53 protein-coding genes, 1 tRNA gene and 2 pseudogenes (2 of these 56 cut by a window edge) are annotated in these 57,355 nt (G+C 65.7%); 25 read left to right on the top strand and 31 right to left on the bottom strand.

Annotation, left to right across the window (positions count from 1 at the left end; all coding sequences use genetic code 11):
• Positions 1-87 carry the end of a hypothetical protein gene (locus FCG67_RS19055; protein WP_136911254.1) on the top strand. The gene continues 873 nt to the left of window position 1, outside the view, so only the last 87 of its 960 coding nucleotides appear in the window; its start codon lies off the left edge, out of view; its stop codon occupies positions 85-87.
• A gap of 110 nt (positions 88-197) precedes the next feature.
• Here the strand turns inward: FCG67_RS19055 and FCG67_RS19050 are convergent, their stop codons facing one another.
• Positions 198-2,147 carry a prolyl oligopeptidase family serine peptidase gene (locus tag FCG67_RS19050; protein ID WP_136911253.1) on the bottom strand — a complete coding sequence of 650 codons (1,950 nt, stop codon included), beginning with the start codon at positions 2,145-2,147 and terminating at the stop codon, positions 198-200.
• A 54-nt stretch (positions 2,148-2,201) separates the two neighbouring features.
• The gene (locus FCG67_RS19045; RefSeq protein WP_136911252.1) at positions 2,202-3,596 is read right to left on the bottom strand and encodes a carotenoid oxygenase family protein; all 1,395 of its coding nucleotides are present in this window, start codon (positions 3,594-3,596) and stop codon (positions 2,202-2,204) included.
• Positions 3,597-3,712: 116 nt separating this feature from the next.
• Here FCG67_RS19045 and FCG67_RS19040 point away from each other — a divergent pair, with 116 nt between their 5' ends.
• Positions 3,713-5,020, top strand: coding sequence for a pyridoxal phosphate-dependent aminotransferase (locus FCG67_RS19040; protein ID WP_425467858.1), 1,308 nt, complete (start codon positions 3,713-3,715; stop codon positions 5,018-5,020).
• Between the two features lie 22 nt (positions 5,021-5,042).
• Here the strand turns inward: FCG67_RS19040 and FCG67_RS19035 are convergent, their stop codons facing one another.
• Positions 5,043-5,237 carry a hypothetical protein gene (locus FCG67_RS19035; protein ID WP_136911250.1) on the bottom strand — a complete coding sequence of 65 codons (195 nt, stop codon included), beginning with the start codon at positions 5,235-5,237 and terminating at the stop codon, positions 5,043-5,045.
• Between the two features lie 229 nt (positions 5,238-5,466).
• Between FCG67_RS19035 and bluB the strand changes: the two genes are divergently transcribed.
• Positions 5,467-6,096, top strand: a complete 630-nt coding sequence (gene bluB / locus FCG67_RS19030; protein ID WP_136911249.1) for a 5,6-dimethylbenzimidazole synthase — start codon at positions 5,467-5,469, stop codon at positions 6,094-6,096.
• An 84-nt stretch (positions 6,097-6,180) separates the two neighbouring features.
• Positions 6,181-6,852: a helix-turn-helix domain-containing protein gene (locus FCG67_RS19025; RefSeq protein ID WP_136911248.1), complete on the top strand. Its 672-nt coding sequence runs from the start codon at positions 6,181-6,183 to the stop codon at positions 6,850-6,852.
• Here FCG67_RS19025 and FCG67_RS19020 read toward each other — a convergent pair.
• Together FCG67_RS19020 and FCG67_RS19015 are read right to left on the bottom strand one after the other, a co-directional pair.
• Entirely contained in the window at positions 6,842-8,275 is a 1,434-nt protein-coding gene (locus FCG67_RS19020) for a cytochrome P450 (RefSeq protein WP_136911247.1), read from the bottom strand. The two genes, FCG67_RS19025 and FCG67_RS19020, sit on opposite strands and share 11 nt — an antisense overlap.
• Positions 8,276-8,706: 431 nt before the next feature.
• Positions 8,707-9,348 (bottom strand): AMIN-like domain-containing (lipo)protein, encoded by a 642-nt coding sequence (locus FCG67_RS19015; RefSeq protein ID WP_246045159.1) that lies wholly within the window; start codon positions 9,346-9,348, stop codon positions 8,707-8,709.
• 195 nt (positions 9,349-9,543) lie between these two features.
• Between FCG67_RS19015 and FCG67_RS19010 the strand changes: the two genes are divergently transcribed.
• Entirely contained in the window at positions 9,544-10,821 is a 1,278-nt protein-coding gene (locus FCG67_RS19010; protein ID WP_425467860.1) for a YibE/F family protein, read from the top strand.
• Positions 10,822-10,866: 45 nt separating this feature from the next.
• Here the strand turns inward: FCG67_RS19010 and FCG67_RS19005 are convergent, their stop codons facing one another.
• The 5 genes from FCG67_RS19005 to FCG67_RS18985 all read right to left on the bottom strand — a co-directional run bounded on the left by FCG67_RS19005 (position 10,867) and on the right by FCG67_RS18985 (position 16,304).
• Entirely contained in the window at positions 10,867-12,150 is a 1,284-nt protein-coding gene (locus tag FCG67_RS19005) for a DUF7159 family protein (RefSeq protein ID WP_136911244.1), read from the bottom strand.
• A gap of 148 nt (positions 12,151-12,298) precedes the next feature.
• Positions 12,299-13,621, bottom strand: coding sequence for a UDP-glucose dehydrogenase family protein (locus FCG67_RS19000; RefSeq protein ID WP_136911243.1), 1,323 nt, complete (start codon positions 13,619-13,621; stop codon positions 12,299-12,301).
• A gap of 99 nt (positions 13,622-13,720) precedes the next feature.
• Positions 13,721-14,236 (bottom strand): hypothetical protein, encoded by a 516-nt coding sequence (locus FCG67_RS18995; protein WP_136911242.1) that lies wholly within the window; start codon positions 14,234-14,236, stop codon positions 13,721-13,723.
• A gap of 44 nt (positions 14,237-14,280) precedes the next feature.
• A complete protein-coding gene (locus FCG67_RS18990) occupies positions 14,281-15,999 on the bottom strand; it encodes an alpha/beta hydrolase (RefSeq protein ID WP_136911241.1) in 1,719 nt (572 codons plus the stop codon).
• Positions 15,999-16,304 carry a hypothetical protein gene (locus FCG67_RS18985; RefSeq protein ID WP_136911240.1) on the bottom strand — a complete coding sequence of 102 codons (306 nt, stop codon included), beginning with the start codon at positions 16,302-16,304 and terminating at the stop codon, positions 15,999-16,001. The genes FCG67_RS18990 and FCG67_RS18985 overlap by 1 nt, the downstream gene beginning before the upstream one ends.
• Before the next feature lie 226 nt (positions 16,305-16,530).
• Between FCG67_RS18985 and FCG67_RS18980 the strand changes: the two genes are divergently transcribed.
• Positions 16,531-17,820: an acyl-CoA dehydrogenase family protein gene (locus tag FCG67_RS18980; RefSeq protein WP_136911239.1), complete on the top strand. Its 1,290-nt coding sequence runs from the start codon at positions 16,531-16,533 to the stop codon at positions 17,818-17,820.
• Positions 17,821-17,870: 50 nt separating this feature from the next.
• Here FCG67_RS18980 and dcd read toward each other — a convergent pair whose 3' ends face one another.
• Positions 17,871-18,449 carry a dCTP deaminase gene (gene dcd, locus FCG67_RS18975; protein WP_077040403.1) on the bottom strand — a complete coding sequence of 193 codons (579 nt, stop codon included), beginning with the start codon at positions 18,447-18,449 and terminating at the stop codon, positions 17,871-17,873.
• Between the two features lie 77 nt (positions 18,450-18,526).
• On the opposite strand from dcd, the gene FCG67_RS18970 reads away from it, so the two are divergent.
• A tRNA-Gly gene (locus tag FCG67_RS18970) sits at positions 18,527-18,600 on the top strand.
• 1,455 nt (positions 18,601-20,055) lie between these two features.
• On the opposite strand, the gene FCG67_RS18965 is transcribed toward FCG67_RS18970, so the two are convergent.
• From FCG67_RS18965 to FCG67_RS18950, 5 genes and pseudogenes are all read right to left on the bottom strand, one after another.
• Positions 20,056-20,253 carry a hypothetical protein gene (locus tag FCG67_RS18965; protein WP_136911238.1) on the bottom strand — a complete coding sequence of 66 codons (198 nt, stop codon included), beginning with the start codon at positions 20,251-20,253 and terminating at the stop codon, positions 20,056-20,058.
• A 66-nt stretch (positions 20,254-20,319) separates the two neighbouring features.
• Positions 20,320-20,466 (bottom strand): annotated as a pseudogene (locus FCG67_RS25730) (transposase); the annotation flags it as partial.
• A 46-nt stretch (positions 20,467-20,512) separates the two neighbouring features.
• Complete coding sequence (locus FCG67_RS18960) at positions 20,513-21,280, bottom strand: ABC transporter permease (protein WP_246045164.1); 768 nt, start codon at positions 21,278-21,280, stop codon at positions 20,513-20,515.
• A gap of 38 nt (positions 21,281-21,318) precedes the next feature.
• Complete coding sequence (locus tag FCG67_RS18955) at positions 21,319-22,254, bottom strand: ABC transporter ATP-binding protein (RefSeq protein WP_169310564.1); 936 nt, start codon at positions 22,252-22,254, stop codon at positions 21,319-21,321.
• A 310-nt stretch (positions 22,255-22,564) separates the two neighbouring features.
• Positions 22,565-23,539, bottom strand: coding sequence for a bacteriocin fulvocin C-related protein (locus tag FCG67_RS18950; protein WP_136911235.1), 975 nt, complete (start codon positions 23,537-23,539; stop codon positions 22,565-22,567).
• 1,022 nt (positions 23,540-24,561) lie between these two features.
• Here FCG67_RS18950 and FCG67_RS18945 point away from each other — a divergent pair.
• A complete protein-coding gene (locus FCG67_RS18945) occupies positions 24,562-25,941 on the top strand; it encodes a hypothetical protein (protein ID WP_136911234.1) in 1,380 nt (459 codons plus the stop codon).
• A 50-nt stretch (positions 25,942-25,991) separates the two neighbouring features.
• Here the strand turns inward: FCG67_RS18945 and FCG67_RS18940 are convergent, their stop codons facing one another.
• On the bottom strand, positions 25,992-26,309 hold the full coding sequence (locus tag FCG67_RS18940) for a hypothetical protein (RefSeq protein ID WP_136911233.1): 318 nt from the start codon (positions 26,307-26,309) through the stop codon (positions 25,992-25,994).
• A 26-nt stretch (positions 26,310-26,335) separates the two neighbouring features.
• Here FCG67_RS18940 and FCG67_RS18935 point away from each other — a divergent pair, with 26 nt between their 5' ends.
• Both FCG67_RS18935 and FCG67_RS18930 read left to right on the top strand, forming a co-directional pair.
• Entirely contained in the window at positions 26,336-26,953 is a 618-nt protein-coding gene (locus FCG67_RS18935) for a DUF2975 domain-containing protein (protein WP_136911232.1), read from the top strand.
• Complete coding sequence (locus FCG67_RS18930) at positions 26,953-27,201, top strand: helix-turn-helix domain-containing protein (RefSeq protein WP_136911231.1); 249 nt, start codon at positions 26,953-26,955, stop codon at positions 27,199-27,201. Before FCG67_RS18935 ends, FCG67_RS18930 begins: the two co-directional genes overlap by 1 nt.
• A 1,084-nt stretch (positions 27,202-28,285) precedes the next feature.
• On the opposite strand, the gene FCG67_RS18920 is transcribed toward FCG67_RS18930, so the two are convergent.
• The 5 genes from FCG67_RS18920 to FCG67_RS18900 all read right to left on the bottom strand — a co-directional run bounded on the left by FCG67_RS18920 (position 28,286) and on the right by FCG67_RS18900 (position 33,277).
• The gene (locus tag FCG67_RS18920; protein ID WP_136911230.1) at positions 28,286-28,624 is read right to left on the bottom strand and encodes a hypothetical protein; all 339 of its coding nucleotides are present in this window, start codon (positions 28,622-28,624) and stop codon (positions 28,286-28,288) included.
• A 389-nt stretch (positions 28,625-29,013) separates the two neighbouring features.
• Positions 29,014-29,250: a hypothetical protein gene (locus FCG67_RS18915; protein WP_136911229.1), complete on the bottom strand. Its 237-nt coding sequence runs from the start codon at positions 29,248-29,250 to the stop codon at positions 29,014-29,016.
• A gap of 703 nt (positions 29,251-29,953) precedes the next feature.
• A complete protein-coding gene (locus FCG67_RS18910; protein ID WP_136911228.1) occupies positions 29,954-30,412 on the bottom strand; it encodes a hypothetical protein in 459 nt (152 codons plus the stop codon).
• Between the two features lie 1,330 nt (positions 30,413-31,742).
• Complete coding sequence (locus FCG67_RS18905) at positions 31,743-32,528, bottom strand: alpha/beta hydrolase (protein ID WP_342775494.1); 786 nt, start codon at positions 32,526-32,528, stop codon at positions 31,743-31,745.
• Between the two features lie 317 nt (positions 32,529-32,845).
• Positions 32,846-33,277: a MarR family winged helix-turn-helix transcriptional regulator gene (locus tag FCG67_RS18900; RefSeq protein WP_246045158.1), complete on the bottom strand. Its 432-nt coding sequence runs from the start codon at positions 33,275-33,277 to the stop codon at positions 32,846-32,848.
• A gap of 327 nt (positions 33,278-33,604) precedes the next feature.
• Between FCG67_RS18900 and FCG67_RS18895 the strand changes: the two genes are divergently transcribed.
• The gene (locus FCG67_RS18895; RefSeq protein WP_136911226.1) at positions 33,605-34,528 is read left to right on the top strand and encodes an NAD(P)/FAD-dependent oxidoreductase; all 924 of its coding nucleotides are present in this window, start codon (positions 33,605-33,607) and stop codon (positions 34,526-34,528) included.
• 1,292 nt (positions 34,529-35,820) lie between these two features.
• On the opposite strand, the gene FCG67_RS18890 is transcribed toward FCG67_RS18895, so the two are convergent.
• Together FCG67_RS18890 and FCG67_RS25245 are read right to left on the bottom strand one after the other, a co-directional pair.
• Complete coding sequence (locus FCG67_RS18890; RefSeq protein ID WP_246045157.1) at positions 35,821-36,345, bottom strand: AAA family ATPase; 525 nt, start codon at positions 36,343-36,345, stop codon at positions 35,821-35,823.
• Between the two features lie 134 nt (positions 36,346-36,479).
• Positions 36,480-36,599: pseudogene (locus tag FCG67_RS25245) on the bottom strand (IS21-like element helper ATPase IstB); the annotation flags it as partial.
• A gap of 128 nt (positions 36,600-36,727) precedes the next feature.
• Here FCG67_RS25245 and FCG67_RS18885 point away from each other — a divergent pair.
• The 3 genes from FCG67_RS18885 to FCG67_RS18875 all read left to right on the top strand — a co-directional run bounded on the left by FCG67_RS18885 (position 36,728) and on the right by FCG67_RS18875 (position 39,126).
• Entirely contained in the window at positions 36,728-37,012 is a 285-nt protein-coding gene (locus FCG67_RS18885; protein WP_136911224.1) for a hypothetical protein, read from the top strand.
• A gap of 238 nt (positions 37,013-37,250) precedes the next feature.
• Complete coding sequence (locus FCG67_RS18880; protein WP_136911223.1) at positions 37,251-37,994, top strand: MBL fold metallo-hydrolase; 744 nt, start codon at positions 37,251-37,253, stop codon at positions 37,992-37,994.
• A gap of 115 nt (positions 37,995-38,109) precedes the next feature.
• Positions 38,110-39,126, top strand: coding sequence for a hypothetical protein (locus FCG67_RS18875; RefSeq protein WP_136911222.1), 1,017 nt, complete (start codon positions 38,110-38,112; stop codon positions 39,124-39,126).
• A gap of 90 nt (positions 39,127-39,216) precedes the next feature.
• Here FCG67_RS18875 and FCG67_RS18870 read toward each other — a convergent pair whose 3' ends face one another.
• A complete protein-coding gene (locus FCG67_RS18870; protein ID WP_136911221.1) occupies positions 39,217-39,765 on the bottom strand; it encodes a DUF6226 family protein in 549 nt (182 codons plus the stop codon).
• Positions 39,766-40,158: 393 nt separating this feature from the next.
• Here FCG67_RS18870 and FCG67_RS18865 point away from each other — a divergent pair, with 393 nt between their 5' ends.
• Positions 40,159-40,746 carry an SMI1/KNR4 family protein gene (locus tag FCG67_RS18865; protein ID WP_169310563.1) on the top strand — a complete coding sequence of 196 codons (588 nt, stop codon included), beginning with the start codon at positions 40,159-40,161 and terminating at the stop codon, positions 40,744-40,746.
• Between the two features lie 289 nt (positions 40,747-41,035).
• On the top strand, positions 41,036-41,323 hold the full coding sequence (locus FCG67_RS25425) for a NaeI family type II restriction endonuclease (RefSeq protein WP_246045156.1): 288 nt from the start codon (positions 41,036-41,038) through the stop codon (positions 41,321-41,323).
• Positions 41,324-41,555: 232 nt separating this feature from the next.
• Here FCG67_RS25425 and FCG67_RS18855 read toward each other — a convergent pair whose 3' ends face one another.
• A complete protein-coding gene (locus FCG67_RS18855) occupies positions 41,556-41,996 on the bottom strand; it encodes a MarR family winged helix-turn-helix transcriptional regulator (protein ID WP_136911219.1) in 441 nt (146 codons plus the stop codon).
• Positions 41,997-42,060: 64 nt separating this feature from the next.
• Between FCG67_RS18855 and FCG67_RS18850 the strand changes: the two genes are divergently transcribed.
• Positions 42,061-43,143 (top strand): substrate-binding domain-containing protein, encoded by a 1,083-nt coding sequence (locus FCG67_RS18850; protein ID WP_211243268.1) that lies wholly within the window; start codon positions 42,061-42,063, stop codon positions 43,141-43,143.
• 108 nt (positions 43,144-43,251) lie between these two features.
• Here FCG67_RS18850 and FCG67_RS18845 read toward each other — a convergent pair whose 3' ends face one another.
• Positions 43,252-44,817, bottom strand: coding sequence for a purine-cytosine permease family protein (locus FCG67_RS18845; RefSeq protein ID WP_211243267.1), 1,566 nt, complete (start codon positions 44,815-44,817; stop codon positions 43,252-43,254).
• Positions 44,818-45,210: 393 nt separating this feature from the next.
• Here FCG67_RS18845 and FCG67_RS18840 point away from each other — a divergent pair, with 393 nt between their 5' ends.
• The 5 genes from FCG67_RS18840 (at position 45,211) to FCG67_RS18810 (ending at position 50,536) form a co-directional block, all read left to right on the top strand.
• Positions 45,211-45,492: an FmdB family zinc ribbon protein gene (locus FCG67_RS18840; RefSeq protein ID WP_136911216.1), complete on the top strand. Its 282-nt coding sequence runs from the start codon at positions 45,211-45,213 to the stop codon at positions 45,490-45,492.
• Between the two features lie 19 nt (positions 45,493-45,511).
• Positions 45,512-46,765, top strand: coding sequence for a formamidase (fmdA, locus tag FCG67_RS18835; protein ID WP_136911215.1), 1,254 nt, complete (start codon positions 45,512-45,514; stop codon positions 46,763-46,765).
• A 1,327-nt stretch (positions 46,766-48,092) separates the two neighbouring features.
• The gene (locus tag FCG67_RS18820; protein ID WP_136911213.1) at positions 48,093-48,539 is read left to right on the top strand and encodes a DUF4362 domain-containing protein; all 447 of its coding nucleotides are present in this window, start codon (positions 48,093-48,095) and stop codon (positions 48,537-48,539) included.
• Positions 48,540-48,906: 367 nt separating this feature from the next.
• The gene (locus FCG67_RS18815) at positions 48,907-49,206 is read left to right on the top strand and encodes a hypothetical protein (RefSeq protein WP_136911212.1); all 300 of its coding nucleotides are present in this window, start codon (positions 48,907-48,909) and stop codon (positions 49,204-49,206) included.
• Between the two features lie 1,033 nt (positions 49,207-50,239).
• The gene (locus tag FCG67_RS18810) at positions 50,240-50,536 is read left to right on the top strand and encodes a MerR family transcriptional regulator (RefSeq protein ID WP_211243266.1); all 297 of its coding nucleotides are present in this window, start codon (positions 50,240-50,242) and stop codon (positions 50,534-50,536) included.
• A gap of 350 nt (positions 50,537-50,886) precedes the next feature.
• On the opposite strand, the gene FCG67_RS18805 is transcribed toward FCG67_RS18810, so the two are convergent.
• Positions 50,887-51,408, bottom strand: a complete 522-nt coding sequence (locus FCG67_RS18805) for an SRPBCC family protein (protein WP_136911210.1) — start codon at positions 51,406-51,408, stop codon at positions 50,887-50,889.
• Between the two features lie 63 nt (positions 51,409-51,471).
• On the opposite strand from FCG67_RS18805, the gene FCG67_RS18800 reads away from it, so the two are divergent.
• The gene (locus tag FCG67_RS18800; RefSeq protein WP_136911209.1) at positions 51,472-52,062 is read left to right on the top strand and encodes a TetR/AcrR family transcriptional regulator; all 591 of its coding nucleotides are present in this window, start codon (positions 51,472-51,474) and stop codon (positions 52,060-52,062) included.
• 144 nt (positions 52,063-52,206) lie between these two features.
• Here FCG67_RS18800 and FCG67_RS25420 read toward each other — a convergent pair whose 3' ends face one another.
• Both FCG67_RS25420 and FCG67_RS18790 read right to left on the bottom strand, forming a co-directional pair.
• Positions 52,207-52,524: a hypothetical protein gene (locus tag FCG67_RS25420; RefSeq protein ID WP_246045155.1), complete on the bottom strand. Its 318-nt coding sequence runs from the start codon at positions 52,522-52,524 to the stop codon at positions 52,207-52,209.
• A gap of 101 nt (positions 52,525-52,625) precedes the next feature.
• Positions 52,626-53,753: an NDMA-dependent alcohol dehydrogenase gene (locus tag FCG67_RS18790; RefSeq protein WP_136911208.1), complete on the bottom strand. Its 1,128-nt coding sequence runs from the start codon at positions 53,751-53,753 to the stop codon at positions 52,626-52,628.
• 697 nt (positions 53,754-54,450) lie between these two features.
• Between FCG67_RS18790 and FCG67_RS25240 the strand changes: the two genes are divergently transcribed.
• The gene (locus FCG67_RS25240) at positions 54,451-54,711 is read left to right on the top strand and encodes a hypothetical protein (protein ID WP_211243265.1); all 261 of its coding nucleotides are present in this window, start codon (positions 54,451-54,453) and stop codon (positions 54,709-54,711) included.
• Positions 54,712-54,718: 7 nt separating this feature from the next.
• On the opposite strand, the gene cycA is transcribed toward FCG67_RS25240, so the two are convergent.
• Positions 54,719-56,167, bottom strand: coding sequence for a D-serine/D-alanine/glycine transporter (gene cycA, locus FCG67_RS18775; RefSeq protein ID WP_136911207.1), 1,449 nt, complete (start codon positions 56,165-56,167; stop codon positions 54,719-54,721).
• 730 nt (positions 56,168-56,897) lie between these two features.
• On the opposite strand from cycA, the gene FCG67_RS18770 reads away from it, so the two are divergent.
• Positions 56,898-57,355 carry the 5' end (the start) of an NAD(P)/FAD-dependent oxidoreductase gene (locus tag FCG67_RS18770; protein WP_136911270.1) on the top strand. Its footprint extends 799 nt past the window's final position, so the window shows 458 of its 1,257 coding nt (coding positions 1-458); its start codon is at positions 56,898-56,900; its stop codon lies beyond the right edge, outside the window.

The following is a 57,355-nucleotide window of genomic DNA, read 5'->3' as shown; positions in this document are numbered from 1 at the left end:
GTGGCCGGCCGCATCCTCGACGCGGTCGAGCGCGCCCGCCTGTCGCCGCCGCCCCGCGGCCGGGTGGTGCGCACGCCGAAGCCGTGACCTCCCCTCTCCGCCGCACACCCTCTCCCGAGATCGCACTCCCCCTGACGCCGGAAAACCCGTGCGACCTTGCCACAGGGTGTGCGAGCAGGAGGAAGCGGCGACGGCGGCTACGGGCGCCAGAGCTCGAGCCGCGGGATCCCGGGCGTCTCGAAGCCGAGCACCTGGCCGTAGAACGACAGCTCCGCCTCGCGCGAGCTGACGATGGTCTCCACCTTTCGGAAGCCGTGCGCCTCCCCCTCGTACGCCAGGTACGCGTGCGGTATCCCCTTGCGGACCATCGCATCCCGGAACCGCTCCGCCTGCGACGGCGGCACGATCGGATCCGAGAGGCCCTGCAGCAGGAGAACCGGGCACGACAGCCCGTCGACGTTGTTCACCGGCGCCCGCCGCGCGTAGAGCTCCTTGCTCTCCGGCAGCGGACCGATCAGGCCGTCGATGTACCTGGATTCGAAGTCATGCGTCTCCTGGACGAACAGCTCCAGCTCGGCGACGCCGTAATACGAGGCACCGCAGGCGAACACGTCGGAGGTCGTCAGCGCCGCCAGCACCGTCCAGCCGCCCGCCGAGCCACCCTCGATCGCGAGCCGCCGCGGATCGGCCAACCCGACGTCGGCCAACCCGCGGACGGCGGCGATGGTGTCCTCGACGTCCACGATCCCCCACTGCCCACGCAGCCGGTTGCGGTACTCGCGGCCGTATCCGCTCGACCCGCCGTAGTTCACGTCGATCACGCCGATCCCGCGGCTGGTGAAATACGCGAACACCATGCTCAGCGCGGGCGCGACGTGCGCCGTCGGGCCGCCGTGCACGAACGCAACGTACGGCGGCAGCTCCCCGTCCACCCCCGTGTAGTCCGGGTTGCGCGGCGCATAGGTGTACGCGTGCACCTCACGCCCCTGTGGCCCGGTGACCGTGATCGGTTGCGCGGTCGGCAGATACGCGACGTCGGGCAGATCGTCGACGCCGAGCCGGACATCGGTGACCGCACCCGTGCCCAGGTCCAGCAGCCGCAGCCCGCCCGGCGTCTGCGCGCCCCCGCTGCGCAGCAACACCCGATCGCCGCGCACGTCCGTGATGCCGAGGGAGGTGAGGTCGCCGAGGTCGAGGTCCTCGATCGAGCCGTCGGATGGGTCGACCAGTGCCAGCGTGTCCGTGCCGACGGTGCGGGTGGTGAGCAGGCGACCGTCCGCCAGCTCGGCGTACCAGCGGACACCGAGATGCCAGAGGGGCGCGCCGAAGTCCGCGTCCAGCGGGCACACGGGTTGGGGCGGCTGAGCACCGAGGTCCACCCGGTACAGATTCCACCAGCCGCTGCGGTCGCTGATCGCGTAGAGGGAGCCGTCGTCGAACCACTGCGGCTGCAGGACCGACTCCTCGGTCCCGCCGAGCAGCACCCGGCCCTGGCCGCAGACACCGTTCTCGTCGAGCTCGGCGACCCGCAGTTCGGTACCGTCCCATGGCATCTGCGGGTGGTCCCAGGCGATCCAGGCGAGCCGCCTGCCGTCGGGCGAGAGCCGCGGATAGGCCAGGAAGTGCGAACCCGACACCACCGACCGCAGCCGTGCGGGATCGCCGCCGCCGGAGCCGTCGAGCGGGATGGCGCAGATGTCGCGACGCACCTCGCCGTCGGCCGAATGGGTCTCGCGCACGCACCACACCTCGTCGCCGACGACGCTCAGCTCGCCGTACCGCAGCCCCGCCCGGACCGCGGGCGGCGGCGTGAGCGGGATCGGGTGCTCGCCCGGACGGAGCGCGTACACGCGTTGGTCGCTGAACTCCGTGAACACCAGCCGACCGTCGTGGGTGACCGTCCACCCGCCGCCGCCGTACTCGTGCACCCGGGTGCGGGCGTTCCACGGCGGCGGCAGCACATCCTCGGGCTCCCCGCGCCTGCCCGCGCGCCGGATCGAGGTCCGCCCGCCCTCGCTGGGACGCAGCTCGGACCACCAGATCTCCTCGCCGACAAAGTGGCCGGCGTCGACCGGGTGCCCGCTGGAGGCGAGGTCCGCGGCGGTGATGGGCGAGAGCCAGGAACCGTAGGGTGCGCGCTGTGGCATGCGGTCCAACTTAGGCCGAGTCGCCGACAACGCGGGCTCGGCGCGCGCGCCGCGTCACGCGGGCAACCACGCCCCGTGCAGCCCGGCGGGCACCCGGAGCGGCAATCGCGCCCTGCCGAGCGGGCCCGATCCGGGGTCCTCCGCGGGGAGCACACAGAACCACGACGACATGTCGGCGCGGTCGGTGCCGATCATCCCCCAGTAGTCGTGTTCCGCGCCTGGCATGAAGACCGGTTCGCCCACCGTGAGGCTGCCCGGATCCCAGTGCGCCTCGGATCCCGACGGGCCGAAGAACCACAGCGAATCCATCGGGCCGTCGCGGCCGGCGAGCTTGCCGACGGTCGCGACGGTGCCGTGGCCCCTGGTGAGGCTGCGGTCGTCGATGCGGGGGAATTCGACGTCCCTGTCCGACAGGGCCGTTCGCTGCACCGCGCCGGTCTCCGGATCGATGACCGCGCGCGTCAGCGTGCCGACGTTCGGGTGATCGGCGTCCGCGAACCCGCCGGGGTACGACCATTGCGCATAGTCGACGCTCACCCGCCCGTCGGGCAGGTCGAACCCGTTCGCGAAATGCCACACCCAGAACGCCTCGCAGCTCGCCCACCGGACCGGACCGCCGTCGCGCGGGATCAGGGCCACCCTGGTGCCGTCGTCCGGCCGCCAGTCCAGTACCGACCCGCCGGTGAGCAGGCCGGCCATGTCAAAAGCCAACGGGCACACCAACAGCACGATGTAACGCCCGGTCAGGGCCATGTCGTGGATCATCAACGCCGTGTCCATCCCCGCGACCGGCGCGGGCCGGCGAGCGAGCGAACCGTCGGCCGCGACCACGGACCAGGTCAGGTAGGGCGGGTCGAGCAGGTAGTTGAACAGCACCAGCTCCCCTGTCGTCGGGTCGATCTTGGGATGCGCGGTGCTGCCGACCGCCATCGCGCCGTCGCAGCTCTCCGGCCCGAGGGTGCGCAGGTCGGCCGGGTCGAGCAGGTAGGGCCTGGTGCTTTCGGCCATCGCCATCAGCCGACCGCCGTGCCGGACCACGTTGATGTCCGGCAGCTCGCGCGGCGTCCCGGCCAGCGCGGGCCCGACCTCGGCCTCGCTCGGCGTGTACAGGTCGGTCACGCCTGCCCAGATCGCGTGGCCGACCTTCTCCTCCGCCACCACCATCGGCGTCCGGACGAACCGGTTGGTGTACCGGGCGGCACCGTCCGCCAGCTCGATCCGGTGCACCATGCCGTCGCCGTCGAGCGGGTAGACGTAGCGGCCGATCGGGTCGAACCGCGGGTTGGGTCCGTTGCGCAGGTACGCGCCGTTCAGGTCCGAGGGCAGCTCGCCGACGATCTCGAGGCTGCGGACGTCCACCTCCTCCCGCTGCGGCTCGAAGATCCCCGTCAGGTGTGAGTGGTGCGCGATGTCGACGGGCGCGGGCCGGGGAAAGCTCGGTGCGTTCATGGGAATGCCACCTCCGTGCGGAGTTCGTTCCGCCTTTCAGGGTCCTCTTCCCCGGTGCCGCCGAACAACGATTTGGTGGTGCGGACCGCGTCCGATCAGCCCGTTACCTGAACCACATGCGGGGTAGCGGGAGAAATCCGCTTGAACCGGGGTGGCACCATGGACCGGTGACCGTCTCGGAGCCCTCCCACCACACCCACATCCAGCCGCGCGTGCTCAACCAGTCCGCGAAGCTGCAGAACGTGCTGTACGAGATCCGTGGACCGGTACACGCGCACGCCGCCCGGCTCGAGGCCGAGGGCCACCGCATCCTCAAGCTGAACATCGGCAACCCGGCGCCCTTCGGGTTCGAGGCGCCCGACGTGATCATGCGCGACATGATCGCCGCGCTTCCCACCGCGCAGGGCTACTCCGACTCCAAGGGCATCCTGTCCGCCCGCCGCGCCATCGTCACCCGCTACGAGCTGGTACCGGGCTTCCCCGACCTCGACGTCGACGACGTCTACCTCGGCAACGGCGTGTCCGAGCTGATCACGATGACGATGCAGGCGCTGCTCGACAACGGCGACGAGGTGCTGATCCCGGCGCCCGACTACCCGCTCTGGACCGCGACGACCAGCCTCGCGGGCGGCACCCCGGTGCACTACCTGTGCGACGAGTCCGACGGCTGGAACCCGGACATCGCCGATATCGAATCGAAGATCACCCCGCGCACCAAGGCGATCGTGGTGATCAACCCGAACAACCCGACCGGTGCCGTCTACACGGCCGAGGTGCTGAGCCAGATCGTCGCGCTGGCCCGCAAGCACCAGCTACTGCTCCTCGCCGACGAGATCTACGACAAGATCCTCTACGACGACGCCAAGCACATCTCGCTGGCGACCCTCGCACCTGACCTGCTCTGCCTGACCTTCAACGGCCTGTCCAAGGCCTACCGGGTGGCCGGGTACCGCTCGGGCTGGCTGGCCATCACCGGCCCGAAGGACCACGCGGCGAGCTTCCTGGAGGGCATCGACCTGCTCGCCTCGATGCGGCTGTGCCCGAACGTGCCCGCGCAGCACGCCATCCAGGTGGCGCTCGGCGGGCACCAGAGCATCGAGGAACTGATCCTGCCCGGCGGCCGACTGCTCGAGCAGCGCGACGTCGCCTGGGAGCGGCTGAACATGATCCCCGGCGTCACCTGCGTGCGGCCGAAGGGCGCGCTGTACGCCTTCCCCCGGCTCGACCCCAACGTCTACGAGATCCGCGACGACGCCAAGCTGGTCCTTGACCTGCTGCTGCAGGAGAAGATCCTGGTCGTCCAGGGCACCGGGTTCAACTGGCCCAACCACGACCACCTGCGGATCGTGACCCTGCCGTGGGCCCGCGACCTGGCCGTCGCGATCGAGCGGTTCGGCAACTTCCTCGCGGGCTACAGCCAGTAGCGGGAGCGCTTCGGCGCGGGCGTCAGCTCGAACCGAACATGATGAAGTTCGCCACGTCGGCGAAGGCGTTCCAGACGTTGCCGAGGAACACGATGACGGCACCGGCGATCGGTCGCAGCGATTCCGGTACCCCCGCCAACGGGTCCGGCCCCGGAGGGTTCGCCGCCGCAACTCCCGAACCGAGGAGCGACAGCACGCCGACGAGCAACAGTGTCAAGGCAACTCGAATCCTGTTCACACTCGGTCTACCGACCGGAGCAGGCGAAGCGTTACCGGCGTCGCACACACGTTGACGAGATCGCACACCGTTTGTACGCCCAGAACGTGTGCGAACTCGTCACCGTGTGTGCGTCCTCGTCGAGGGTGCGCCACGGCGGCCAAGGCGTCCGATCGGCTACCGTCAGTGGGGTGTGCGCACCTCGGAATTTCCCAGCAGGACAGATCGCATGACCGGCGAGCCGCTCTCGGTCTACGACGCCATCCGGATGCGCCGCGACGTGCGCGCCGAGTTCACGGGTGAGCGGGTCTCCGAGGAGCAGCTGACCCGGATCCTGCAGGCCGGACACTGCGCGCCCAGCGTCGGCAACACCCAGCCATGGGACTTCGTCGTCGTGCAGAAACCCGAGACGCTCGACACCTTCGCCGAGCACGTCGCGGGCTGCAGGCGGAACTTCGCCGACTCGCTGCCGCCGGAGCGCCGCGCCACCTTCGACCCGATCAAGATCGAGGGCATCCAGGAGTCCGGCACCGGCGTGGTGGTGACCTACGACGCCGGCCGCGGCGGCGCCAACGTGCTCGGCAGGCACACCGTCGAGGACACCGGCGTGTTCTCCGCGGTGCTCGCGATCCAGAACATCTGGCTGGCCGCGGTTGCCGAGGGCATCGGCGTCGGCTGGGTCTCGTTCTACGAGGAGGACTACCTCACCGAGCTGGTCGGGATCCCGTCCCCGGTGCGGCCCATCGCCTGGCTGTGTGTCGGCCCGGTGTCGGAGTTCCAGGAGACCCCCGACCTGGTGCGGTTCGGCTGGCGGGACGGTAGGCCGCTCTCCGAGGCCGTGCACCGCGAGAGCTTCTGAATCGGCCCGTCAAAAGCCACAAACAAGCGACAAATCCATGGTCTCGATGTTGGTTGGGTGACCCAGACAACATAGGGTGACCTCATGGTCTCCGAGAGCAGAGCGCGCTTCGGCAGATTCGTCTCCGAACGCCGCCGCGCCCTGAACCTGACCCAGGACGAGGTCCGGGCAGTGGGTGGCCCGTCCGACGCGGCCCAGACGCGGGCCGAGAACGGCACCGGCCCCGAGCCCAGCCAGCGCACCCTCCGACGCCTCGACACCGGTCTGAACTGGGCCGCGGGCAGCGCCGCCCGCACCCTGCTCGGCGGCGTCCCCCACCCACTCGAGGCCGAGCCCGGCCGCGTCCCGGGCAGACCCCGCGGCGCCACCGAGTTCGGGCCCGACTCCGTCGCGGTGTCCGTCGAGATGATCGCCGACCTGCTGGCCCCGCACGCCACACTCAATTCGTTCCGGGGCCGGTGGTCCGAGGTCACCGAGGACGAGTTCGACGAGGCCACCGACGCCCTCAATGCGGCCATCTCCCGGATCACCGGCGTGTACGTCACCGACATGCTCGAGCGCAACGGCGGCCCGGGGGTCCCGGTGCCCGCCCTGATCGAGTTCGCCTTCGGGCAGCACCTCGACGAACCGATCGGCGACGACCAGGCCGACGCCGAGGAAAGGCTCTACCGCCGCTGGCTGGCAGGCCGGCCGATCGACGCGGACGCCGAACTCGAGTCGAGGTTCCGCCGACGGCTGGCGCGGCTCACGGACTGACCCGGCGGCGCACCCGCAGCCGGAACCCGTCCGGCTTGAGGGTGAGCTGCTCCTTGACCGTGAGCTCGTAGCCGGGTTCCGGCTCGAGGTCGTAGCGGTGCACGAGCAGCGCCAGCGCCAGCACCATCTCGTGCAGCGCGAACTGGCGGCCGATGCACGCCCGCAGCCCCGTGCCGAAGGGCTTGTAGACGTGCCCGGGGCGGGCACGCACGTTCTCCGGCAGGAACCGGTCGGGGTCGAAGCTCTCGACGTCGGGACCCCAGACCGGATCGCGGTGCAGGCCGAGCACCAGCACGAAGGCCCAATCGTTCTCCGCGAACCCGTAGCCCCCACCATCGCCATCACCGCCGATCGTGGTGTCGGCGACGGCCTCTCGGAAGTAGCCAGGGGCGGTCGGCCACAGCCGCATCGTCTCGTCCACCACCCGCCGCACGTAGCGCAGCTTCGCGACCTGCTCGAAGGAGACCTCCGGCTGATCGGCGCCGGGCCACAGCGACTCCACCTCGGCCCGCGCCCTGGCCGCGATCTCCGGATTCTGCGCCAGGAAGTGCAGCGCGAACGCCAAGGCATTGGCCGAGGTCTCGTGCCCCGCGACAAGGAAGGTCAGCACCTGATTGCGGATGTTCACCTCGTCGAGCCGCTCGCCCGTCTCGGGGTCGGCCGAGTCCAGCATCAGATCCAGCAGGTCGGGGCGGCGGGTCTCGCCGACGTCCCCCGTCGCTCCGCTCCCGTTCGCCCGACGCTCGGCGATCACCTCGTCGACGACGCTCGCCACGTACGCGATGTCGGCGTCATTCTGCCGCTCCGCCTTGCCCGCGAACAGCCCCCGGAACGGGATCGGGATCGCGGTCTGCTCCGCGTGCCGCAGCGCCCGCAACATGGCCCCGACGAACGGGTCCTCCTGATCGCCGTGCGCGCGGCCAAACGAGTCGAAGCTGTACCCGAACCCGGCGCGGCCGATCATCTCGAGCGTCAGCTTGCTCATCTCCGCGGGTACGTCGACGAACTCCGCGGTGGCGTGCTCGTCCCAGCGGGTGATCAGCTCGCGGGTGGTCTCCAGCATCGTCTGGTGGTAACCGCGCATCGCATCACGGGTGAATCCCGGCATCAGGATGTTGTGCGCCTTCGACCAGCTCGGCTCGTGGTGGAAGGCGGTGAACAGACCGTCGGAGACGAGGGTCCGCAGCTTCGCCAGCGGCCGGCCGACGTGCTTGCGGAACCGCTTCTCGTCGTTGATCTCCTCCACCAGCTCCGCACCGGTCACGAACGTGAGCGTGGTGCCGACGATGACGCGCTGATAGATCGGCCCGAGCCGTCGGTGTTGCCGCAGCGTGCCCTGACTGGGCGCATCACGGTCCATCCCGAGGATGTCGCCCAGGAGGGGGATGCGGCGCGGTGGGTGCGGAATCGGTCGTGTCTCCATCAGGTGGCAGAACCCGCGCTCACCATGGGTGGCCCCGGGACCGCGCTCCTCTCTCGGGTGTCGGTGCGGCGAGGTTTCCGCTTCGAACGGCCTCGCAACGTCACCCCGGAGGCTAACTGGACGGCCGACTACCCCCCACGATGACAGTCAGATCCGGGCCATGTACATTCACACCAGACACCTTGTGTGTCCAGCAAGCCCGATTGCCCCTCCCCCCCCTGTGGGCAATCGGGTCGGTGGCGGGGACACACCCCCCTGTTCCCCGCCACCGCTGCAAAACTTCCCCGAAGTCGGCGCTGACCACTCGCGCACCCGGGTCTCCCCCCACCGAGCATGCGCCCCCCGGCGCTGGTTTCGGCGTGTTCCGCATCGTGTGCGCGGCACAATTGAAACATACGAAGCCACAAAAAAGCCACACAGAGGCAACGTTCTCAGGACGAAATCGAGACCGTGATGGCGGAGCGGTCGATCGACGCCTCGATCGTGACCGTCGGCGTACCGCTCAGCGTTCCCACGAAGGACTGCATCAACTCGGTGCTGCGCGGGTAGCTCAGTACCTCGAGCACGGAGGATCCCTCGCCTTCGGGCGACAACCGCATCGGGACCTCGCGCCGCAACGCGTCGATGTTCGAGTCCACGCCGGTCAGGTCGATCTGCAGAACGCACGCGCCCGAGATCGATACGGGGTCATCCGTGCCGTGCAGGAGCGGCAACTGCACGAATCGGGCGGTCCACCCCATCGGGCCGTCGCCGCCGAGGCCGAAAACGATGGTGTCCGCGGCGGCGGTCTGCTCGATCTCGATCGAATCCAGAGTCGGTACGACCGGGGCGGGCAACGGGGGCACTCCGGGTTCCACTGGCAACAAGCTGGGCAGGGGCGCCACGTCGGGCACGGTCGGCAGCGACGGCGAATCGCCCACGAGGAGCCGCCCCGAGAACGACTCGAACTGTTGACACCGCACCTCGTGCGCCCCGCCGACAGAGTGATCCACGTCCGGCGCCCCACACGCGGTGGACACGACCAGAGTCAAAAGGACCAGGGCCACCGAGCGCACCCCGGTTCGCGTGGCCACGTCCACAGTGCGGTCCCCCATCGTCGGCGTCAGCGGTCACCGGGTACATCGCCGTCGGAGGCCGAGCCGTTCCAGGCGGCGCTCAAGGGCGCGGGAGCGGGCGACCCTTCCGGCCACCCGAGGTCGGTACCCTGGCCGGATGCGTCGACAGGGCCGCGCGGCCACCACCCGGGCGAGCAGGCCAACGTGACAGAGCTGCGAAACGGCCACGGACATGGACACGGCCACGGCCACAGCGGGCCGATCCCGGTCGGCCCGGTCGCGGCCCGCGTGGTCGTCGGACTGCTCGTCGCGATCGGCATCGCGGTGCTGGCCGGCGCGGTCATCCTCTGGCCGAGCAGCCGCAGCATCGACATCCCGCTGCCCTTCCAGACCTCCGGCGGTGGCGCCGTGGTCACCGAGGCGGGCACCGTCACGCTGCAGGACATCGGGCCGTGCGGAAGCGCCTCCGCCGGTAGGCCCTTCACGGGTACGCCGCAGCCTCCGCCGAACGACTCCTACCACTGCCAGCGCAGCCTCATCGACATCGAATCCGGCCCGAACGAGGGCACTACGACGCTGCTGGAGATCGGGCCCGGCCCCGGGCAGCCGGATCTGCGTGTCGGGGACAGCATCCGGCTCGTACGCCAGACCGATCCGTCCGGCGCCACCATGTACTCCTTCGAGGACTTCGCCCGCGGGCTGCCACTGCTGCTGATCGTCGCGGCGTTCGTGATCGTCATCGCCGCGGTCGCCCGCTGGCGGGGCGTGCGCGCCCTGCTCGGGCTCCTCGTCGCCTTCGGCGTGCTCGTCGGGTTCATGCTGCCCGCCCTGCTCGACGGCCAGCCCGCGATCCCGGTCGCCCTCGTCGGCGGCGCCGCCATCCTCTACGCGGTGCTGTACCTGGCGCACGGGGTGAGCCTGCGGACCAGTTCGGCGCTGCTCGGCACGCTGGCGTCGATGCTGCTGGCCGCGCTGCTGTCGTGGGTCACGATCGAGATGACGCACCTGACGGGGCTGTCCGAGGAACAGAACACGAACGTGCAGACCTACATCGAGCACGTGAGCATCACCGGCCTGCTCTTCGCCGGGTTCATCATCGGCTCGCTTGGTGTGCTCAACGACGTCACCATCACCCAGGCCTCGACGGCGTTCGAGCTCGCGGGCATCGAGCGCGAGGCCACCCGCCGCCAGATCTTCGGCTCCGCGATGCGCGTGGGCCGTGACCACATCGCCAGCACCGTTTACACCCTGGTGCTGGCCTACGCCGGCGGCGCGCTGCCGCTGCTGCTGCTCTTCAGCGTCGCCGGCCGTTCGATCAACGACGTGCTGCTCGGTGACGCGGTCGCGATCGAGATCGTGCGCTCCTCGGTCGGTGGCATCGCCTTGGCCCTGTCCGTCCCGCTCACCACGGCGATCGCGGTGATGCTGGCCCGCCCGCCGCGGTCGGGCGGCGCGGTCACGGGGCGGTCGGGGGGAAGACACGCGCGCTGACGCCCCGGCCGGGGCGCCGCCTCGCGGCCTGCTCGGCGTCCGGCGTCAGCGGACCATTCCCGGCGGCAGCTCGACGCCCGGCGGCACCTCGATCTGGATGGGGTCCGGCAGGTTCAGGTAGCGCCGCGGCGGCGGGCCAGGAACCGGCGGCGCCGGGTTCGCCGATGACGACTCTGCGGCGGGCGGCGACGCAGGGGCACGCGAGGGCGTCGACGGCGGCGGTGTCGTCGTGGTGGTGGTCGGGGGCGCCGACGTCGTGGACGGCGTCTCACGGTCCTCGGTCACGGCCGTGGCGCGGCCCTCGCCCTGGGTGGTGTTGGCACCGTCGCGCCCCATGGACAGGCCGATACCGGCGACGACGACCAGACCGGCGGCCGCAGCCCCCGCGATCGCGAGCTGACGCTTGGACGCGCCGCGGGTCCGGCGCGGGCTCGGGGCATCGGTGCCGATCCGCTGGGGCTCCGGCACCGAGACCGGTGTCGCCAGCATGGCCGCGCCCTGGGCCGTCACCATCTCCGGTTCGGCGGGCACCACCGTCGGAAGGTTGAGCCAGGTGCGCAGGATGGACTGCACGAGCGGGATGTGCGCGCCGCCGCCGAGCAGGACCACCGCATCGGGATAGCGGCCGGACGCCGCGATCACCCCGCGGGCGAACCGCGCCGAGCCCTCGACGGGCACCACGATCATCGATTCGAAGGTCTCCCGGGAGAGCAGGATCAACCCGGCCTCGCTCGGCACGGCGATCGCCTCGCTGGCCGAGAGCTGCTCCTTCGCGAAGCGGCACCGATCGTTGAACGCGGTCGCCTCGTCGGCGCCCACCGGCGAGACGATGCCCTGCGCGCCCGCCTGGTGTTCGCTGATCAGCCAGTCGAAGTAGTCGCCCGCGATCTCGGTGCTGCGCTCGGTGGCCAGCACCTCCCCGGACGCCCGGTCCACCACGCTGACGGTCAGGCCGGAGCTGCCCAGGTCGTAGAGGACCAGCGTCCGGTAGTCGTAGATCTCCCCGGTGGCCTCCAGCCGGACGATCGCGGCTGTGCTCGCGGGGATCAAGTGGTAGTTGTGCAGGCGCTGACGCGCCATGGCCTGCTGCAGCGCGTCGGCCTGGCGCTGCGTGGCGTACGCGACCCCGGTGGCGCCGACGGTCTCGCCGCCCTGCGCGAGCAGCACCCCGATGGACTGGGCGGCCGTCTCCTCGGCGCGGTGCGGCACCGTCGCGATGACCTGCCGCTGGAACGCCTCGACCCCACCCGGTCCGCGACGGGAGGCGACGTCGGGACGCGCCATCCGCACGGCACTGGACCCCACCGACACACCCAGAACCGCACTCATCGAGCCGCCTTAAATCGGGGTTGCACGCAGCCGACGCTCGAATCGCGCGCACTTGGACCACGTGAGCATAACGAACGAGTGTCCAGTAGCACCCTCCGCGCGGAGATGCCCTGGACGACGATCTGGCCGACTGGCCGGCACACGCCCCTCAGCTGCGGCCGAGGCCCCGGTAGGTCCACCCGGCGGACGCCCACTCAGCGGGATCGAGGCAGTTGCGGCCGTCGATGAGCACCTTCGATCGCACGGTCTCCGCCAGGTCCGCGGGACGCAGCGCCTTGAACTCGTCCCACTCGGTGGCCAGCAGCACCGCATCGGCGTTGTCGCACGCCTCCTCGACCGAGGTGGCGTAGTTCAGCGTCGGGAACAGCCGGCGGGAGTTGTCGAGTGCCTTGGGGTCGAACACGCTCACCACCGCGCCGTGCAGCTGCATCATCCCCGCCACGTTGAGGGCGGGCGAGTCCCGGACGTCGTCGGACTCCGGTTTGAACGCCGCACCGAGGACCGCGATGTTCGCGCCGAGCAACGACCCGCCGCAGGCCCTGGTCGCCAGCTCGACCATCTTGGTCCGGCGACGCATGTTGATGCTGTCCACCTCGCGCAGGAAGGTCAGCGCCTGATCGGCGCCGAGTTCGCCCGCCCGCGCCATGAACGCCCGGATGTCCTTCGGCAGGCACCCGCCGCCGAAGCCCAGTCCCGCATTGAGGAAGCGGCGCCCGATCCGGGCGTCGTAGCCGAGCGCGTCCGCGAGCTGCGTGACGTCCGCGCCGGTCGCCTCGCACACCTCGGAGATCGCGTTGATGAAGGAGATCTTGGTCGCGAGGAAGGCGTTCGCGGACACCTTCACCAGCTCCGCGGTCGGCAGGTCGGTGAGCAGGAACGGCACCTCGTCCTCGATCAGGCGCGCGTACAGGCGACGGATCAGCGCCTCGGCGCGCCCGGGGCGGGCGGGGTCGACCCCGAGCACCAGGCGGTCCGGCCGCAGGGTGTCCTCGACGGCGAAGCCCTCGCGCAGGAACTCGGGGTTCCACGCGACCTCGACCTCCGCGCCTGCCGGCGCGAGTTCGCGGGCCCGCGCCCCCAGTTCGGCCGCGGTGCCGACGGGGACGGTCGACTTGCCGACGATCACCGCCGGCCGGTCCAGCAGCGGGGCAAGGGTGTCGATCACCGAGTGCACGTGCCGCAGGTCGGCGCCGTACTCGCCCTTCTTCTGCGGGGTCCCCACGCCGAGGAAGTGCAGGTCCGCGAACGCGGCGGCGTCGGGGTAGGAGGTGGTGAAGTGCAACCGACCGGCGTCGATGTTCCGCTTGAGGACCTGCGCGAGGCCCGGTTCGTAGAACGGCACCTCTCCCCCGGAGAGCTTGGCCACCTTGCCCGGGTCGATGTCGACCCCGAGCACCTCGTGTCCCAACTCGGCCATGCAGGCGGCGTGCGTGGCTCCGAGATAGCCGGTTCCGAAAACGGTGCAGCGCATAGGTAGTTGATAGGCGCCAAGGGTTAGCGCAGCGGATACCCGGCGCAAGTGTCTCGGCAACAGCAGGTGTACATCCGGCGACGGCGGCCGAGCGGTCGGTCAGGGCCGGTCGATGACCTCGGGTTGGTCGGCGGCGCCCGCGTTGGCACGCGGGAAGCAGGCGGAGGTACCCGAGACCGACAGGCTGCCCCGGCCGTTGTCGTGGGCGACGATCGCGGATCCGTCGGGCATGGTCGCGACCGCGGTCCGGCCCCCGCCCGTCGATCGACGGACGAGTGGACGGTCGAGCCCCTCCCAGTGGGCGGCGATCGCATCCAGGTTCTGGGCGGCGCCGCCCTCCGGGATCCCGCTCACCCAGTAGTTGAGGGTGAGGAAGACCGGGCCTGCGTCGTCGCCGTCGCTGTCGTCGCAGGGTGTGACGCCGCCGGGGTGGAACGCACCGACAGGCGAACTGGGATGCGCCAGCGTCAAACTGGCGCCCTCGGGCAGCGCGGACAGGGCCTCGCCGAAGTGCTCGACCAGCGCGGCGGACGCGGCGCCCTCGGTCAGTGCGGTGTCCATGTCGGGCTCCTCGTCTGAGCTGCAGGCGGCGGCGAGCAGCACGAGCGCACTCACCGCCAACACCCTTCTCGTGCCGGTTCTCAGTGCGATCCCGGGCCTCACGAGGGCCCTCCCATCCCGGCGATGATCTGTCCCATGCCCTCCAACGACGGATTCCGCAGGTCCCAATACTCGCTGTGGACCCGGGGATTGGCCCCGAGGAGCGGGCCCGGGTCGCCCGGGTTGCTGGCGAACACCCGACCCCCGAAGTCCGGATCGGTCGGATTGGTCCCGTGCACATGCCTGCCGGCCAACGTCGCGTCCCCGAGGTAGGGCACCGGGTCCCAGCGGGCGGCGGTCGAGTACACGTGCGCGCCGACATCACCTGCGTTGACGCCGTCGAGATGCAGTTCCGAGACGTGCTCCGCGTTGACCCCGGGGCTGCCGACGAAGACCAGCTCGTCGACGTCCAGCGATCCGCCGCCGACCGCGGCCGTGCCGATCACGGTGCTTCCGTAGCTGTGACCGACGATCACCTGGTGCGCCACCTGCCCCTGGTGCGCGGCCCGCAGTCCGTCCTGGAAGCTGTCCAGCCGGGGCGCGCCCCGCTCGGCGAACCTGTCGAGCCCGGCCTCGGGGATGCTCTGCGGCGCGTGGTAGCCGTACCAGGTGACGACGGCGGTCGAGGCGAGCGGATCGGCGCGGATCGCGGCGTCGAGCATGCGGGCGGACCGGTCGATGTCGCCCCCGATGCCGGTGAGGTGCGAGCCAGTGCCCGGCACGAAGGTGGCGACGTTGTCGGCGAGGTCGGGGTTGCCGAGGGCGATCGCCGCTCGCCCGTCGCCGTCGATACCCATGAGAAGTCTCGGCGGCGCCGAGCCCGCGTCGAGAGCGCGGTGCACGGCCCCGTACTCGTCAAGTTTCGCCCGGAGCGGCTCGCGTTCGCCCCGCCAGGCGTTGTACTCGGCCCAGGCCTTCCATGCCTTCTCGTCGCGAGAGTTGGACGCCGGCTGGGCGGGCACCTGCTCCCCCGCCGCCCATCCGGGATGCCGCGCGTTCACCGCGTCGAGCGCCGCCGCAGCCCGGGTCTGCAGGTCCTCGAGGTGCATCCGGTTGTAGCGATCCTTGTCGGCGGCCGGGAGGCCGTCCCGGTTGCCGACCTCCCGGTCGTGCGCGAACAGCGCGTACTTCTCTTCGTCGGTCAGGCTCGTCCAGAACTCGTAGAGCTCCGCCGCGCCGGCGGGCAGGGTGGATCGCCCGTCGACGATGTCCCGGACGCGCGGGTCCGGCGCCTGCTCCCCGGGAACCTGATCGAACTCCGCGAGGCAATCGGTCAGCGTGGCGGCGGTGCGACTGTCGGCGAGCGCGACCTCGTCCAGCGCCCGGGTGATGTCGTCGGCGAGCTCCCGGGCCCGGGCATCGAGGACTCGCTGCGCGAGGGCGGTGTCGCCCGCCGCGGCGACGGTCAGTCCCGCCCCGGCCGCGGGCGCGGTGACGGCACCCTCGTCGGACACCGCGAAGCCCTCGCCGAGCGCGCCGTCGATCACCGCGATGGCGTGCGCGGCAGCGGATTCGATGGCCGCCGCACCGCGCCGCAGCGAAGAGGAGGTCTCCAGCAACGCCATCGCGATCCTGTTGCCCGCGGACCGTTCCTCCACCGCGCGGTCCCAGGCACCGCGTGCCGCATCCCCGTGCCAGGTGTCGAGGACACCGTCGACGCCGCGGACCACCAGGGCGATCTGTTCGTCCAGCTCGGCGGCGGCGCGGGCGAGCTCATCGGCGGAACCGTTGAGGCATTGTGGATTCCAGCCCCGAAGCTGGGTGAGCGCGGGACGCATCAGCCGCCCCGGGCCGGGGCGAGCAGGCTCCTGTTCCTGGCCTCGGCGTCGTCGTACCGAGCGGTGTTGGTGGCCGCGATCTGAGACATCACCCGGACCCTCGACCCGATCGCGCGCACGCCGGCCTCGATCCGGTCGGCCCCGGCTGCGTAGGCCGCGGCTGTGGCCGACCCGGCGAGCCCCTCGGCCGCACCCCGGAACGCGGGCGCGGTGTCGATCTTCTCGATGGCCCCGGCCGCCGACTCCAGCGCCCCCGCGAGCCGTGCCAATGCGGCGGTGTCGACCGCCATCTCCCCTGACGTCATGGTTGCCCCCCAGCATTCAATCCACGTCGTTCGCCAGCACCCTAACCCAGTCGACCGCGCGCCAGCGGCGCATTGAGGGACGTAACCTCCGACACATCCCGCTTGAGCGCTAACACGAGGTCGGTACCGATCGATAAGGTTCACGGCGGCGCCCCGGAGGGAGATCGTGCGCCGGCCGAGGTCCAATTCGGGCCCACCGGCATGAGTTCAGGTGATAGGGGGTTCGGTGCCGGCATCCATCCGCATCGGGCAGGACGAGTTCGACACCGAGATTCTCGACCCGACGCGCCGGGATTCGCCCCGCACAGGCATCGGTTCCGCTGCGACAGTGGTGGATTCACACCGCCCGAGCGTTCGGAGCAGGGACACGGTGGCGCCCGTCGGTGACCACCGCGGTCTCGATGAATGCGTGCGGGTCGCCGCCATGTGGGCGGACGAGGTCGATCGCAATGGGCGGTTCCCGGCGGAGTCCGTCGCCGCGCTCAGATCGGCCGGGCTGTTCGGCGCCGCGGTGCCGACCGACCTCGGCGGCGCCGGGCTCTCGCTGACCCGGCTCGCCGCGATCACCCGCGCGCTGGGCCGGTCCTGCGGCTCGTCCGCGATGATCTTCGCGATGCACCAGACGCAGGTGCTCAGCGTCGTCCGGCACGGTCACAGCGCGTCGATGCGCGCACTGCTCGCTGCCATCGCCGAGCACCAGCTGCTGCTCACCTCCGCCACCACCGAGATCGACGTCCGCGGCGGCGTCCGTTCCAGCGGCTGCGCGGTGGAGCACAGGGGTGACCGCGTCCGCCTGGCGAAGACGGCGCCGGTCATCTCGTACGGCGGATACGCCGACGTGGTGCTGGTGACCGCCCGCCGCACCCCGGCCGGCGCGCCGAACGATCAGGTCCTGCTCGCCTGCCCGAGGTCGGAGATGAGGCTGACCCCGGTCGGCACCTGGCACACGATCGGCTTCCGCGGCACCAGGAGTCCCGGCTTCCGCCTGGCCGTCGACACCGGCTCCGGCGCACTGCTCGACGATCCGTACGCGGAGATCTCGACGCAGACGATGCTTCCGGCGGCCCACGTGCTCTGGTCCGCCGCCTGGCTCGGGATCGCCGACGCGGCCCTGCTGAGGGCCAGGCGATCGGTGCAGACGGCCCGACGCCGCTCGGCCGGCCCGGCGCCCCTGAGCGCGATCCGGCTCGCCGAGCTGGTGATCGCGCACCAGCAGCTCGTCGACACGGTCTTCGGGGCGGCGGCCCGGTTCGAGTCCCTCGCGAGAAACCCGGCCGCGCTCTCGACGGTCGGGGTGGCGCTGGAGTTCAGCGCGGTGAAGGCGAGCGCCTCGGCGCTGCTCATCGATCTGGTGGGCCGGGCGCTGACCATCTGCGGGCTCGCCGGGTCCCTGCCGGGTCACGAGCCCGCGATGAGCCGACACCTGCGCGACGCGTACGGGACCGCGGTCATGATCAGCAACGACCGCATCCTGAACCACGACGCGCAGCTCGCCCTCAGCCGCCTGGGACACTAGCCAGGGACCGGCCAATTGCGGTGCGGCCGAACCCATTCGGCGACGCGGGGCTACTGCGTGGGGGACTTCACGAAGTTCAGGTAGGCCTTCGACGGCGTCGGCCCGCGCTGGCCCTGGTACTTCGACCCGACCGCCGCACTGCCGTACGGGTTCTCGGCGGGGCTGGAGAGCCGGATCAGGCAGAGCTGACCGATCTTCATGCCGGGCCAGAGGGTGATCGGCAGGTTCGCGACGTTGGACAGCTCGAGGGTGATGTGCCCGCTGAAGCCCGGGTCGATGAACCCGGCCGTCGAGTGGGTGAGCAGGCCGAGACGGCCGAGGCTGGACTTGCCCTCGAGGCGTCCGGCCAGGTCGTCGGGCAGGGAGCAGAACTCCAGCGTCGAGCCGAGCACGAACTCGCCCGGGTGCAGCACGAACGGCTCCCCCTCCGCCGGCTCGACGAGGCTCGTGAGCTCGTCCTGCTGCTGAGCAGGGTCGATGTGCGTGTACCGGGTGTTGTTGAAGACACGGAACAGTCGGTCCAGGCGAACGTCCACGCTGGACGGCTGAACCATCGAGTCGTCGAACGGATCGATGCCCAGCCGCTGGGTGGAAATTTCGGAACGGATGTCGCGATCGGATAGCAGCACAGCTAGAGGTTAGCGGTCTGCTAGAGTTGCCGCTCGCAGGGTCTTGCACTGCCACATTGGCGGCAAAACCCCTGCATGCCGATGTAGTTCAATGGTAGAACATCAGCTTCCCAAGCTGAATACGCGGGTTCGATTCCCGTCATCGGCTCCAGTCGCCATATCCAGTCTCTCTCCATCTCCATCATCCATTTCCATCCATCCACGCATGCCCCATTGAAGCCGGTTGAGTTCACCTATTGGAACCACGGCCGAAATCGGACCTCTGTTTCCATCGCGACTCCGCCCGAACGGTCGGATTCGGCAGATTCTCGACCTGGTCCCGGCGCGATTCCCACACGGACCGGGCCGAGTCGTGCACTCGTGGCGGCTACGAGGGGTTGTTTCCGCAATGAGGTCGAGGTTGGACAACGGAATCCGTGGATTTCGTTACCGGGGCGTGGGCGCTATCTGCCGGATCCGGCGGTGACTGAGGACTTCTCGTGACGTCCGGAGGCGAAGCGACGCAGTCGTCGGTGTGGTGCGTGTTCCGGTTCCAGCTCGCCGAGGTACCGGCCCCATGGGTCGAGGCGGCGCAAATGAGAGATCTCGATTTATGGACGACTACGGCTACGTCCATCGCGGATGTACCAGGCGACCCAGAATATTGGAAAGAACACCCCAGCGACCACGGCTGTGGAGATTCTTCCAACTCGTCGAAACTCGCCAATTACCGTCATTGAACCAAAGGTGAGATAGATCACGATAGCCACCAAGGTGGTCGCCCAGGCCAGAGTCACGGCTTCCGCTTCCAAAGAGGATGATGTTTGATTCGGGTTGGATCCGGCAATAATACAACGTGCGGCTCTCTGAGCTGTGGGGTGATGCGGCGTTTTGTGACAAAGACGGCATCACCCACGTATCGGGCCCAGTGGTTATACGTTTCCGCAGGCGGTACCCCGATCCGTATACCAGCCGAAGCCGTGATCTTCCCATAGTCGGGCACAAACGGTTCCATGGCCAACTCCATCACGGATTGCTGTTGGCCCCGAGGTTGTCGGTCCGTCGATCATGAAGCCTGGGCCCCACATCTGGATATGGCCCCAGATCCCCCAGCCGCAATGAGTGTTCTGGCCACCTACTGCATGAAATCCGATATTGCCAGTGGTGAGCCAGAGAATGGCGCATCCGCCTTCGTTCGCTCCACCGAATGGCGCCATTCCTGGAGGAAGTGGAGGCGGCTGGTTGAACTGTTGCTCAGCAATCGTTCCTGGATCTGCAGGATTTTCGATTGGGCTAGCTCCTGCAACCCCCGTCGAGAGAAACAACGCGGCCATAGAAATAGCCGCAAGGATCAGTTTCCGCATTGGCTCTACCCTTCTGTCACCAGTTGAAAGCCTGCGGCAATCAGAGTAGGACGATCGTCCAGTCTTCTGGGCTCATTCGCGCGAGTAATTAGAAGTCCTTCGTTGTTAGTTGTGCCTCAGATCCAGTAAATGTGCGGTCGACAGGTACTGAGCCCGGCGAAAATCAGGGACTAGACATTGTCTATACGGGGCGGGCCGTGGCTCCGCTACTCGCACGACACATTGCTACAACTGTCGGACGGTGAACGTGAGCTCAGCCCGTGTTAGCGAATGCACTCGGCATCCAGCGCGGCGGTGAGTAGCGCCGCGCACATGGCTTCAAGCTCGTGAACAGAGTGGACCCCGAGCTCGTCGTCGCCGCGCTCGGGATCGAAATGCGTCAGATCAGGCTTCGTCGCTCCGAGCATGTAGCAGAACACATGCTTGTCGAAGGCATGTCTGGGCAAAATGGTGTCAACCACCGCGAGAAGAACCGGACCGTTGTCAGTGAACGTGGCAACTGTGACACCGTCTGCGCGAAGTTCTCAGCGGTGCAGGCATCCTTCCGAAATTCCGAAGTCCTTCGCGATCTGTCGCAGCGGGGCCTCGTCCCGGCGGGCGACGGCGATGACATCGCGGCGGAACTCCTCGGGGAACGCTTTAGTCCACGGGTGAGTCTGGAAAAGGCAGGTCATCGATCCTGCTTAAGGGCACCGCTCGGACCAGGATGTGGGGCGGCGCCTATGCGTCGCGTTTTGTGATCACGATCGACGCAGTTGCAGTGAGGACCGTGGCGATCACAACGATGTATGCGAACGCCCACCAACCCGAAAGGGCCGCGACGGTTTCGGGAAAACCAGGGTTGCGGTCGAGCAGGAATTGCATGGCCATCCTGAAGGGCAGCCACGGCTCGATGGCGGATCCGACAACGGGGATCGTAGTGACGCCGTACTCGATCAGCACTGGGTAGAGCACGATAAGCGCTACCGCGGCGACGGTGTTCCTGATGAGCATCCCGACTGCGACGGCCATTGCTGCACCGACCACGTAGATCAGTCCGACCCCCGCGACGGCGCGCAACTGCGCACCGGTGGCGATGGACTCGACGCCGCTGGGATTGACGAGCTTGGCAGTTCCGTAAGCGAGCCAGGCAGTGCCTTCGCCGATCAGCGCTGCCAGAAGGCAAACAGCAGCCGACTTGGCGAAAATCACCATGCTCCGATTGGGGGCTACCAGGAGAGTGAGTTTGATTGTTCCAGTACGGTATTCGGTGGTTGCCGCGAGGGCCGCCATGATCATTATGATCACGAAGCCGGGCGCGCATCCGGCTACCGTGTTGATGGCGGATGCCGGCATGCTGTCCGTCGATGCGGACATGTCGAGATCGGTTGCTAGGCGGTCGATGTATGCCAACACTAGGGCCAAGCCGACTGCCAGGGCCAAAATCACCGCACCGCACCGCCGCGTCGATCGCATAGAGATGAGTTTGACGAGTTCAGCGGCAAGCATGTGCACCAATTCCGTTCCTGAGGTCTCGCACTCGCTTTTCAGTCACATACCGTCGTGCCGTCGGCACTGCTAATCAGATTCGCGAACGCGTCCTCCAGTGAGCTGTTAGACGTCGCGACTTCCGAGAGTTCGAGTTCATGTACCGCGGCGATCGTCCCCACCTCGCGGCGGTTGGTGGCCGCGACCAACAGGCTCGGTGCCTGCTCTGTCTCAGACTCGACGTGCAGGTCGGGGCTGCTGAACGTTGGGATTCCCTTGGCGCGCAGTGCGTCGTCGAGCTTCGACAGTTGCGGTGATCGCACCTTCAACATGTCCCCACCTGCCTGTGCGATGAACTCGTCGGTCGTGCACTGCGTGACGAGGCGGCCGTGATGGACGATCACCAGGTCGTCGGCGAGTATCGCGATCTCAGGGACTGAACGGCCGGACACCAGTACCGTGCGGCCGTCGCGAGCGAACCTTGCCAGCATCCCTCGGATCCATGCGACATCACCTGGCCCGCGATCGTCGAATGGCGCGTCAGCCATCACCACGGATGGGTCTCCGAGAAGCGCCGCCGCTACGCCGAGCCGTTGCAGCATCCCATCGGAGAAGCTGTCGATCCGCTCGTCCGCCGCGTACGCCAGGTCGACCTGCTCCAATACGGCGTCTACACGTCGCAGGGAGACCCTGCCGGCCAGTGCCACCCAGCGTAGATGCGTGCGGGCAGACCGATATGGATATATCCAGCCTGCATCGAGCACCGCCCCCACCTCCGTCGACGGTCGCTCCAGGTCCCGCAATGGGCGTCCGCCGATGAGCGCGTGGCCGCTGGTGGGGTGGTCGAGTCCCAGCAACATCCGCAGGGTGGCCGTTTTCCCTGCCCCACTGCGGCCAAGGAGCGCGGTGACCCGACCCGCTCGCGCAGTGAACGACAAGTCATCGACAGCACGCGTTGACCCGTACCGTTTGGTCAATCGGTACGCCTCGATCACCGCTGCCTCCCCCATCATGCAGACCGCCCTCCTCCGCCCCAGATCTCGCAGACCCATGTGCCCATTCTCGAGACAATGAGCCCGTCCCCGCCCGCGGTAGCCTCGTCAAGAGCCGCTTCACCAAAACACCTGAGGCGGTTGCGGCTCAAAACCATACCGAATGTAGCGCCGAGGTTGCCCTACTACTTGGGGCCGTGGACCGCAGCGGTCGCGCGACCTTTCGGACACTCACCGTGGTAGGCATCGACCCACGGCCCCAAGCGAACCAAGAGGCTCAGGCCTCAACTGTCAACCTGACAACAGATCCAGGCTAGGTACACGTGCCTTTGCATGGGTACAGCATAAATTGTCCACATCCGAGCCAGCTGTTACAGCTACACCAGCATTGCTGGCAGTCCGTACAACAGACACACGGGCCGGGACACCAGTCGCTCACGCATGAACACCCACAACCGGGGTTCCCCCGTGCAGCTTCGCCGTCGGCCGGACCGAGCATGGCGAACAGTGCCCTCCCCTCGTCTATCCCGAAGGCGTCGATCGCTGCCACACGCAGCTCGTCTAGCTCACGGTGAAGATCGTCGCGCATGGGACCATCGACAAAGGTCGACGGCTGGCCGGCGAGCTTCTGCGCGGATTCCAGCACTCGGCTCTGGTCGTCGGTCAAGTCCGGATGAGATTCCTTGTACCGCTGGAGCTGTGCAATCCACATCTCGCTCCGGTTCTCCGCGGGGAGTGCACGGTAGATCGCCTTACGGTGCGCCACATCAAAGTTGAGAAGCTCGTCATAACTCTGCGGTAACCGATCGAGATTCTCACTTACCCAGAGGTCTTCCGCCGCAGGCGCCGGTGCAGCAAGTGCTGGGAGACGACCAAACAGGACCAATCCACTTGCCACTGCGCCGCTGACCGCGACCTGACGGAGAAAGCGCTTCCGGCTGATATGGCCTTCTGCCGGCTCAGTGGGTGCCGAAGCCGGCTCGTTGATCTGCCCGATAGCCTTCAGCACCCGCAGCGAGGACCGCAAGCCGATGGCTCGCACCAACTGAATGGCCATCGACCGGCCAGTCCACGCGCGAATAGTGCCGCCGCGCAACAAGAAGAGCGTAGGAGCCCACGGAGGGTTTTCCCCGTAAACCGTGTTACGCCACTGCTCAACCTCTGCATCACTCAACGGCAACACCTCGAGCTGGTGGTCGCAAGCATGCGCCACCTTGCTGGACGTACTTTGACACACACCGCACGAGGAATCGAAGGCAAGCACCCAACGGGTGTCAGCATCACTCATGCGGCCATCACCGTCGCCCAGACGGCAAACTGCTCGTTCAAAATCTCGTTCACTTGTCCCTCCCTGTTACGGGACAGACCAGACGCGGAGCCCTGGCCTGTCCTCCCCACTGCTCAATTGAGCGGACGTGAACCGTCCCGGGTTTGATGCACACGTTGGTTACTTGTGTGCATCAAACCCGGGACGGTTCATACTCGTACTCGATCGCGCCGCCGACGTTGAAGTTGCCGATCATGCGCGCGCTTTGAGCCATCCCCGACATCGGGGTGGCAACCCCAAGCCCATGGCGAGCGTGAGCGCAGCAGCCACAGCTGCCCGCCCCCGTCTTTCAAATCGCCACTCGTGAACACCCCTTCACTGTGCGAAATCAGCCATGGTTACGGCTGATTGGCGGCCAACAGTACGGGTCCCCAACGAACAATGCGTGTCAATCTCCCGCATGTCGTCACAACGAAATCAGGGATAATCCACACGGGATACTTGTAAATCGGCCCGCGTGGGCATTCGACGTTTCTCATTTCACTACACGGCTTCTGCGGCGCGTAGGTTCGCCGCGACGCGCAGCTGCATGCCCCCATCAGCGCACCGAGAGGGCTGGGCGGTCACCCGCGCCTCGGCTGCGCTCAGCACGACATTCGCAGACTCGTCGAACCCAAAGGGGTTCAACTACTTTGATGGAATCATTCGACATGCCCGCAGTCGGCAAAGCGACCCGGCGTTCCGTGGCCCCTTCCCACATCTCGACAACGTGAGGCCGGCACATTGCGGTCTAGCTACGCCTCCTGCAAATCAGCCCAGGGAACCTGGGCCCTCGGACGTCATACGACATGAACCCTGGAACTCATCCAGATCTGTGTGCTCTGGAGCCGATGAGCAAGGTATAGCGGCGGATTCCGAAGCCACGAAAGTACCCGCGGTGCACCGTCAGCCGGTCCTGGTCCAGACGTCTGGACAAGACCTCGCTGCCAGGCCCACTCGGCCCTTTCGCGGACGCAACGGCCCGAAGCGGACACTATGGTCGCATGCATCGCACCTCCCCAACTCGCGTCGCGATCGGCTTTGCCGTGGCGGCCCTCACTGCCACGACCCTGCTCGTACCCGCGCCGAGCCTGGCCGCCACTCCGGTTGCTTCGAACTCCAGCCCTAGCCAGCAGGCGTCCTCCGCTGCGGCGTTCGTCGACTCGATCGGCGTCAATGTCCACCTGCACTACACCGACACCACCTATGACCGATACGACGACATCATCAAGCCCAGGCTGCTCGAGCTGGGGGTGAAGAACCTTCGTGACGGGATCTATACCTATCCGGCAGCTAGCGCCAGTTCGACCTACTATCAGCGCCTGCGCGACCTCGCTCAGTCCGGCATGAAGTTCAACCTGCTTTCCTCCATGCAGACACCTTGGGGCCAAGCCACCGACTTCAACAAGCTGGCCGATGTCGTTGCATGGTCCGGCGGAAAGGACGCCGTCAGAACACTCGAAGGCGTCAACGAACCAGATGCACAAAATGTCTCAGACTGGGCGGCAAGGACGCGCACCGTTCAGGAGCAACTGGCCTCAACGGTGCGGTCTACTCCGACCCTGAATGGCGTCGAAATAGTCGGGCCCTCGTTGACCAAGACCGAATCCACGCGGGCCCTAGGCGATCTGAGCAGCCTTACCGACTACGGCAACATTCACTACTACCCGTCCGACAGAAACCCAGAGACGCAAGGATGGGGCTCGAACGGCTATGGGAGCCTGCTCTGGAACCTCAACTACATCGCACGACCCGTCACAACGCAGCGGCCGGTGATAAGCACCGAGACCGGCTACTACAACAGCCCCACATCTGACTCAGGCATGAGCCGAACAGCTGCGGCCACCTACATCCCGCGACTCCTTCTCGGCAGCTACGACGCGGGGATCAGGCGAGCCTTCTTGTACGAGTTGGTCGACCAGAAGGCCAATCCGAACGACAAGGAGGCGAACTTCGGGCTGCTCGACTCCACGGGTAAGCCGAAGGAGTCCTTCACGGCTCTTCAGGGCCTGATTCGCCTTCTGTCCGACCCACAGGGGGCGAACTTCCAGCCGGGCCGGCTCGACTACTCGCTCGCAACTCAAGCGCGCGACATCCAGACCTCGCTGCTACAAAAGTCTGACGGCACATTCTTCTTGGCTGTCTGGCGCGCTGCACCCGTGTGGGACGTCAACGCTGATCGCGAGCTGCAGGTGCCAGCTGCACCCCTAAAAGTGACTCTGCCGGAAGGGTCGACGGCGCGCGCCGTTCACGAGCTTGGACAAGACGGGCTCATTAGAACCCGGTCCTTGTCCGGCAGTCAGGCCGATCTACAGGTAGGACCGACCGTGCAACTGGTCGAGATTGGGACGTCCGCGCCGCAGTGGCCGTCGACGGGTTCATGAGCTACGACAGCTGGTTAGTTGTGCGGGGCGCGAGCTGACGGCGGCTTCGCCTACGGGGCTTTCGATGCCGATCCGATACCGGCGGCCGTGCCGTCACCGGCCTCGGGATCATCCGACTGCTGCCCGCGCATTTTGATCAGGTCCTCGTACGTGAACGGCGTTCCCACGACGGCATTCAGGTTGTGGAGTTCCGGGCCGAACGCAGATGCCCGCGCGAGGTTCTCGATCGGCGTGACGGACTTTGTGTCGGTGACCGTGACCGGACGGACGAGGGGGTTGCCCGGCAGAATCAGATGGCCACGCTCGGGGTCGACGAGAGTGCTCGGCGCGCAACATATCGATATTCGATGTATCGTTCTTCGATACATCGAGCGCGCACACCCGGAGGATTGAAATGACCACGATTCACACGTACCGACCCAGCAGAAGCGACATCGTGGGCATGTGGGCCTTCCTCGGCGCCGGAGTGGTGATCGCCGGTGGGGCCGTCGCCGCCGCAGTTCTCCGCATCATCGAGGTACTGCCCAATCATGATGTGCAGGTGGGCGCCCGGTTCTCTGGCACCGTCGCCGAGGCGCCGATCGGCCCCGACGGCACAGCGCTGCCGGTGATGCTGGATCGCGCGACGATCACGGCCGAGTCACTTCCCACCGCGTCACTCGTCGCCCTCGTGATCGAGCAGGTCGCTGCAGCCCTCACGATCGTCGTCGTCGTCACCTGCCTCGTGATCCTGAGTCGCTCGGTCATGCGCGGCCAGGTGTTCAGCCGCCGCAACACGCGACTCGTGACGACCGCCGGCTTCACCGGCCTCATCGGCTTCGCAGCGGTGCCCTTCTTCGGCAACATGGCCGCCAACGGCGCCTTCGCGGGCCTCAGCGACGGCACCTTCGACAACGTCGTGATGTCGGTCGACCTGACACCGCTCATCCTCATCGCGTTCATCGCCGCCATGGCCGGCGTCGTGTTCGCAATCGGCGACCGCCTGCAGCGCGACACCGAGGGCCTCGTCTGATGGCGCCGGCGGAGCCCGACGAGGCATCCGATGTGCACTGCAGGCTCGACGAACTGCTCGCCGCCCGCGGCATGACGCTCGCACGACTCGCCGAACTCGTCGGCGTCACCGTGGTCAACCTCAGCGTGCTGAAGAACGACCGCGCACGCGCCATCCGCTTCTCGACGCTGCAGGTGGTCTGCGAGGTGCTCGACTGCGAGATCGGAGAACTGCTCGTGCTCCGGCGCAGTCGACCGGAGGCTACTTGACGGGAACCGTGACGGCCGGGTCGGTGCCCGAATCGACGTCGACCGCGTCGGCGTCAGCCTCGGTCGGCACCCCGAGGAAGTGGATGGCGGGTCGCACCCCGACAACAGGAACACCGACGGGCCACGCCGAGCACTTCAGCGATCTCAGACATCGATGTGCCTTCGGCACGCATCTTCTTCGCCTGGCGCTTCTTCGCCACGGTCAGGGACACTGGCCTGCCTCCAACGCGACCGCGGCCAGTTACAGCGACTTCGCCCTGCTGTCCGCAAACTGTTACCCGCACCTCGGGGACGAGGCCCCGCGCCTGTTGCCGGCAGCGTCAGCGCTTAGTGGGCTACCTTCCCCGCTAGCTAGAACCCCGAGTAGACCCCTTGGCTTAGAACACATCTGAGCCAAAGGGCCTACTGCAACTTGAGCGTCTCGAAGCACGGGTCACTGAGGAATCCGGATGCAAGGCGCTCGCCGCGACAAGCGAAGATCGAGTACTCGGCGTCGATCCCAGTCGCGAAGCACTAGGAATGGTCTTCAGGCGAGAGTGCCCGATCGACACCTGATCGCCCACCTGGCTGCCCCAACAACCCGGAACCCATCCAGATTTGTGTGATCAGGGACCCTCGTTAAGTGTGATCACGGACTGGTCAACCTATCCAATCCGCACGCAGCCCAGCACGCTCCGCCATTGGTGACCACTCCTCCATTCTCTCCATCCATCCATATCCTGACCGCGCGCGCGTCCATCTTTCTCTCTCCAGCGCTCCATCCATGCGCGTCCATCGCACTCCATGGCGTCGGCAGGCTCTGCGGCGCGCCATCCAGTCTGGGAGAGCCGTGACGGTCAACGCTCCGCTGATCGCCGCTCGTCAGAAGAACTCCGGGATCGGATCATTGTCACCATCCACGCTGGAGCAAGGACCAACACCAGCGTCCAGCCAGCAATTGCCATACCCGGCACATCAACGAAGGCGGCGCACAACACGCACAGCGTGATCATCGCGCCAAACAGTGGCGACAAGCGTCGACCATCCAATGACATCCTGCAAGGCTGCCACAGCGTCGGTAGCGCCCTCCCCGTTTCCCGCTCTTTCAATCTTCTCTACTCCTGCATTTGAACCAGATCCACAGCGACGATGCTGCGCCGATCAGGCCGGCGATGGCGAGTGCTGATGGGCCCCATTCGATGACGAGAGTCGAGGCGTGAGTGCCCGTAGCGGGGAAGGTCAGTTCACAGCGCGACGCGACGATGACGACCCAGGCTTTCTGGAAGTTCGCTGGGGAGGCCACCACTGGATCGCCACCGGCCAGCATCGATGGCGGGATGATCGGCTGCGAGATGCACACTTCGATTGGGGCATTGACGGAGAACGCAGCGATGTAGACGACGAGGCTGGCCGCGATGCCGAGCAGTGCTAGCGCTTTGCGCATCTGGCGGCTCCCCCTGGTCGTTTGTGGCGCGGCCCCTACTCGCCGCCGCTGGTGGGTGCCGGGTCGTTCATTGCTCTGAACACCGGAAGCGGCGCGCCCCGGTGCGCGATGTTGTGTCTAGTTGATGCGCAGAACGATGAAGGACATGACCGCCGCGAAGGTCAGGATGGGGACGCTCCAGGCGAGGTGTGCTCGTTGGTAGCGAACCCAGGTTCGGGCGATCTCCGTGAAAGTCATTCCCCGCCAGCTGGATTGATGCATTCTAATTTCCCCCTCATCTGCTGCTGATCGCCACCGTATCCCGTTGCCACCGGCACCGTGGAACGACCTCTACTCCGGAGCGGTGTGGTCAAGATGACTGACCCCACCGGCGTCACTCTCTTCGCCCATTACTGCTTTTCGGAGCAGGCCGTTCCACCGCAGAACAAGAAGCGCTCCCCAACTGACCAAATCGAAACAGCCACCACGAGGATCAACACGGCGCTCCACCATGGAAAGCCCAGCAGGATCGAAACGAACCCGGCAACGAACATGGTCACGCTCGTCGCCCACATCCAGTAGCGATGAGGGCTACCCAGCTCGAGGCTTTCCTGCTCGATCATGTTCATAGGTTCGATGTCATCCACGATCGACTCCTTCAAGCGCCCGAGCCCCAACTAGCAGTTCTCCGGCCCGACACCCGACCACGAGTACGTCACGCTGGCACCCTAGTCAACGCCTGCTCGCGAAGCCTGGGTAAGCCCTACCCGTCTAGGTGATCATCCTCGTCCCGCATCTCGACAACGGGAGGGCAGCACAGGCGTTCTGGCAACACTCCTGCGTGTCAGGCCAGGGAACCTGGGCCCAACGGACTTCAACCGACATGAACCCTGGAACTCATCCAGATTTGTGTGATCTGGAGCCGTTCTTAAGTGTGATTTCCGACTGGTCAACCTATCCAGTTCGCATGCAGCCCAGTCCGCTCCGCCATTGGTGAACACCCCTCCACCCATCTCCCTCTCTGTTCTGCTTCGGCAAAGTCCTCTACGGATGGGCGGGTCAGCACGATGCCGTGGCCGGGAGGTGCACCGTCAAACAGCGTGACGCTCGACGTCCGTAGTCGACTGCCCCGCGGGTCCCCCGGGCGCTCGCCGGTCTCCCCCTCACCGGGTTCGGAGACGCCCGAATCGGCTGACTTCGTGACGGTTCTCAGACTCCCGTCATGATCCGTCGCGTCCTCCCGCTTGCTGCGGACCAGTCCCTCGATCTTGCTCCGACATTCGCATTAATAGCCGATCGCTATCGCTGTCGGCAGTCCTGTATCGCGATCATTGAGCAGGACGATCGGTGCTAATCCTGCTGGAAGATGGCGAAGGTGAGGTCGGACGGTTCGACCATCACCGTGAGCCGGTCACCGAACTGCGGTCGCATGCTGCTTGTCGGCACCTCGCAGTCTGTCTCGAACGTGTCAAAACCCGGGCCACTGATACGGACCGTCAGTTCGGCGATGTACTGGCTCTCGTCGCTGCTCCGGATCCGGTTGACGGCCAGGATCTTCAGCGTCCCCGCGATCCCGGCGGCCTGGAATCGCTTTTCGTTCCAACGCCACCGGTAAGTACTGACTGCAATCCCGATTCCGAACGGGAGAGTGAAGACTCCTATCCACAGGCCCGTCGCCAACGAACCGTCGCCCCACCCGGCGATCGGCCCGGCCAAGATGAGACCACCCGCGATCGAATACGTCACCACCCCGGCGACAGGACCGATGAGCTCGACCTGCCGCGGCCCCCTCGCGTTCTTGTTGGACACCTCGACACCCTATGTGTGACATCACGTACATTGCACCGTTCGTTGCGGGCTGATCCGATCCCTCATCGCAAGGAACGGTCGTGAATCTGGTGTCCTGTATGACGATCGCCAACGCGGACGGCCCTCTCGACTTCCCCCAGTAAATCCGACCTCAACCAGAGGCCGGCTGCAGGTGTCCCGGTAGCCCGTCCTGCATCTCAGTCCGGGAGAGCTGGCCTATACGTGACTCGAGCGCACACGGACTGACAAAATCTGGAACTCTTCCAGATTTGTGTGATCCGGAGCCCTCCTTAAGTGTGATTACCGACCGGTAGACCTATCCAATCCGCATGCCGCCCACCACGCTCCGCCATTGGTGAACACCCCTCCACGTCATCCACCATCCATGCCGCCGGCCGTCCATCGCGCCGCGCCGCGCGCGCCATCCACGCGTGCGCGCGCGACCCGACCCGACCCGACCAGCGCTCCACGACCGACCAGATGGAAAACAAGGTCCCGTCGATCCATATGGCGCCCGTACTCTGTCGAGATGCCCCTCGCGAAGTCCGCTCTACAACAACGGCCTGCTCTCATCGTGTCGTGTGTGCTCGTGATCGCGGCCCTGGGGATTGGCGCCTATTTCCTGTTCTTCTCGGGCGGATCAACATACCCGCGAGAAATTGAGTTGAACGGTCGGCAATACGTCAGCGGAGACACCAGTCGAACTGTGTCGCAGCTGCCTGGTGTTGCAATCCATGAAAGAGAGGGTCGCCCGTTTGCCGTCGTAACGCATATCGGCTCACCCGGGTGGGACGTTTACGCGGTGAGCGGGCCAGACACCCCAACCGTCCTCTACCTGGCTGTACAGCCAGGTGAATATCTTCCATACGCACTGCAGGGCGGGCCGTAAGGGATCTCCCCGCAAGGCATTTCGTCGACACGGCACCGATCACTCAAACCGGCACCTCGACCGTGCGGCTGGCAGTCGCGCCGATCTGGAAATACTCCAGATTTGTGTGATCAGGAACCCCCGCTAAGTGTGATCACCGACTGGTCAACCTACTCAATCCCCATGCAGCCCAGCGCGCTCCGCCATTGGTGAACGCCCTTCCATCCATTCGATCCACCATTCCATGGCCTCCATCCACGGCCGCGGTCCAGCACTCCATTCTCCATCCATCAGACCCCATGCGCCCATCCACACACGCGCGCGTCCAGTCATCCAGTCCGCACGCACTTCCATGTGGGTGGCCATCCAGGTGGGGTGGCCATCCATCAATCCGCGCTTCCACCCACCCAGCGTGCACGTCCAGCGCCAGCGCCCGTCCGCCGTGAGCGCGTCTGTGTGCCGTCAAGCACCGCGGTTAGCCCTGCTCTGCACCTCAGCGATCACGCATCGCGCAGCGGTGATCAGCTGTGTCAGCCCGGGTTCTTCGATCGGGAAGTGCCCGCAGTTCTCCAGGAGAACTGACTGCGTAGGTGCGGCGATACGGTCAAGGAATCGCAAGCTGGGCTGCGGCGGAGTCCATCGGTCAGCTGCGGGGTGAAGAAGCGTGACCGGGGCGGCGGTGAACTGCTCGGGTGCGGCATGCGGGTATGTGAACCAGTCGGCGAGGAAGCCGAGAGGAACTCGGACTCCGCCTCCTCGTGGATCAGAACCACACATGCGAGACAGGTCAGGGTTGTTGCTCATCCGGTCCATGCCTACGAGCCACTTGATCGGCAGGCGGAGTCCGCCGGCTACTCGAGCCATGGGCGGCAGAAGTGTGGGTGCAGCTTTCCCAGCGACTCCCCATCGGGCTGTGGCCGCGCGGGCTTCGGGATCGGCGGGGTCGAGCAAGCACGTCGCCAGTACAGCAGCGATTTGACCTGTGCGAGCGGCGACTTCGTACGCCATCATCCCGCCCATGCTCGCTCCGAAGAGAATCAGCGGACGCGGGTCGCGGGCCCGCTCGGTATCGACTAAGTCGCAGAGCAGATCGATCCAATCTCGGTATCGAACCTGCCCAGGCCGAGGCTCTGCGGTGAATCCGTATATGGGCATGTCAGGGAAAAGGATGTCGACGCCTTCGTCGGCGGCGAGGGACGCGAAGGGCCAGAGAGCCATGGCGTGGCCACCGGCACCGTGGATGCCCATGACGCGAATAGGCGCGTCGGGGCGAGACGCGCGTGCGATGTGGACACGGCGGCCGCGCCACTGCCACCACGTTGATTCCGGTTCGCGGTGAGTCGATCGGTAGTTCTCCGGAAGGAAACCGGCATATCGCGCTGCGTCCGTCATTCGAATTGCCCCCTATTGAACGTGCTGTACAGGATTGAACCCGCACCCCCTAATAGGACGGAGGATAGCCATACGACACCAGTTGGCATGCACGATGCGGGCGAACTGGCCAAAAATCTCAAGCATCGCAACAGATTACGAATCGCAGCTCACATCAGTCCGGTTCGGGCGGCCTACTCCGCGGGTCGGCTGAGCTGTGATTCCATGGCTTCGGCCAGGTGAGTCAAAGCGACGAGGACCTTGTCCCGGTCAGGCCCGAGTCCGGCGAGTAGCTGTGCGTGAGCGTCTAGTTCGCGAGGGAAGACATGGTCGATGGCACGTATCCCGGCGTCCGTCAGATTGATGAAAGCCGAGCGTCCATCAGTGGGATTTGGCGCACGGTTGAGCAAGCCCCGTCTCTCGAGTTTGGCCAGGTTCTTACTGACCCCCGCTCTGGTCATGCCGAGGAGTTCCGCCAGGCGGATGGCGGTGACTGCCTCGTCTGCATACCGCAGGGGGACGAGTAGTTCCACCTCAGCAACGGTGAGATCCGCATTGTTGTAGACGGGTTCGACGGCGAGCTCGAGCAACGCGGAAATTCGTTTCACCTGCGCCACAACCTCCATCGGCGAAGTGTCCAGAGTGGGGTTGTGCTCACGCCACAGCTTGCAGGTGCGTGATCGGAGTGAGGGGTTAGTCATCGCCACCATCTTTGTTAACTAGTAAACAGTCTGTTAGGTTGCCCAGCGTAACCCACCGCCTCAGGCGACGGTGGCTACCACGGTCAGCAGGGGCTCCGTCGGAGGCGGCGATGCCGGGCGAGCCCCAGGCTGCGGGCGCAAGCCATGCTGCAGAGCTGACTCGAAAGACGTTGAGGGTTACGGAAGTTCGACATTACTTGACGAGTGGACGTGCTCGCGCCATGCATTGACGCGGGCTGGAGGGGAGTCACAATGGAGTACGACGTAGTGGTGATCGGCGGCGGTGCGGCGGGACTGAGCGCTGCGACGCTGCTGGCCCGTGCTCGCCGCCGGGTGGTGGTGGTCGACGCCGGCAAACCCCGCAACGCCCCTGCAGAACACCTGCACGGCTTCTTGTCTCGGGACGGAATGTCCCCCACGCAGCTACTCGCCGACGGCCGCGCCGAAGTGATTGGATACGGCGGCAAGGTAATTCCGGGCCGAGCGCTGGCCGTCGAAAAGCTCGGTGCTCGTCAGTTCGTCGTACGCCACAGCGGCGGCCCCGACGTAGCCACGCGCGCCGTTATCGTCGCCACCGGGCTTCGCGATGAGTTACCCGAGATCCCCGGCCTGCGCGAGCAGTGGGGCGTCGGCGTCCTGCACTGCCCCTACTGCCACGGCTACGAGGTTCGTGACACGCCGATTGCGGTGCTCGGCGGCAACAACAGACCGTTCACCATGCACCAGGCGTCGCTGGTGCGCCAATGGTCTGACGACGTGGTGTTCTTTCCAAACCGGATCGTCCTGGACGCCGAAGAACGCACGCGGCTGACCGCCCGCGGGATCCGCATCGTCGACGGAGACGTGTCGGGGATGGTGGTGCAGGACGGTCGGATGTGCGGTGTCGAGTTGGCTGACGGCCGGATTGTTCCGCGGTCAACAGTGTTCGTTGGTCCTCGCTTCGTGCCGCACGATGACCTGCTCACCGCTCTGGGGTGCGATGCAGGCGAGGATGGCTGGGTCGCAACCGATCCGACCGGCCTCACCAGCGTGCCCGGAGTGTGGGCAGCAGGCAACGTCATCGACTCCCCAGCTCAGTTGATCACGGCCGCCGGCGCTGGGTCGAAGTCCGCCATCGCGCTGAACCACTACCTTCTCGCGCAGGATATGGAGCAAGCAGTAGCGAACATTCGCTGAGTACGCACGCATGGCGCGTGGAGTCGTGAACGTGTAGCGCAGAGTTAGCGAACGCGACGCTGGATTGGCTGAACGTGCCCTCCACCAGGTCATTGCGCCCGGCATCAAGGTTCGTGGTCTGCGAACGCAACATCACGGGGCTGCGCCACCCCGGACCGCCTGGAAATGGGGTTTCGAAGGTGTCGCCGCAGAAGAACCCGACCGCCCATCCGAGAGACGAACAGGGAACACAAGATCCGTATCGCCGACACTCCACTGCCCCGACTGGGCCGGTCCGGTCAGATCTCGAACGAAAACAGCCAAAGTAGACAACGCAGTTGACACAGATTCTCCCGATACGAGAAGGCGGCGCTCACGAGTTGAACCCGACTCGCTCACTGATCGCAGGAGTGCAGACGAACGGGTTGAAATAGATGCGGCCCTGAAAGCTGCCGCGAAATTGCGCTGTTCCACTTGCTATTACGCGAACCGGCCGGGGATGTCCACACCTGACCTAGCGTCATCGAGAACGGACCGCGCGACGGCGCGACAGGCATTATCGCCTGCCGCGACGGCGCGAATGAAGCGGTCGTCTACTTCGACTTTCCCTGATACTCGAGGTAGCTCAGCTGGATTGCACAGGCAGCCATGAGGAGCAGCACTGGCCAAAGCCATGTCCAATCGGCTGGCGCGCCAGAGAAAAACTGGTAACCCATGATGCCCAGGAGGATGCATGAGAGGACGCCCATCACTGACCGCAGAAACACTTGCGACTTGATCGGGTTCGTCATAGATTCCTTCCTTTTCGCGAAGCCCTATACTAAAAGGGGCGGTTCGATGATCAGTTGGGGACTGACGGTGTCGCACTCTCGGCGTTCGACCTCGCGGTCGTAGATGGGGCCACCTTAGCGGTCGCGGGCACCTCCACCTTCGACGTCGCCGGGGCCTCTCCCGTCGTTGTCCCCGGTGCGTCTACCTTCATCACGGACGGCGGCAGTGGCCAGGTAGCAACAGGATTGCCGTTCGCGTCGAAGAAGTCGCCGGAGAGGTCCGGAGCCCCTGCGGGGCGTGGAGGCAGTGGCTCATCGCCCTTGACCACCAGGACTCCTTCGTCAGCGTCTGCTGTCGCCGATCGCTCTGCTGCACGATGAGGGAACGGGTGGCAGTTGGTGGCCGGCGGAAGAGGCGGCGGCGCCATGTCGAACGTCACACCGCCCTCGTGAAAGCAGACACCACCCGGCGGCTCGACCTGCAGTTCCCCTTCTTGGAGGCACCCGCCGCATGCTGGTGGGCACGGGCGATATACGAGCCCCCTAGAGGCGAAGGCGAAACCTACTGGAAGCAAGGGCGTCGGTGACGCGTTCGATTGTGCGGCGCGCATCGTCGGTCGACGTGTCGAGTACGTACGGCTCGTACTCACTCAGGGACGCGAACTGCGCCCACATCGTGACAATCGGGTGCTCCTCGACGAGCGCATCGGGCGCCGTGCGAGCCTGAGCGCGCGAGAGAGTGGTGCTGCGGTCGGGCCGGAGTACGACGTAGTGGAGGGCGATATCCGTTGTGTGGCTGCGGAAGTGATCGAGCATCCACGGCCCGACGATACCGTCGAGTACCGTTGTGAATCCGCCTGCCGCGTACGTGAAAGCAGCTCCGGCGATGACGTCCATGACGGTCTGGTTCTGGGTAGCGGATGCTGGCTCGTACGGCGGGATCGCCCCGGCGACAATGTAATGCCAGAAGTGATCGGTATGCAGGTGCACGCCCCGCTCGAAGCTCCGGGCGAGCGCGGCCGCGACAGTGCTCTTCCCCGCTCCCGGTGGGCCGGTCAGAATGATCACGGTTCCGCTCATCCGATGAGCCCCCCTAGGTGCCGTCCTGTGCGCTTCGTCAGCAGATCACTCTTCTTCGGGCCGACTGGCTCTGTCAACTGAAAATGGCCCAACGTGGGGTTTGACCGACCCGACCCGACGGGTTAGCCGGTGGTCGCTGCTTCGGTGTGGGCGAGTCGATAGGCGTGGGTGCCGGTCTCGATGATGTTGCCGCGGTGGGTGAACCGGTCGATGATGGCTGCGCAGAGTCTGGGGTCGGTGAAGAGGGTGTGGGGCGCACAATTCGCTTTCCGCGGCGTTAACCGCGGCACCTAAAGGCCATCAATCTGGAATCCATCCATCCATTCCCTCTCCCCTCCTTCCTTTCTCGCCGGCCTGTCACACTCGGGAGATGAGACGGCAAAACCTGCTCGGCGCCCTCGTTGTCCCGCTGCTGGTTACAGGGTGCGGGGACGAGCGTGCGGAACATCCGAGGCCCGCCACCTACGAAGAGGCGATCAACGAACTGGTGTGCTTCAACCCGGGCACGACGTTCGAGGAAATGGACCGGAACGCGCGCGAGTTCGCGCAGGAGCAGGGGCTGTCTGTCGAGGAGGTGGCCCAAAACGGCGTCATGGAGGCGAGAGAGAATGTCTCAATAGACGGGGAATTCGGGAAGCCATGCCGGAACGACTGATAAGGCGCACGCTCGGGCGCCTGGCCTGCCCGCTGCTGACGGGGGTCTCGTCGGCGAGGAACGTCGACGCTTGATCTCAGAGCCGTGCGCCGACATCCATACCCAGGACATGGGGTGGACATGCCCACCATGAACACCGGCTAGCTTCTCAGTCACCGTGACGGAATCGCGGAGTAGGGCTCGAGACCACCTGCGCCCCGTCTCTGCATGCGGTCTGCGATGCCGCAAAATACGCACCATGACAGCCGTCGACGAAGTAGCGCCCAACGTCTTCCGTGCCACGGGGACCGACGTGAACGTAGTGATCCTGCAGGACGGCGACGCCCTGACCCTCGTCGACGGCGGATATCCCGGTGATGTCGGCGCCATCGAAAACGCGATCCGTTCCCTCGGCCGCCGTCCCGAAGACGTGCAGGGGATGCTGCTCACCCACGCACACATTGACCACATGGGTGCGCTCGCCAGCTTCCACCAACGCTTCCACATACCCGTGTTCGCAGACCCGACCGAGGTCGCCCACGCGCGACGGGACTACCTCGAGCAAGCAACCGCCAAGGACTTCATCCCGATGCTTCACAAGCACGGCGTGCTGCCGTGGCTGCTGCGAGTTGCACGTGCTGGCGCGACCAAACCTCTCGCCATCGCCGATGCCCAGGCAGTTCTGTATGACGGGCCCCTGGACCTGCCGGGCGCCCCGGTTCCCGTTGCGACCCACGGCCACACGTCCGGACACGCGGCCTACCACCTGCCGCAGCATGGTGTGATCATCACGGGCGACGCGTTGGTCACGGCACACCCGCTGTCGAAACTACGAGGGCCACAACTCCTCCCCCCGGTCTTCGACCACAGACACGGAGACGCTGGCGCCGCGCTAGAACACCTCGCGGCCCTCGAAGCGGACACCATTGTCCCCGGACACGGACCCGCGGCCTTCATGCCCATCGCGGACGCTGTCGAACAAGCTCGCGACCGAGGTCGCTGAGCGGCGGCGCCGCGGTCTCTTTCCTCGAGCCCTCATTGGCCCAGGGCACCGCGGGCCGCCGTACGCGCGGTGCCACACCGTGGCGCCGTCGGGCGGTTGGGCATACCGTCCTGGTGTGGGGATTCGGAGCCGCCTGCGGGCGAGGGAGCGCGAGCGGCGGCGCGCATGGTCACAACGGGTACTCGAGGGCGCCGTGTTGATGATCGAGGCCGACGCGAACACCGATCTGGTGTCCGCCATGGTGGACGATGATCCTGAGTTCGTCCGGATTGTCTACCGATCGCGGTGGTGGCCCCGCGTTCTCGGCTACCGCGGTCATGTCCCCGTGGCCGGTAGCCCGGCCAGCTCCCTCCAGTATGTCGAGCAGCTGTCCCTGTTCGAGGTCTGCGAACCCCTCGGACGACAAGCTGACGTGCTGACCGTCGACGGCGGGATTGAGTGGTGGGGCGACGGATACCCGACCCTCTATCTCTCGCCCGAGCTCGCCGGAAGCCCCCGAACCGCAGACGCGGCCACCGTCGATGACGACGAAGCCTGGGCCAGGTGGCGAGAACGTCGCCTGACCCCACTCACCGACACCGGTCCGGCGCGCTGGCTGGCGCAGTCCACCCAGGCGGCTCACGACGCATTCCCGGCGCGCGCGGTGCTCCGTCACCCGGACGGGCCGGATAACGGAATCTCCGACCTTCCCGTCACCGTGCTCGACGCGCTGTGTACGGTCCTGGCCCGGCACACTGCGACGCCAGATGAGTGCTGGTTCTGCGTCTGGGACGGCTACGCGTGGGTCCACGACACCCCCGGATCGTTCACCCCGTACCTGCGGGACGGCGAGACCGCGCCACCACCGCCCAAACCCGCTCTCCCCTCGATGATCCGGACCGGCCCACGCGCCACCATCGAACAGTTCGACTACGTGCTTTTCTCCGGTCCGGTCACCGCCGCGCCACGGATGGGCTGGTACGGGACACCAGGGTGGTTCTGGCGCGAGTGGCCGAACCTGATCTGGCCGACCGACCGCGCCTGGTTGGCCGATTCCGGGATCGACGACGACTGGCTCGAGATCTCAGGTCCGCGAGCGCTGATCGACGAACTCGACACCATCGCGGGCATCACCATCGAGCGACGGGCCTAACCGGCGGGCGCCGCGCCCTGACCGAACCATCATCGAAGTCGATCTCCCCCTGCTCGAGTAGACCGCGGCCCGCGTCCGGTACGGGCAGGTTCAGGTGCGTAGCGGCCACGGGTTCCACCGGCCACCCGGAGGCGGCTGAATGGGGTGGTCGCGGAGCTCGCGCAGTGCATCGTGTGAGAGCGAGCCACGGTTGCCGCTACTCCACCCGTCGCCCTCCCACTGGGTCTCGAGCCACGGATCGGGCGCGACGGTGATGCGTTCGGTGAGGGCACCGGCGGCGGTAGCGGCGACGTACTCGTCCAGCTTCTCGAGCAGGTCTGCGGGATCGTCGTTGCATGCGTCGCAGCCGCACGCGGGCAACGCCATCTCGGCCCATGCTCCGACACGTAGGAAGATCCCGGGGAAGTTGGTGAAGCCGATCACCAGCGGGGCCGCGGCGGGATCGGTCGGGACCAGCCGGATGTACTCGGTGAGGGTGGCACCTGTCTTGATGTAGCCGCCACCGCCCTCGCCTCGCTCGACCTGCACGTCGAACCGCCGCTCGAGATCCTCGACCATCGCGCGGGCCGCGGGGTGGAGCACCGCGAATCGTTCCGGGTTGGTCACGCGGTCGTACGCATCAGGAGGTGGGCTGTCCATCGCTGTCTTCCCGTTCAGGTGCGGTGACGTCAGCATACGAGTCGTTGGTCCACGGCCGGATGGGCTTGGGCCCCAGTTCCGGCCCCATGGCCCCCTCCGTCCATCGCTCCAGTTGGGCGTGCGCACTTGCTGAGCAGCTCCGGATCGGGCGAGTGCGATCCCGAAGCGACTGACCCGTTCGAAGAACAGCCCGGTTTGCTATTTTGAGCCAGTCAGCTAGCCGCTTGCGCCTTAGCCAACTGAGATGCCTGTGTGTGCTGCCACCCCGGGGTCATTCGAACGCTGGCCATGAGGCCGACGTGGGCCGACGAGGAAGCGTCGGCCCGCACCAATTACCCCGGCGCTATGAGTGTTTCACCGAGGTTCGGGACCTCCGCCAGTAACTTCAGGGCCATGAGTGTCGAAGCGAACTGGGCCCGGATCATCAGATGGTGCGAGCAGCACGCCCCCACGACTCCAACGAGGTTGCTTCCGCCGGCCGACTTAGAAGCCGTGCGCGCGGCCGAGTCGGCGACGGGCCAGACCTGGCCTGAGCAGTTGCACCAGTGGTTCGCGTTGCACAACGGCGGCTACCGCGAATACCCGGTCCCGCTGGTCCTCCCCAGCAACGAGCCGCTTTCTGTTGCCGATGCCGTCGAGACCTACGCCCGGCTGACCCGGCTGTGGGAGGACTACGCCGATGATCTCGGCGGCGTCGAGGCTCTGATGGCGGAAGCGGCGGGAAGTGAGATCGAGACGTACCTGCCTGCCTTCATCCCGATCGGCGACACTGGCCGCGGAGACTATCTCGCGGTCGACACCCGTGGCGGAGACCGCAGTGGCTGCGTCGTCGAGTTCTTCAACGAAGGGGGTGCCACCTTCCGGTGGGACTCGATCGATGCCATGCTCGACTGCACTGCTTCGGCGCTCGAGCAAGGAACGGACTGTGCGGGTTGGGTCGCCGTGATCGAGGACGGTGTGCTCCGCTGGGACTTCCCCTGACAGCGTGTAGATCACACCTCCAGTCACTGGAATTGGGACGACGCAGCGGCCAGCGGCGAACCGAACAGCGATTTCAGTAGTCCCTCGACGACGCTTGAGCGCGCCAACCAACCTGGAACTCATCCAGGTTTGTGTGATCTGGAGCCGTCCTTAAGTGTGATTACCAACTGGTCAACCTATCCAATCCGCATGCAGCCCAGACCGAACCGGCATAGGTGAACACCCCCTAATGTGGCGTCAAGATCTGACGTCTCTTGAGGTATCCCTCAGATGCCCATGTTTGTTACTGATGGCTTTCAACGAACAAAGGCATGAACAGATAGAGAAGACCCACTTCGGCACCATTCTCGAGATCAATGCCCAGCGGGAGTTTGGCTTCGAGGGTGGAGATGAGACCGACTACCGAATCGCCGGACATCAGGTCGACGCCAAGTGGAGCCAGACAAGTGGTTCGTGGATGCCGCCTATGCATCACGCCGTTGACGAAGTCCGGCTCCGGGATGCCCGCCACCTCGAGGATGGTCGGCGCGATGCCGATGACATGGCAGAACCGGAACGTATCCAAATTCCTGTGTGATTAGCGGCCATCGTTAAGTGTGATTACCGACCGGTAGGCCTATCCAATCCGCATGCAGCCCACGACGAACCGCCATAGGTGAACACCTCTCCATCCATCCATCCATTCCATCCATAACCCATTGTGGGCTGACGGGGCGCGCCATCTGCGGTTCCCATATCTATTCTGAAACCGACATTGGCTGCCCAGCGAACCAGCCTTCCAGTTGGTGAGTCGCCCAGCATTCCTGGCTCTAGATCCGGGCAGGCTCGGCGGCGTGCAGTTGTTCGAGGAATGCACTCAATGACCGTGCCAGTCGGCCGTTGTCGTCGGCGAACCTGTCCAGGCCGCCGACCTCGATGGCACGGGTCATCTTCTGAAGGGCGGCGAGTCCTCGCTTGGTGGGGAAGACGAGTACACGACGGCGGTCTGTGTCGTCGACTTTGCGGTGCACGAGGTTGTCGGCGATCATCGCATCGATCAGCCGGGTCAGGCTGGCCCCGGTGAGTTGTGTTGCGTCGGCGATTTCCGACATCGGATGGCCGACGGAATCTGCCACGGCGACAAGCACATGCCAGCGGGCGGTCGAACTTTCTCCCAGGCAGGTCGAGATGGACCGTTCCAGTTCCTGTGAGGCCTGCCTCACAAGTCGCGTCAGCTCCTCGAGCGCGTCGGCACCGGTGCTATTGTCCACACCGACACCCTACAGCGCCGTATGGGATTGTTTCAGATAGAAATATATGGCGGCGGTGAATCCCATGACGAATTCGATCTCGGCCTTCGGTCGCACTCGACAGAGCATCGACATTGCGCTGGTCGTGCCACGCAGCGGTGCCGCCGGAATGTTCGGCCCGTCCTGTGAGGCATCTGCGGACCTGGCCGTCGCAGCCGTCAACGCGGGAGGCGGCATTCTCGACCGGCCTGTGCGGCTGCATCCTGTCGACGCCGGGGCGCCGCTGCCGGTATTGGCGGCGCAGATCGACGCGATGGTCAGCTCCGGGTCGATTGACGGCGTCGTCGGCTGGCATCTGTCCGATGCTCGCAAGGTGATCACACCGACGACCGCGGGCCGAGTTCCTTACGTCTACACCACCTTCTACGAGGGCGGTGAGGATTCCGACGGCGTCTACATGGTCGGCGAGACACCGGAGCAGCAGTTGTTCCCCGCAATGAGCTGGCTGCGCGCCGAACTGGGAATCCGCCGCTGGTGCGTGGTCGGTAACGACTACGTGTGGCCACGGGAAACAGCAAGGACAACAAGGGGCTTCGCCGGTCTGTCCGGCATGGACATCGTCGGGGAATCGTTCGTCCCCCTCGGTGGACGCGATTTCACTGCGGCGCTCAAGATGGTTCGGCGCTCGCGGGCACAGGGCGTGTTGTTGTTGATGGTCGGCGCCGACTGTGCCGCCTTCAACGATGCGTTCGCACGGGCCGGCCTCGACGAGGACCGGATCCGGTTGAGCATGATGATCGGCGAGGACGTGCTCTACTCGGGCGGCCTGGACAGCACACGCGGATTATTCACCGCCAGTGGCTACTTCGAGGGCCTGATCTCGTCGGCAGGCATGGATTTCGGTGCCCGCTACCTCGAACACCACGGTCCGGCGGCGCCCACGCTGAACAACATCGGTGAATCCTGCTACGAGGGGATCCTGCTGTTCGCGGCCTTGGCACAGGCGGCCCGGAGCCTCGACCTGCGTGCGATCGAACGCCATGCCCCCTCCGTTACCTACGGCGGTCCGCGGGGTGAGGTCCGGGTACGCGGAACCCACACCACCCAGCCCGTTTATCTCGCCGCCGCGGACGAACTCGAGTTCAACGTTCTCGCCGAATTGACCTGAGACTCTTCGATGTAAGCCCAAGTCGTTCACACGGGGAGAACAGGCAAGCCGTGACGTAACAGTCCCGGCCAGGTCGGGTGAACGACCTGGCCGGGACATCCACGGCAATCACACGACGCTTTGCGTCTTCCGAAGGCCGAGTCCGTCGGCGTCGACGGCATTCTCGTAGGACGCAGATTGGCACTGCTCGTGACAGTTCTTCGTGAGTGTGCAGGTGAGCGAGGAGATCGGTCCGCCGTGGAACGGGCAGTCGTGCACCATGTCGGGGAGTTCGTAACGCTTGCCGTCCACGATGTCGAGGAGGGTCTGCCCGGCCCACAGTGGTTCCTTCTCGATCTCTTCACGGAGCGGGTTCGGCCGGGCCAGGTAGTACTTGCCGCCGGTGAGGACCGCGATGAGCGGGGTCAGGACCAGTGCGATCGCCAGAGCCAGGTAGGGCGACCACGCCTGCAGGAAGGCGCCGAAGGCTCCGAAGTAGGCGACGATCGAGACCGATGATGCGACCAGCATCGAAACGAATCCGACCGGGTTGATCGGATAGAGGTACGCCCGCTTGAACTCGATGTAGGGCGGGCTGATCTTGAGAATCCCCTTGTTGATGACGAGATCCGCGACGATGGCCCCGATCCAGGCGATGGCCACGTTGGAGTAGAACCCCAGGATCGTGTTGAGGACGGTGAACATGTTCGCCAACATCAGTGTCAGCGCGATCGCGATGTGGAGGGCGAGCCAGACGACCCGACCGGGGTGGACGTGGAGAACGCGGCTGAAGAAGTTCGACCACGACAGCGAACCCGAGTAGGCGTTGGTGACGTTGATCTTGATCTGGGAGAGCAGCACCATGACGGTGGCGATCGCGAGTGCCACGGTGGGGTTGTGGATCATCGTGCTGTAGCTGCCGAGGAACTGCTCGATCGGCTCGGTGGCCCGGGTGAAGCCCACTTCTCCAGCGATGTAGAACGCGAGGAACGCTCCGCAGATCTGCTTGGCGGCACCGAGAATCACCCATCCGGGGCCGGCAGCGAGTACGGCGGCCCACCACCGCAGCGGTGGTGTCTCCGACTTTTCGGGCATGAATCGCAGGTAGTCGACCTGCTCGCCGATCTGTGCGATCAGGGATAGTGCAACGCCGGCGCCCGCGCCGACCGCGACTGCGGTGACCCGTTCACTGCCGCCGTCTCCGGCCCACGAGAGGAACCCATCGAAGCCGCTCGGGTCGGCGATCGCGATCATCACCAGCGGTGCGGCGAAGAGGATCAGCCACAACGGCTGTGTCCATACCTGGAATTTCGCCAGGGCAGACATGCCGTACAGAACGAGCGGAATGATGATGAGGGAGCCGATCAGGTAGCCGACCGGCAGCGGCATGTCGAAGGCCAAATACATCGCCTGGGCCATGATCGCACCCTCGAGCGCGAAGAAGATGAAGCAGAAGCTGGCGTAGACCAGGCTGGTCAGAGTGGACCCGAAGTAGCCGAACCCGGCACCGCGGGTGAGTAGGTCCATGTCGAGGTTGTACTTCGCGGCGTAGTACGCGATCGGGATACCGGTCAGGAAGATGGTGACCGCTGCGACGAGGATCGCCACGATCGCACTGGCGGCGCCGTGGCTGACTGCGATCGATGCGCCGATGGAGTAGTCGGCGAGATACGCGATGCCTCCGAGTGCGGTCACGGAACAGGCCATCGGACTCCAGCGGCGGAACGACTTCGGCGCGTAGCGCAGCGAATAGTCCTCGATGTTGTCCTTCGCAGCCCAGTCCCGGAACCTGGACCAGGTTGTTCGTGTGCCCGTATCCACCGGTTGATGTCCGACGGGTGTTGGCGAGACGGTGCTCATCTGCGTCCTCTCTTGCTGTCGAAGCTGCGGCGTGTCCACGAGCTGCAGTAGGCAAGACGCTAAGGGTGATAGGCCCAAATGGAGATACTTCAGATGGAAATTAACCGGCTCGCCACAAGACGCCCCGCACGTAACACGAAGCTCACCTGACGGATTCGCCGCGGTGACCTGGCGCGACTTACATCGTCCCCATCCGGAATAGCCCCGGATGAAACTAACGGAGGTGGCGTGCCCTACTACCAGTTCACCTGCCGAAGCTGCGGCAGCTTCGACTGCAACTACGCAATGGCCGACGTCCCACTCGAGTCCGCCTGCCCGCACTGCGCAAACACCAGTGCACGAAGCTTCGGCGGCGCCGGCCTAGTCAAAACTCGGTCCGCGGCCACACGACTGATCGACCAAACGAAACGGACCGCCAGCGAACCCGCAGTCGTCGGCGCGCCACCGTCCAACACCGGAAGCCGGGCCTTCACCCGAAACCCTTTGCACCGCAAACTTCCCCGCCCCTGATACCGAAAGAAGGTCCGCCATGCCCGAACTGATCTTCCCCCTCGACTCCACCAAAAAGTTCACCGATCAACACATCGTCGGCCACAACCGCTGGCACCCCGACATCCCCGCGGCCGTGACCGTCAAACCGGGCGACGAGTTCCGCGTACACGTCCGCGAATGGTTCGATGGCGCCATCCACAACGACGACTCCGCCGAGGACGTCCTCCATGCCCCGCTCAGCACCGTGCACTGCCTCTCCGGCCCGTTCGCGATCGAAGGCGCACAACCAGGCGACCTGCTTGTCGTCGACATCCTCGACATCGGACCGATCCCCCAAGAAGACTCGGGTCCACTCGCCGGCCAGGGCTGGGGATACACGGGCATCTTCGCCACCGAGAACGGCGGCGGATTTCTCACGGAACAGTTTCCCGACGCCTACAAAGCGATCTGGGACTTCAGCGGCCACACCGCCACCTCCCGACACATCCCCGGGGTCAGTTTCACCGGCATCACGCACCCCGGCCTCATGGGAACCGCCCCCTCGGCTGCGCTGCTCGCAAAGTGGAACGCCCGAGAAGGCGCACTGATCGCAACGGACCCGCAGCGGGTACCCCCGCTCGCGTTGCCGCCCGAACCGCAAGACGCGATCCTCGGATCGCTGACCGGTACCGCATTCGGCCGGGCCGCAGCCGAGGCCGCACGCACCGCCCCACCGCGCGAGAACGGAGGCAACCAGGACATCAAGAACTTCACCCGCGGCAGCCGGGTCTTCTACCCGGTGTTTGTCGACGGCGCGAACCTGTCCGTCGGCGACCTTCACTTCTCCCAAGGCGACGGCGAAATCACCTTCTGCGGCGCCATCGAGATGGGCGGCTTCATCGACCTACGAGTCGATCTGATCAAGAACGGCATGGAGCTCTACGGCGTCACCGAGAACGCAATCTTCCTGCCGGGCAACGAAGGCCCGAACTACACCGAGTTCTTGGCCTTCTCCGGCACCTCAGTCACCCTCGACGGTGAACAGCGCTACCTCGACTCCCAGCTGTCCTTCCAACGTGCCTGCCTGCACGCTATCGACTACCTCACAAAGTTCGGCTACAGCCCGGAGCAGGCCTACCTGCTGCTCGGGGCCGCACCGATCGAAGGACGCTTCTCCGGGGTGGTCGACATCCCCAACTCCTGCGCCACCGTCTACATTCCGACCGCCATATTCGACTTCCCTATCGTCCCGACCTCCACCGGACCCATCACTATCAACCCTGGCCCCGGCGCCCCCCGAGCCACCCGATAAGGGGTCTGAGGAATGTTGCCGACGGATCTTCCGCTAAGCCTCAACCCGCCGACTCACCATGCCTAGAGTCCCAGAACATTCACTGCAACAATGTATTTAGACATGACTCACGCCAAGAACCCTGCATCGGACAGATGCAGGGTTCTTTTCCGGCTAGATGCAGTGTCGGGTCCTCGGAAAGTCAGAGGTCGCTGTCGGTCCGTGATGCTGGCAGTGGATCCGGGGAGGATCATCGGAATCGATCGATGATTCGTTGAGGGTCAACAGCTTCAGGTCGGAGTCGCCGGAGCAGGGCGTCGAGCACCGTCCCATCGAGTGCGGCTGCAAGCTGGGCGGCATCGGCGCGCATCATGCCGCGTTCGCATAGCAGTGCTACGAGGCGGCCCCTGCCGTGGACCAGTTCCGCGGCGAGCTCTACGTCGCGAAATCAGGCGACGATGAGTTCGTAGCGGGCCCGGGTTCGCCCCGCCTCTGCATCGAGCCACCCTGCAATCTGCTGGTGCGGGGCCTCGCCTGCTGACGGCAGATCTCCGTCAAGTAGGTGACGGACCATCGCCAGAACCAAGCCTCACTGGTTCGTGAAGTGGTGCCGCGCGCTGCCGTGCGGGGCGCTGGCCTCGTCTTCAACTCCTCGCATCGACCAGCCTCGGACCCAACTCTGCCGAGCAGCTCCAACCCGGCATCCGGCATCCAGCAGGGACTCCCTCGTGGACTTCTCTCCATGTGGAGGGCCTATTGCTGGGCGGCCATCTCCATGTGGAGAACTTTTCGGGATCGGAGCATCCAGTGGTGATCTTCTTCGACCTTCTTCTTGCACTCCGCGTGGCCGCAACGCTGTGGTTCGTGGGCTACGTCCTCTACCGCTTGGTGACCGATGGGGCGGAATCGCCGGTAAGCGGCACCCGTATAGGTGCAGTGCGGTCGATGGACGCCCCGCCCCAACTAGACAGTCATCTCGAGCCGCCGCCCCGTCGATTCCTCGCGGCTCCCCCGTTATGGTCAACGACGTGCTCGGTCCGCAATACCCCGGTTTCTGGAACCCCGATGTGCGGGGAACCCGTGTTCTGACGCCGGTCGAGCCCGGGGTGAGGGTGCATTGCGCGAGCGGCTTCGAGCCGACCCCCGGATGCTCGACACTCGACATGCGCGACTGGTCCTCCCCGCAGCGGTCCCTCGTGTTCGTCGACGTGCCCGTGATTGGACGGCCACCACTTCGCGTGTGGATGGACATCCTCCCCGCTTGGATGAGGGCCCCTGGGTCAATTGATGGAACGCCTTTTCGCTCGTTGACATCGGGCCGACATACGGCAGTTCTAGCCTGATCGTCATGAAGCCGGGGAAGGTGCATGTAGCGATGCGGTGCGTCCCTTTCGCCGTCCTTCTCGCCACCGTCACCGCGCTTGTGTACGTCATCAGGGAGCCGCCGGCCGCGCCGACGCCTGCCGAAATCACCTGGCGCTCCGCTCTACCGAGTTGCGGCGACGCGGCGCCTCGCCCAGGGACCGACCCACAGGAGCCACTCACCCCGCCGGTGATCGACTGCCTGTCCGACGGTCGACAACGCGACGGCGGCGAGTTCGCGCTCACCCTCTATACGACGGAGGGAGACCCCATCGTGTACTACCTACGCGCCGCGGCCGGAACGAACGACGTCGAGGTGTTGGTCGACTCGTCGCAGGACCAGTTCGGCGGTGGACCGGGCTGGCGCAGGATCGCCTGCGCGATCGCCGAAATCTCGCCTGACCTGCTGCGCGACTGCATGGCCAGCTACTGAGTCCCTCCACTCATTGATCGGCGCTCCTTCGACCACCATCACCGCCATCTATCTGTGAAGGTCACAAGTCAGCGCCGAGCATCCGCGACCCGAATCGGCCTCAGATCTGCATGTTCATGCACACGACGGTTGACGAGGGAGAGGTTCGGTCAAGATGTCAATGAGCTCTGCTTAGTTCACGAATCGCAACGATGCGACTCCGACGGGCGCGACGGCCGGCCGCCTTCTCCCAAATTCGGGTAAGGCGCCAGCGTGCCCTTACACGCGACGAGGAGTCCAGACCGGTCCGCACCATCCACGCGTAGAATCAGCGGGAAGCCACCGATAGTGATGCGCGTCAGACCCGAGTGAAGAAACGACGGCCGCCATGTCTTCTGCCACCCAACAAGCGCCAACCAGCATCCTGACTGTCTCTATCAAAGCGGCGGACCTGCCAGATTTCGCCAGCGAAGGGCCGATCCTCGTCGAGGTGGACACCAGCGAACAATCCGGGCGGACATATCGCCGCAGCTACCTGGTCGAAACAACTGTTGAGCGTCGGCAAGACGAGGAACCCCACAATCCGGAAGTCCGCGTCACCTTCGCCGAACCGGGCATCGACGCCATCACCTTCGCGCCAGCAGACGATGTTGTCGTGCACCGCCCATTCCTCGCCAAGCATCGGTAACCGGCAGACCCGTCGGGGCTGAATCTCGGGTCCGCACAGAGGCTGCTCGGCAGCAGTCACGTATCGAGCCATGAACTGTCGCCGAAACCTCTGTAGTGCAGAGTATTTCAGGGATGAATTGCCCCATGAAGGTTCTCGATGGTGCGCGCGCGGGTGGCGAGTTCTGCGCGCGCAGATTTCATAGCGGCGGCATGGCTGAGCGGGATCACCCGCCCCTGCACAGCCCCACCGCCGTCCGGCCACCGTCGATCTGTTCCGGCCACCCGTCCCCTGTCGTCTTTCACGCGCTGTCGATCCGACATACGCGGCGCCTGAACGCCGCGTCGAGGGGTAGTGGCATGGGTTCCATTCTGTCAGTGCGGGGTTCACCCGCGGGACCCGGACCGCAGGATGCCGCAACGCACTCTCGGATGGCGCGCGCACGCCGCCATGAGGCCTGCTTCAGGCGCTCTGAACTGCGGGTTCGAGCGAGTGACCGCGATCACGAAAACTCTGCAGTGGCGACTGTAGACAATCGAATGTCGCCGTTGTAATCTTCCTGCCGTAGATGAGAGACGGGGCCAGGGAGCGTGGCAGAGGACGAACTGCCCGCATGAAGGAAGACCGGTAAGTAGGGCGGGACGCGTCGAGAAGATGTGTTGAGTGTGTTTCGGAAGACTCGACACGTCCCGCCATCTACCGGGCAGCTAGACGAGCCCGGTAGAGCGGGAAAAGGAAGTTGCAGGAAACGCGACGCGCGCAGGCGTCGTACCCGGGGCGGTTGCAAGATCGCCGCCCCGGGACATCGAAAGTCCCGACTAGGAGGTGGTGCACGGTCAGCTGCAAGACGATCGCGTCCCGTCCGCCGAGGCGGGGAACCGGTAAGGAAGCCGGCCGAATGGCTGGTCTGTTCAAGTGAATCCCCTCGGGCCCCGGCGCCGCACAGGCGCCGGGGCCCCCGTCCGTGCATACGAAAGGTGACACGCACATTCCAGCGAAACCGAACGACCGCCCGGGAGGCAGAATCGACGACGAGGACTTCCCGGCGTACAGCATGGGACGCGCCGCCGAACTCCTCGGCGTCACACAAGCCTTTCTCCGCAGCCTCGACACCGCGAAACTGGTAACCCCGGTGCGATCCGAAGGCGGCCACCGACGCTACTCCCGATACCAGCTGCGCATCGCCGCCCGCGCCCGCGAACTGATAGATCAGGGCACCGCACTCGACGCCGCCTGCCGCATCATCATCCTCGAAGACCAACTCACCGAAGCCCGACGCATCAATGCCGAATTCCGCCAGGCACAGCAGCACACAGACCAAGCCACGAACACTGAAGCCACCACCGACTGACCCGGCTAAATAGCGCCATCGACCCACGACGCGGAGGTCGGGGAGCAGCCCATTCCCTGGTTATCGCACCGATACCTGACGGTCGCGCGGGGAAGGCTCTCCCTAGACTGTATGGAGTGACGACATGGGCGAGGAGGCCATACTCCGGTTTGCCTCGCCGATACCGCCTGAAGGCTGGAACTCCTCCAGATTTGCGTGATCTGGAGCCGTCCTCAAGTGTGATTACCAACTGGTCAACCTATCCAGTTCGCATGCAGCCCAGCGCCCTCCGACATGGGTGAACACCCATCCATCCATATCCATCCATCCAGCGCGTCCATCCATCCGCGGTCGAGCGATGACGACTCGGTTCAGACGCCCACCGGACTGACGCACGCGGCCGGTGTTCTCCGGCGCATCACGCGACGCAACAGACGCACGTGAGGGCTCCATCGAATGGGATCGCGGACCATACCGACGGTCGCAAACTCAGCCCGGTCGAGCATCTCCTCTATTGCGACGTCGTGCAGCCATCGCATCACCAGCGCCCATCGAAGCAGAGCAGTGCCGTGCGCGGTGGCAGCCAACAGGTGACTGAGTTCGGCACGATCAGGGCCGTCTGGCCGCACGGTCACCTCATGGAAGCCGACAAGTCCGCCGGAACCGTTGAACTGGAATCGAATCCACTCGCCAGGGATGTAGCCCACAACCGTGTAGCGCACCGAGCCGTGGCCGCCGTCCGCGCCGACCCCGAGCGGGCGGTCGAATCGCATTGCGGGCCAGTGATCGACCGGCCACAGCGGGTCATCGGAGCCGGCGAGGGCGTCGACGAGCAAGCCGAGCTGGTCGGGGGTACCGGGCAGGGACCGGGCATGGAAATTGCGGATGAGCAAGGCGGCCTCCTCAAATAATAGGGATACATCTCTATAATCAATTTGGAGGTTACTCTCGAATGCATGGGACGCAACCCCCACTACGACAGAGACGGCCTGCTGGATACCGCGCGCGCGCTCGCCGTCGATGGCGGGCCGGCGGCGGTGACGATGGCGGCCGTGGCGCGCAGGTCGGGGGCGCCGAGCGGGTCGGTCTATCACCGGTTCCCCGACAGGCCAGCCCTACTGGCTGCACTGTGGCTGCGCAGCGTCACCCGGTTCCAATCGGGCTTCGTGACCGTGATCGAATCCGAGCCCGGCCGGGATGGCCTGGTCGCCGCCGCACGTCACGTCGTGTCGTGGTGTCGGGCGAACCCACCTGATGCGACGGTATTACTTTGGGGCGCAGAGAGCTTCGGCCGGGAAGACTGGGCCGCGGCCGACCGGGAGGCACTCGAGTCCGCGAACGCGCGCACGTTCGCCGCGGTGCACGAGGCGGCGCGGCAAATGGGGGCAACAGACGACGAAGAGGTGGAGTTCGCCGAACTTGCGGTGGTCGGGGTGCCCTACGCGATCGTGCGGCGACGTCTACGAAACGATGCCGGGCTGCCCGAGCGGGCGGAGGAGATGGCCGCAGAGGCGGCGCGGGCGCTGCTCGACAGGCTCTCACCCTGACTACAAACGCCACACAAGTTGGAGCTAATCCAGATTTGCGTGATCAGAGGGCACGGCTAAGTGTGATCACCAACCGGTCAACCTATCCAATCCGCATGCAGCCCAGAACGACCCGCCCTTGGTGAACACCCCTCCATCCATCAATCAATCGCCGCCTCCATATCCACCCACACCGCCAGCCGCGTCACTCGCCGCGAGAACCAGTGGCGAGTGACGGATCTCGTCAAGGAACACGCGACGCCGCCGGATCTCGCCGACCGCGTCGGCCTGTGCAAGCAGTGCCTCGAGGACCTCGTCCCAGATGCCGTCGCCGGCGACGAGTGGACGTAGATACGGCTGGTCGAGTTCGATCGCGCCTTCCTCGACCGCGACGAGGGCGGGGTACGCGCACAGCAGCGTCGCCACCGACGCCAGCAGGTAGACCCGACTCCCGGCCCCCGAAATTCGCAACGCCCCGGCCACCGTCCTAGTCGACGGCGGCCGAGTCGTTGTTCACCGGCCATTACCCGATCTGATCGGGCGTCTGCACCCGATCAGATTATGAGGCACGCCCGATCGGCGAGCTACCAGTCCGCTTCGGTGTAGCGGATGACGCCACGAATGTTCTTGCCGTCGAGCATGTCCTGGTAGCCCTCGTTGACCTGTTCGAGCGAATAGGTGTTGGTGACCATGTCCTCGAGGTTGAGCAGGCCGGCCCTGTACAGGTTCAGCAGGTTCGGGATGTCCACGCGGGTGTTGCAGCCACCGTAGATGTTGCCCTGCAGGCCCTTCTGGAGCAACGTGAACGTGAACGCATTGAGCTTGGCGTCCATGTCGGCGATATGGCCCATCGCGGTGAGGACGCAGCGACCGGTCTTTGCTGTGAGGGTGAGGGCCGGGTCGATGTACTCGCCCTTCATCTCGCCGACGGTGATGATCGTCTTCTGACACATGCGGCCCCAGGTGATCTCCATGATCGGTTCGATCGCCTCCTCCATCGAGGCGAACGCGTGCGTCGCACCGAACTTGAGCGCCTGCTCGCGCTTGAACGGCACCGGGTCGATCGCGAAAACGTGGCGCGCACCTGACGCGACCGCACCCTGCAGTGCGAACATGCCGACGCCCCCGACGCCGATGATCGCGACCGATTCACCCGGTTTGATCTCGGCGATGTTCGTCGCCGAACCCCATCCGGTCGGGACACCGCAGGCGACGAGGGCGGCGAGCTCGAACGGGATGTCCTTCTCGATCTTGACGACGGAGGACTCGTGGACGGTTATGTAGGGCGAGAACGTGCCGAGCAGGCTCATCGGGATCACGTTCTCCCCACGAGCCTGGATTCGGTAGGTGCCATCGGCGATGGCCTGGCCCTGCAGCAGCTTCATACCGAGATCGCAGACGTTCGAATGGCCCGACACGCACGACGGGCAGCGCCCACACGCCGGGATGAACGAGAGCACGACATGGTCACCGACCTCGAGATCCTTGACCCCCGCGCCGAGCTTGGTGACCACGCCCGCACCCTCGTGGCCACCCATCGCCGGGTAGGACGCCATCGGCGTCGCACCGGTAACGATGTGGTGATCGGAGTGGCACATACCGGCAGCTTCCATGCGGATCTGCACCTCGCCGGCCACCGGGTCACCGAGCTCGATCTCCTCGACTGACCACTTCTCGTTGATGCCCCACAGCAACGCACCCTTGGTCTTCATTGCAACACCCTCCCCCTCCGTGACTATTGGCAGCTGTGACCATAGCCACAAACCTTCCAAACTGGAACACGTTCTAGATTATTCCCCAGGAACGCTGGTCAAGCAGCTGACGGGACGTTCCAAACGGGACGGAGTCGCAGCTGATCCACGAAGAGCGATCGACGCCCGGTGGTCGATCCGTCAGCACCCAAGTTTGTTGCCCTCGCAATGTTCACGGTGGTGAGCGAGAGAAAGTCTGGAGATCGCGGGGGAATGCTCTGGAGCGAGGTATCGAATACGGGCCCGTGACCAGGCATCGCGAACTGCACCTGGCTGGCTCGATCCAGCCGTGACTGGCAGGGACGACTTCGACGCACTCCTGAACTCGACCCTCGAACCGCACCTCGAACCGTAGAAGGTCAACACCGCGGTCAACTCACCTCGGAACTGCCGATGCGAACGACGTGGATGGCGGGCTACCAGTTGGACGACGAGTTACCAGGTCGCGATGTGTAGCGGCCGGCCTTGCGTCTATCGCCGATTGCTGCCCACGGATCACCGCCCCACTCGTCAACGACGACGTCCAGCCAGGGATCGGGGCCGGGATCCGGCGGCAGCGGCGCCTCGTCATCAGCCCGCGCGCGCACCGCAGGCCCGGACACCAACTGCGACGGCCGCCCCGCCGCAGGACCTGTCCCCCAACGACCTTGCCCGCATCATGACCGAACAGCTCGGCCTCCCCGTCCGCTACGAACGACGGCCGCTCGACGAGCTGCACGCCGCCCTCGTCGGCTATGGCCTCAACGAGGCGTTCATCCAGGGCGTCGTCGGGAACGTCCGCAGGTCCGATTGCTCCGCAGTCGCCTCGGCCCATTCCAGCAGCGCGGTCTTGCCGATCCCGGCTTCGCCGGTGAGGAACGCTGCCTGCCCCGTGTCCGCAATCGCCGAGGCCATCAACCGGGCTAGTTCCACGCGCTAGTGAGCATTCACACGTGGAAGGCCGCTGTGCGGTCGATACGCGCGGACCGACGGCGACGAATCGCCCATGCCACGCCCAGGACCGCGAACCACACAGGGGTGATCAGCAGCGCCTGGAAAGTGTCCTCCTTCTGGGTGAACGCCCAGATCAGGAATCCGAAGAAGGCCATCACGACGTAGCACATCGGGATGCCGCCGGGCATCTTGTACGCGGAGGCCTCGTGCAGGTGCGGGCGACGCTTCCGGTAGACGATGTAGCTGATCAGGATGATCGTCCAGACGAAGATGAAGCAGAGTGAGGAGATGGTCGTCACGATGGTGAACGCCTCGATGAGAGAGCTTCCGACGGCGACCATCACGACACCGGCCAACAGAAACACGCCCGAGAGGTACAGGGCGTTGGCCGGGACGCGGCGGGAGGTGAGCTTGCCGAACGAGGCAGGAGCGTCACCCTGCTGGGCGAGGCCGTAGACCATCCGCGATGTCGAGTAGATACCCGAATTCGCTGACGACGTCGCGGAGGTGAGGACCACGAAGTTGATCACCGACGCCGCGATGCCGAGGCCCGCGAGGGTGAACATCGCCACGAACGGGCTGCGGTCGGCGCTGATCTCACGCCACGGAGTGACCGAGATGATCACGACGAGGGCCACAACGTAGAACAACATCACACGGACCGGAATCGAGTTGATCGCCTTCGGCAGGTTCTTCTCCGGATCCTTGGCCTCGGCGGCGGTCGTGCCGACGAGTTCGATTCCGACGAACGCGAACGTCGCGATCTGGAAGCCTGCGACGAAGCCCATGAAGCCTGTCGGGAAGAACCCACCGTCATTCCACAGATTGGTGAAGGAGGCCTCAGCACCGCCGGGCGCGGTGAAATGGCTGAAGACCATGGCGAGGCCGACCACGATGAGGCCGACGATCGCGATGATCTTGACCAGCGCGAACCAGAACTCGGTTTCGCCGAACGCCTTCACTGTGGGCAGATTGAGGCCGATCAGTAGCGCGACCGAGATGAGGGCCGGGATCCACAACGGCAGCGAACCCGACCAGTACGACACATATCCTGCGATTGCGATGACATCGGCGATACCGGTGACGATCCAGCAGAACCAGTAGGTCCATCCGGTGAAGAAGCCGGCCCACGGTCCGAGCAGGTCCGCGGCGAAGTCCGCGAAGGACTTGTAGTCGGTGTTCGAGAGCAGCAGCTCCCCCATGGCTCGCATGACGAAGAACAGCAGGGTGCCGATGATCATGTACACGAAGATCACCGACGGGCCGGCCAGGGAGATCGTCTTTCCGGACCCCATGAACAGGCCGGTGCCGATCGCACCACCGATCGCGATCAGCTGGATGTGACGGTTGGACAATTGCCGGGACAGTCCCTGCTCGTGCGACTCATCGGCTGCGCCAGTAGGTGGCTTAGATGCGACTCTTGGCTTCGTGTACTCGGACACAAGATGCTCCTAGCTTGGGATGGGTGCTGCACAGCAACAACTCTGGGCCTCCGGGCGGGGCCGATACACGGCCCGGCTCGACTGGTCGGATCGATCGCAGCTGGGATGTCGTGAGAGCACGGGTGCGATTCCCAATTGCTCGGATGCCAAGGAACGGCCGCGGTCCTCGACAACACCGGCATTGCCCATCGAGATTTCTCTGGCATCTAGCCGATGGGGAATGGTCGCAAGCCCTCACTGCGACTGAAGGACGTTCCGGCCCTTGGCCTCAGCGTCTCGCACCTGAGTCCTGTGCTGCGGATCACACTGTAGGGGCGACGGGGCCGAAGCGCAACGGTCGATTCAAATCCCGAGGCCACATGGACGCACGGCGAGCACACGAAGGTTACGCCTATTTCTATCCAAATTCGCAGTGCAACAATGCTTTACGAAACAATGGCGGCGCCGCTCGCTCCATTCCCAGCGACGGGTTCGGCAACCACCCCACAGCGGACCGATTTGGCAGCAGGCTGCCGAATCGGTGTAGTCGCGGCCCGCTTCATAGGCGCATCACCAAAGGGCGCATCGCACCGCTGCCGCAGACCCCTCGGTCGTGTCACCGCTGGTCAGGTGGCTGATTGTGCTGTCGACACTGACTGCAAGCGAAGTGTTGGAAGAACAGCACCGTGACTTACCGCACGACCCACTCGAAGATTGTGTGACGGCCACCACGTTCGAGGAGAGGTACTTCATGAGGCTCAGTTCCACGGCCCCACAGCGCGTCGGCATCGTTGGTGCGGGAATGGTCGGGCTGTCGACAGCATGGTTCCTGCAGGAGCGGGGAATCGAGGTTACGGTCTTCGACCGCAAGGGAATTGCGGCCGGCGCATCATGGGGGAATGCCGGGTGGATCACGCCCGGCATCAGCACTCCGCTACCCGAACCTGCCGTGCTTCGATACGGCATTCGCGCCATGCTCAGCCCGTCCTCGCCCGTCTATGTGCCGCCTACGTTGAATCCTCGGTTGCTCCGGTTCCTTGCATCATTCGCCCGACACAGCACCGCCGCGCGGTGGCGCGTGGCGATGGAGTCGTTGGTGGGGATCAACCGACATGCGTTGTCCGCGTTCGACGAACTCGCGGACGGCGGCGTGACGGGAAGCGCATATGAGGCGAAGTCCTTTCTGGCTGCATACCGGACGCCGGCGGA

This window comes from Rhodococcus oryzae (genome assembly GCF_005049235.1).
GTDB classification, from domain to species: Bacteria; Actinomycetota; Actinomycetes; order Mycobacteriales; family Mycobacteriaceae; genus Rhodococcus_G; species Rhodococcus_G oryzae.
The sequence above is the reverse complement of the archived record's forward strand: the minus strand, read 5'-3'. Positions and strand labels throughout refer to the sequence as shown.

Excerpts from the sequence above, each read along its gene's own strand:
- FCG67_RS18985 (WP_136911240.1), bottom strand. The coding sequence starts at position 16,304 with ATGACGTCAGGGGAGATGGCGGTCGACACCGCCGCATTGGCACGGCTC.
- FCG67_RS18820 (WP_136911213.1), top strand. The coding sequence starts at position 48,093 with ATGAAGCCGGGGAAGGTGCATGTAGCGATGCGGTGCGTCCCTTTCGCC.
- FCG67_RS18905 (WP_342775494.1), bottom strand. The coding sequence starts at position 32,528 with ATGGGCATCCACGGTGCCGGTGGCCACGCCATGGCTCTCTGGCCCTTC.
- FCG67_RS19020 (WP_136911247.1), bottom strand. The coding sequence starts at position 8,275 with ATGGAGACACGACCGATTCCGCACCCACCGCGCCGCATCCCCCTCCTG.
- FCG67_RS18800 (WP_136911209.1), top strand. The coding sequence starts at position 51,472 with ATGGGACGCAACCCCCACTACGACAGAGACGGCCTGCTGGATACCGCG.
- FCG67_RS18950 (WP_136911235.1), bottom strand. The coding sequence starts at position 23,539 with ATGAGTGATGCTGACACCCGTTGGGTGCTTGCCTTCGATTCCTCGTGC.
- FCG67_RS25425 (WP_246045156.1), top strand. The coding sequence starts at position 41,036 with ATGGCTTTCAACGAACAAAGGCATGAACAGATAGAGAAGACCCACTTC.
- FCG67_RS18850 (WP_211243268.1), top strand. The coding sequence starts at position 42,061 with ATGACGAATTCGATCTCGGCCTTCGGTCGCACTCGACAGAGCATCGAC.
- FCG67_RS19005 (WP_136911244.1), bottom strand. The coding sequence starts at position 12,150 with ATGAGTGCGGTTCTGGGTGTGTCGGTGGGGTCCAGTGCCGTGCGGATG.
- FCG67_RS18865 (WP_169310563.1), top strand. The coding sequence starts at position 40,159 with ATGAGTGTCGAAGCGAACTGGGCCCGGATCATCAGATGGTGCGAGCAG.
- FCG67_RS18990 (WP_136911241.1), bottom strand. The coding sequence starts at position 15,999 with ATGCGTCCCGCGCTCACCCAGCTTCGGGGCTGGAATCCACAATGCCTC.
- FCG67_RS18920 (WP_136911230.1), bottom strand. The coding sequence starts at position 28,624 with ATGCGCAAAGCGCTAGCACTGCTCGGCATCGCGGCCAGCCTCGTCGTC.
- FCG67_RS18870 (WP_136911221.1), bottom strand. The coding sequence starts at position 39,765 with ATGGACAGCCCACCTCCTGATGCGTACGACCGCGTGACCAACCCGGAA.
- FCG67_RS18790 (WP_136911208.1), bottom strand. The coding sequence starts at position 53,753 with ATGAAGACCAAGGGTGCGTTGCTGTGGGGCATCAACGAGAAGTGGTCA.
- FCG67_RS19040 (WP_425467858.1), top strand. The coding sequence starts at position 3,713 with ATGCGGGGTAGCGGGAGAAATCCGCTTGAACCGGGGTGGCACCATGGA.
- FCG67_RS19000 (WP_136911243.1), bottom strand. The coding sequence starts at position 13,621 with ATGCGCTGCACCGTTTTCGGAACCGGCTATCTCGGAGCCACGCACGCC.
- FCG67_RS19025 (WP_136911248.1), top strand. The coding sequence starts at position 6,181 with ATGGTCTCCGAGAGCAGAGCGCGCTTCGGCAGATTCGTCTCCGAACGC.
- bluB (WP_136911249.1), top strand. The coding sequence starts at position 5,467 with ATGACCGGCGAGCCGCTCTCGGTCTACGACGCCATCCGGATGCGCCGC.
- FCG67_RS18895 (WP_136911226.1), top strand. The coding sequence starts at position 33,605 with ATGGAGTACGACGTAGTGGTGATCGGCGGCGGTGCGGCGGGACTGAGC.
- FCG67_RS19050 (WP_136911253.1), bottom strand. The coding sequence starts at position 2,147 with ATGCCACAGCGCGCACCCTACGGTTCCTGGCTCTCGCCCATCACCGCC.
- FCG67_RS18815 (WP_136911212.1), top strand. The coding sequence starts at position 48,907 with ATGTCTTCTGCCACCCAACAAGCGCCAACCAGCATCCTGACTGTCTCT.
- FCG67_RS18945 (WP_136911234.1), top strand. The coding sequence starts at position 24,562 with ATGCATCGCACCTCCCCAACTCGCGTCGCGATCGGCTTTGCCGTGGCG.
- FCG67_RS18960 (WP_246045164.1), bottom strand. The coding sequence starts at position 21,280 with ATGCTTGCCGCTGAACTCGTCAAACTCATCTCTATGCGATCGACGCGG.
- FCG67_RS18935 (WP_136911232.1), top strand. The coding sequence starts at position 26,336 with ATGACCACGATTCACACGTACCGACCCAGCAGAAGCGACATCGTGGGC.
- FCG67_RS18885 (WP_136911224.1), top strand. The coding sequence starts at position 36,728 with ATGAGACGGCAAAACCTGCTCGGCGCCCTCGTTGTCCCGCTGCTGGTT.
- FCG67_RS25240 (WP_211243265.1), top strand. The coding sequence starts at position 54,451 with ATGACCGAACAGCTCGGCCTCCCCGTCCGCTACGAACGACGGCCGCTC.
- FCG67_RS18900 (WP_246045158.1), bottom strand. The coding sequence starts at position 33,277 with ATGGAGGTTGTGGCGCAGGTGAAACGAATTTCCGCGTTGCTCGAGCTC.
- FCG67_RS19045 (WP_136911252.1), bottom strand. The coding sequence starts at position 3,596 with ATGAACGCACCGAGCTTTCCCCGGCCCGCGCCCGTCGACATCGCGCAC.
- FCG67_RS18880 (WP_136911223.1), top strand. The coding sequence starts at position 37,251 with ATGACAGCCGTCGACGAAGTAGCGCCCAACGTCTTCCGTGCCACGGGG.
- FCG67_RS18810 (WP_211243266.1), top strand. The coding sequence starts at position 50,240 with ATGGGACGCGCCGCCGAACTCCTCGGCGTCACACAAGCCTTTCTCCGC.
- FCG67_RS18940 (WP_136911233.1), bottom strand. The coding sequence starts at position 26,309 with ATGTATCGAAGAACGATACATCGAATATCGATATGTTGCGCGCCGAGC.
- FCG67_RS18930 (WP_136911231.1), top strand. The coding sequence starts at position 26,953 with ATGGCGCCGGCGGAGCCCGACGAGGCATCCGATGTGCACTGCAGGCTC.
- fmdA (WP_136911215.1), top strand. The coding sequence starts at position 45,512 with ATGCCCGAACTGATCTTCCCCCTCGACTCCACCAAAAAGTTCACCGAT.